This window comes from Tenacibaculum sp. AHE14PA (assembly GCF_019278465.1).
Taxonomy (GTDB): Bacteria; Bacteroidota; Bacteroidia; order Flavobacteriales; family Flavobacteriaceae; genus Polaribacter; species Polaribacter bernardetii.
Genome location: NZ_CP058983.1, coordinates 1,095,756 through 1,153,426, shown reverse-complemented (window position 1 = coordinate 1,153,426; position 57,671 = coordinate 1,095,756). Strand labels below are relative to the sequence as shown.

The window sequence follows — 57,671 nt, the reverse complement described above, 5'->3', positions numbered from 1 at the left end:
AAACGCTGGTGGAGCATGGTCTCCTATTGGAGATGTAACAACAACCATGTTATGGATTGGTAAAAAAGTAAGTACACAAATGTTAGTAGTTTATTTATTTATACCTTCATTATTATGTATGATTGTACCAACAGTTATCGCTTCTTTCTTGCCAGCTTTTCAAGGAAATATTGAATCGGATGAAGTAAAAGAAGATACTAAGAAAAGTCCGCATAGTGCGAGAATGTTATATTTAGGTTTAGGAGCTATTGTATTTGTACCATTCTTTAAAACGGTTACACATTTACCTCCTTATGTGGGTATGATGCTATCGCTAGCAGTAGTAGCAACATTTGCTGAAATTTATAGTAGAACTAAGTTTTCTATGACAGATTATAATAGTAGTGCAGAGTCAGAGGCTCATGCACACCACAGTCCTGTACATGCTTCATTATCTAAAATAGAGATGCCTAGTATTTTATTTTTCTTAGGTATTTTAATGGCTGTTGCAGCTTTAGAATCTTTAGGTATTCTGTTTAATTTTGCTGATAGTTTAAAGCAAAGTATTCCATTAATGGGTACAGAAGTAGCAGGTACAAACGTATCAGATCTAGTGGTAATATTATTAGGTATCGGATCTGCAGTGATTGATAATGTACCTCTAGTAGCAGCTTCATTAGGAATGTTTTCTGAGCCAATAGATAATCCGTTATGGCATTTTATTGCTTTTTCTGCAGGTACAGGAGGTTCTATGTTAATTATTGGTTCTGCAGCAGGAGTTGTAGCAATGGGTATGGAAAAAATAGATTTCTTTTGGTATTTGAAAAAAATATCATGGTTAGCATTCGTTGGCTTTTTAGTGGGGTCAATTGCCTTTGTTATCATGAGAGGTTTTATTATATAATAAAGTAGTAAAAGTGTTAAAAAATCATTTTGAATTAATAATGTACTTTGTATTGTGCGTTATTAATTTAAGGTGATTTTTTTTAAAACAATTAAAGCATAAAAGAATCGTTAGTATTAAAAGCACTTAAAAAAGAAGTTGATGTTATTATTTATTCAAGAAAATTTAAAAGAAACAATATCCGAAGAAAAAACATTATCTATACTTCAGTTAATTAAAGATGGTGGTTTAGGAGGTCAAATTATTATAGGCCTACTTTTTGTATTGTTAGCCGTAGCATTGTACATTTATTTCGAACGTTTTTTTGCAATCAAGGCAGCTTCTGAAGTAGATAAAAACTTCATGAATCAGATCAGAGATCACATAACAAACGGAAAGATAGAAAGTGCGAAAGCTTTATGTGAGCATACGAATTCTCCTACAGCACGCTTAATCGGAAAAGGAATTTCTAGAATAGGAAAGCCATTAGACGATATTAATAAAGCAATTGAAAATGCGGGAAAATTAGAAGTATATCAATTAGAAAGAAACGTTTCTGTTGTGGCAACAATTGCTGGAGCTGCGCCAATGATCGGTTTTTTAGGTACCGTAATAGGAATGATTGTAGCCATACACGAAATCGCAAATTCAGGTGGTCAGATTGATATTAAATTACTTTCAGACGGGTTATATACAGCAATGACAACAACAGTAGGTGGATTAATTGTTGGTATTATCGCTTATATATCTTATAACCATTTAGTTGTTCGTACTGATAAAGTGGTGCATCAAATGGAAGCAAAATCTGTAGAGTTTTTAGATTTACTAAACGAACCAGCATAATGAATTTAAAAGGAAGAAATAAAGTTGATCCAAGTTTTAATATGTCGTCTATGACGGATATTGTCTTCTTGTTATTGATATTTTTCATGCTAACATCCACATTAGTTACGGTAAGTGCCATTGATGTTTTATTGCCAAAGGCAGGCGGTAAAACAGAAAGTAGCAAAGTAGTTGCCGTTACCATTACCGATAAAGCTGCTTTTTATATTGATAAGACGAAGGTGAATTCAGCTGATTTAGAACGCACAATTCTAACCAAAGTTGGTATAGATAAAAAGAAAACCATTGTTATTAGAGGTGATCAAAATGCACCTTATAAAAACGTAATGAAAGTTATTGATATTGCCAACAAGAATAAATTAAAAATGATTTTAGCTGTAAAAGCTAAATAACTTAAATAATACTTCGGGGTGATTCTCGAGGAAAAAATAGTGAGAAGTTAGTAGGATGAAGATATTTGAAACCGAACATAAACGTAAGTCAGCCATTATTACGGCCGTTATTCTGATGCTTTTAATTGTTGGAGTATTTAATTTCGGAATGAAATATTTAGATCCACCTATAGAATACGGATTGGCTATTAATTTCGGAAATTCGGAAGTTGGTAGTGGTGAACCCGTAGAAAAAACAAAAGCACAATCGACACCAGAAAAACTACAAGAAGAAGTTGTTGAAGAGCCTGTAAAAGAAACGCCTCAAGAAACAGTTCAGGAAGAAGTAATTACGAGTGAAACAGCAAAAGAGGTTCCTGTTATAGAAAAATCAACCAAAAAAAAGGAAGCAGTAACAGAAACTCCCAAAAAAGTAATACTCAAAAAGAAACCAAAACCTACACCATCAAAAGAAACCACCGATGCCTTAAATAGTTTATTAAACGGCACCTCAAAAGATGGCGCAACAAAAGGAGAAGGAGATGATAATAAATCAGGGGTAAAAGGAAACGAAAAAGGCGATCCGAATGCTAATAAATATTATGGAAATTCAGGAAGTGGCTCTGGAGGAAATTATAATTTAAAAGGAAGAACCGCGCTTTCTAAACCCATACAAAAACCAAATTGCCAAGAAGAAGGTACAGTGGTTGTTAGTATTGAGGTGGATCAAAACGGAAAAGTAATCAAAGCTATTGCAGGAGTAAAAGGATCAACAAATACAGCAGCGTGTTTATTAAAGCCAGCAAAAGAAGCTGCTTTAAGAACAAAATGGAATGCAGCATTAAATGCGCCGTCAAAACAAAGAGGAACCATTATCTACAAGTTTTCTTTGTCTAAATAAGTAACTTATAAAATAATGTCATCTGTAGTACTACTCGCAGATCATAAAACAGCTATATGACATATCAAGAAACCCTAGATTGGATGTTTGCGCAATTGCCAATGTACCAAAATCAGGGTAAAACAGCTTTTAAAAAAGATCTCACCAATAGTATTGCTCTAAGTAATGAATTGGGGAATCCGGAGAAAAAATTTAAAACAATTCATGTTGGTGGTACCAACGGAAAAGGGTCTGCAAGTCACATGTTAGCGAGTGTTTTACAAGAAGCAGGCTATAAAGTAGGCTTATATACGTCACCACATCTTAAAAATTTTACCGAACGTATCCGAATAAACGGAGAAGAGATAGATAAAGAGAGTGTCGCAGAGTTTATATCAGAAAACAAACTTTTTTTAGAAAGACAAGGCCTTTCTTTTTTCGAAATGACGGTAGGCATGGCATTCGATTATTTTGCAAAGCAACAAGTTGATGTTGCTATTATAGAGGTCGGTTTAGGGGGGCGATTAGACTCTACCAATATTATCACGCCCGAAGTGTCGGTAATTACGAATATCGGTTTAGATCATACACAGTTTTTGGGAGAAACCTTACCAAAAATAGCTTTTGAGAAAGCAGGAATTATTAAAAACGGAGTTCCAGTTATTATTGGAGAGCGTCAACAAGAGGTGGAAAGTGTTTTTATCGCTAAAGCGGATGCTTGTAAAGCTGAAATTCTATTTGCTTCGGATGAAGAAGATAATTATAAAACTGATTTATTAGGTGATTATCAAGTCAAGAACACAAAAACAGCCGTAAAAGCTATTCAGCAATTAAAAGCATTTAAAATATCAGCAAAAAATATAAAAACAGGGTTGTTGAACGTTGTTAAAAATACCAATTTAAAAGGGCGTTGGCAAATTCTACAAGAAGAGCCGAAAATAATTTGCGATACCGCTCATAATAAAGAAGGCTTATCTTATACTTTAAAACAGCTTAAAAAAGAAAATTACAAAATAATGCACATTGTATTAGGAGTGGTTTCGGATAAGAGTTTAAAAGATATTTTACCATTATTTCCAACAAATGCTGTTTATTATTTTTGTAAACCGGCGATTCCGAGAGGCATGTCAGAAAAAATATTAAAAGAAACCGCAAACGAGCATAATCTCATTGGTGATTCTTTTGGTTCTGTAAATCAAGCCTTTGAAGCAGCGAGTTTGCGGGCTACTAAAGAAGATGTTGTGTATGTAGGAGGGAGTACGTTTGTTGTGGCAGAAATTTTATAAAATTAAATTAAAATAGTGTTGTTTTTTTCTAAAACAATACTATATTTGCACCCGCAATTGAGGGCAATTAGCTCAGTTGGTTCAGAGCACCTCGTTTACACCGAGGGGGTCGGGGGTTCGAATCCCTCATTGCCCACAACATTCCTGCCGAACGGAATTAAAATAAAATCGGGCAATTAGCTCAGTTGGTTCAGAGCACCTCGTTTACACCGAGGGGGTCGGGGGTTCGAATCCCTCATTGCCCACAACATTCCTGCCGAACGGAATTAAAATAAAATCGGGCAATTAGCTCAGTTGGTTCAGAGCACCTCGTTTACACCGAGGGGGTCGGGGGTTCGAATCCCTCATTGCCCACATCAATCACAATCCTGATGAATTTTCATCAGGATTTTTTGTTTTCAAAAACCTGAAGATTGCTTCGTGGTTTTTTGAAAACAAAAAACTTTATTTGAGTGAAACTCATTAGGGTTGTATTTGCGGTAGTGGTTTCAGTTAACTAATTAACTGGATTCTTTAATAGTAATTCTTCTCTTTCTTTTCCATTGCTGAATACTGAATCAAGTTCAGCACAGGCTTCACAAAAAGCTAGTCTTGCACTTTCAGCGGTCAAAGTTATTTTCTGAAATCTAAAACAGCTGAACTCGCTTTGCTCAGACAGCATTTGTTTTTACGATTTCTTCAAATGTTTGACGCTCGCTTGTAAGAACTATGTCGGTTTTAATATTTTCTTTAACCTCTAACCTCTAACCTCTAACCTCTAACCTCTAACCTCTAACCTCTAATCTGTAATTTCTCTCTTTCTTTTCCATTGCTGAATACTGAATCAAGTTCAGCACAGGCTTCACACAAATCTAGTCTTGCACTTTCAGTGGTCATAACAATTTTTGAAATCCAAAACAACTGAACTCGCTTTGCTCAGACAGCATTTGTTTTTACGATTTCTTCAAATGTTTGACACTCGCTTGTAAGAACTATGTCGGTTTTCAGTTTCTTGTGTTTTATTTTCTCTAACCTCTAACCTCTAACCTCTAATCTTTAATTTCTCTTTTTCTTTCCCATTGCTGAATACTGAATCAAGTTCAGCACAGGCTTCACAAAAATCTAGTCTTGCACTTTCAGTGGTCATAACAATTTTTGAAATCCAAAACAACTGAACTCGCTTTGCTCAGACAGTATTTGTTTTTAAGATTTTTTCAAATGTTTGACACTCGCTTCCAAATGCTATGTCGGTTTTAGTATTTTCTTTAACTACTAACTACTAATCTCTAACCTCTCTTTTCTGTTACTATAAAGAAAAAAACACTGGTAATTGGAGTGATTTCTTTACTTATTAATATTTGTTAGTTTGTTTTGGTGGTGATTATGGTGAATTGGGTAGTTTTAATTTTAAGAGTTTTTAAGCTGTTTTTTTTAAAAAAGTGAAGTGAGCTTCGTTTTTTTTATATAAATGGTTAAAAATTGCTTTAAAATGTTAATAACTCTTTGAAAGAAAGATTTTTGAGGAGGGGAAGTTTGTAGTATCTTTATAAAAAACAAAAAAGTCTTAAAGTTGGTGCTCTAAGACTCTTTGTTAAAACGGTAACACTTTACGTAGTATTTGTTTTTTGTATTCGGACTTCAAAATTACAATACTTCTTAAAACTTACCAAAAAAAATGATTAATTTTTAAAGCGATATACCAAGTCGCAGGTGGTAGGTTATGGATTAAGTTTAATGAAAAAAACGCCATTAAGTACTTGTTATTTAATGAGATGCTGTTCTTAAGAAGGATGGGCGTAGGTGTAAGAACCTAGTTTTAGATAAAAACTTTAGAGAAGTCTGTGTAGTGTGCTCTTAAATTAAACTACACATTTTGTATATAGTAAATTATAAAATCATGGTTAAAGTAAAATCAATAGAGCGTCCAAATCCGCAGGACAGAACAGCGGATAAAAAATTTTATGCACAAGCAATATCAAACGGAACAACAGATTTAGAAAGGTTGGCTTATTTGGTATCAAATCAAAGTACGGTAAGAGAAGCCGACTGTTACGCCGTGTTGCTATCGTTGTTGCATAATGTTATCGACGAATTGTCGCAAGGTAAAATTGTAAAGTTAGATAAGTTAGGGTCTTTTCAAATAGGGGTACGCTCGGAAGGCGTTGCCACTGAAGAGGAATTGACATCGAGCGCTATTAAAAAGGCGCATATCAATTTTAGACCAGATAAAAGAATGCGTAATATGTTAAGTAATGTCGCTTTTACATTTAAGTAGTATTTAAAAGAATAGTTAGTGCCAACCTCAATAGCTTTTGCTATTGAGGTTTTTTTTTGTTTCTTTTTTTAAGGTAAAAAAACTCCCTATCTTTTTAAAAAACATACGATAGTTTTACTTAAAAGTTAGGCATCTTTTTAGTAAAAGAAACTTTAGAGTTAGCGTAAACAAACCAATCTTATGTTACGGCTTACTGCTGCGCTTTAATTCCGACGTTAAGGAGGCTAGTATCAAAAAAAACACCTAATAAAACTGGTGTAAAACAGTTCTGTTATGTGTTTTTTAACGTGAAAAACGCTGTGTTAAGGAAGGGATGCTCTATTTTTTTAGTTGAAAAATGTGTTGAGTTTTGCTGTTTTGTAATTTCCAGGGTAAATAATAGGTGTCAATTTTAATGGTTATGGGGTATAGCGCTGCTAATTTTAGTAGGTACTAATTGTGAACTTTAGCTATAAAAAGCGATGTAAACTGTTTGATTTCGGTGTTTGCGGACTATAAAAACGTATGGCAGTTAAAAAGATGTTGTTATTCAGGTTGTTTATTTCAAATTATGTATCCTAAAGCTAAAATAGATGGGTGTAAAATATTTTAAAGCGTGGGTGTTTTTAGATAATAGTTGTAAAGTGGTATGTAGTAGACATGTGTGGTGTTGCAAAAAAAAAATAATTATTTAGGAGTAACTGGTTTGTTTGTAGTAGTTTAGGTGTTTTTGTTGAAAGTGAAATCAGCCATAGATTATTCTCTTTTTAATAATGTTTTTGTACATTCGCAACTTGCTTAAATTTATATTATGAAAGAAAAGAAAATCGCTGTTATAGGCCTCGGTTATGTGGGATTGCCTCTAGCAAGATTGTTTGCAACTAAATATTCGGTTGTTGGTTTCGATATAAAATCTAAAAGAGTTGAAGAATTAAAGTCGGGAGTAGATGTAACGTTAGAGGTTGAAGACGCTTTGTTAAAAACTGTTTTAGTAGACAGTGATTCTGATGAAAAAGGCTTATTTGTTACTAGTAATGCTGATGCTATAAAAAACTGTAATTATTATATTGTTACGGTACCAACATCCGTAGATAAAAACAACCAACCTATTTTAACGCCATTATTAAGTGCTAGTAAAACCATAGGAAGTGTTTTATGCAAAGGCGATATTGTGGTGTATGAATCTACCGTTTACCCAGGAGCTACAGAAGAAGATTGTGTACCAGTATTAGAAAAAGAATCAGGCTTAAAATTAAATCAAGATTTTTATGTCGGCTATTCACCAGAAAGAATCAGTCCGGGAGATAAAATCCGTACGGTAGAAAATATTTTAAAAGTCACTTCGGGTTCTACTAAAGAAACAGCTAAAAAAGTGGATGATTTATATCAGTCGGTCATTGCAGCAGGAACACACATGGCACCTTCTATTAAAGTAGCAGAAGCTTCGAAAATAATAGAAAACTGTCAAAGAGATATTAATATTGCTTTTGTAAATGAGTTGGCTAAAATTTTCAACTTAATGAATATTAATACTAGTGATGTTTTAGAAGCTGCAGGTACTAAATGGAACTTCTTACCTTTTAAACCTGGTTTGGTAGGTGGACATTGTATTGGTGTAGATCCGTTTTACTTGGCCCAAAAAGCGCAACAATTTGGGTATTATCCCGAAATAATTTTATCAGGAAGGCGTTTAAATGACAGTATGGGGAATCATATTGCATCAGAAGTTGTGAAGTTGATGATTTCAGAAGATGTAAAAGTGAAAAACGCTGAGATTTTAATTTTAGGAATCACGTTTAAAGAAAACTGTCCCGATATTAGAAATACAAAAGTAATTGATGTATATCACGCTTTAAAAAGCTACGGAGTTACTATTGATATTTACGATCCGTGGGCTAGAGAAAAAGAAGTTTCAGATGCCTATGGTATCACTTTAAATAAGCAGCTTTACGCTAAAAAATATGATGCTGTTGTGTTGGCGGTATCACATAACGAATTTAAAGAAGTAGATTTGTTGCGGTTAAAAAAGGAAAACGGAGTTGTATATGATGTAAAGAATTTCCTGCCTCAAGAATTAATAGATAAAACATTATAATGAAAAATTTTGCTTTAATAGGTGCTGCCGGATATATAGCGCCACGTCATTTAAGAGCTATAAAAGATACGAACAATACCTTAATCGCTGCGCTCGATAAATTTGATAGTGTGGGTGTGATGGATAGTTATTTTCCGAAGGCAGATTTTTTTGTGGAGTTCGAGCGTTTCGATCGTCATATCGAAAAAATTAAACGCCAGCAAAATATACAGCTCGACTATGTAAGTATTTGTACCCCCAATTACTTACACGATTCGCATATACGAATGGCTTTGCGAAGAGGCGCAGATGCCATTTGTGAAAAGCCGTTGGTGTTGAATCCTTGGAATGTAGATGCTTTACAAGCCATAGAAAAAGAGTCAGGAAATAAAATTAATACCATTTTGCAATTAAGATTGCATCCTAGTATTATTGCCTTAAAGAAAAAAGTTGATGCTGAAAATAAAAAAGGGAAGTATGATATCGATTTAACCTATATCACTTCTCGTGGTAACTGGTACGATGCATCCTGGAAAGGAGATGAAAGTAAATCGGGAGGAATCGCAACCAATATCGGAGTCCATTTTTACGATATGCTTTCTTGGGTTTTTGGTGAGGTGCAAGAAAATTTTGTGCATCTAAGAGAAAAAGATAAATCGGCAGGTTATTTAGAATTTGAAAATGCCAGAGTACGTTGGTTTTTATCTATTGATGAAAATTCGCTGCCAAAGCAGGTGCAAGAAAACGGACAAAGAACCTACCGTTCTATCACTGTAGATGGAGAAGAAATAGAGTTTAGTGGCGGATTTACCGAGTTGCATACCGAAAGTTATAAAGGTATTTTAAAAGGAAACGGTTTCGGATTGGTAGATGCCAAGCAATCTATAGAAATTGTACATGCTATTAGAAATACCGAATTGGTTAATACAGGAGAGAAACATTTGTTTTTAAATAGATAAATCTATATTTGCAAAAAAGAAAAAAATGAAAATAGGAATAACCTTTAGTGCTTTCGATTTGTTGCATGCGGGTCATATTAAAATGCTAGAAGACGCAAAAGCACAATGCGATTACCTTATTTGTGGTTTGCAAACAGACCCTACGGTTGATAGACCCGAAAAAAACAAACCCATACAATCTGTAGTAGAAAGATATATCCAATTAAAAGGGTGTAAGTATGTAGATGAAATAGTACCGTATGCTACCGAGCAAGATTTAGAAGATGTATTGCAATCTTTTACAATAGATGTACGTATTTTAGGAGATGAATACGCTGATAAAAATTTTACAGGACGTGCGTACTGCGAAGAAAAAGGCATCACCTTATTTTACAACAAACGAGAACATCGTTTTTCTAGTAGTGAATTACGCAAAGAAGTAGCTGAAAAAGAAAGTATAAAAAATAAAAAATAATAAGCATGAATATAGCAGTTGTCGGATCAGGATATGTAGGGTTGGTTTCAGGAGCCTGTTTTTCAGAGATGGGAAACAAAGTAACCTGTGTAGATATAGATCAACATAAAATAGACAAGCTACATGAAGGAATTATACCTATTTATGAGCCAGGTTTAGAAAACATGGTGTTAAAAAATATTGCCAATAAAAATCTATTTTTCACAACGAAACTAGAAGAAGCTATACAAGATGCTGAGGTTGTTTTTATCGCTGTTGGAACTCCTATGGGAGATGATGGTTCTGCCGATTTACAATATGTATTGTCTGTAGCCAAAGAGATCGGTAATAAGATGACTAAAAGATTGGTGGTGGTTGATAAATCTACCGTACCTGTTGGAACAGCAGATAAAGTGAAGGCTACGATTCAGCAAGAATTAGATGCCAGAGGAGAAGATATAACATTTGATGTGGTTTCAAATCCTGAGTTTTTAAAGGAAGGCGCTGCTATCGATGATTTTATGAAGCCAGATAGAGTGGTTATTGGCGCTGCATCTGCCTATGCTTTTGATAAAATGAAAGAATTATACAGTCCTTTTTTAAGAGCACACGACCGTCTTATAACCATGGATATTCGTTCTGCAGAGATGACAAAGTACGCTGCAAATGCCATGTTAGCGACTAAAATCTCTTTTATGAATGAGATTGCTAATATTTGCGAAAAGGTAGGCGCAGATGCCAATCAAGTGCGTATTGGTATTGGCTCAGATGCTAGAATAGGGTATAGTTTTATTTATCCAGGAGCGGGGTATGGAGGTTCTTGTTTTCCTAAAGATGTAAAGGCATTAAATAAAATTGCCGAAGAAAATGGCTACAACGCACAATTAATTCAATCTGTAGAAGAAGTTAATAATCGTCAGAAGTTTGTGATTGCAGAGAAAATTGTAAAGCGATTCGGAGAAAATTTATCTGGAAAGGTTTTTGCCCTTTGGGGACTGGCCTTTAAACCGGGTACAGATGATATGCGTGAAGCACCGGCTATTTATGTAGTAAAAGAACTGGTTAGGCGCGGGGCCACCATAAAAGCATACGATCCGAAAGCGATGGAAGAAGCACAGCATTTCTATTTAAAAGGTGTTGAAGGTATTTCATACTACGAATCAAAATACGAAGTGTTAAAAGAGGCAGATGCTTTAATTCTATTAACAGAGTGGAAAGAGTTCCGTTCTCCTGATTTTTCAGAAGTACAACAACAACTAAGTGCCCCTATAATTTTTGACGGTAGAAATCAATACAATGTATTCAACTTACAAGATAAAGGTTTCGAGTACCATCAAATAGGAAAACAAAACTAATATAAAATGAAAATACTTGTTACAGGAGCTGCGGGTTTTATTGGTTTTCATTTGTCTAAAAAACTATTAGACAAAGGTCATACTGTTATAGGAATCGATAATATTAACGATTATTATAATGTTAATTTAAAGTACGATCGCTTAAAAGAATTAGGCATACAACAAGAAGAAGCCGCTGTTTTTTATAAAGAAACTACAAGTAGTTCTCATAATGGCTTTAAATTTATGCGAATAAATTTAGAGGATAAAGCAGTATTAACGACTTTATTTGAAAAAGAAAAGTTCGATGTTGTTTGTAATTTAGCTGCCCAAGCAGGTGTGCGTTATAGTATAGAGAATCCGGATGCTTACATACAGAGTAATATTGTAGGTTTTTTAAATATACTAGAATGTTGTAGACATAATAATATTAAGCATTTGCTTTACGCAAGTAGCTCTAGTGTATATGGGGCAAATGCAAAAATACCTTTTTCAGAAGAAGATAAGGTAGATACACCTGTGAGTTTATACGCAGCAACCAAAAAAAGCAACGAATTAATGGCACATACCTATAGTCATTTATATAAAATACCTACTACAGGTTTGCGTTTTTTTACGGTGTATGGCCCTTGGGGAAGACCCGATATGGCTCCTATGTTATTTGCGGATGCAATAGCAAACGATAGACCTATAAAAGTTTTTAACTTTGGTGAAATGCAACGAGACTTTACCTATGTAGATGATATTGTAGCAGGTATTGAGCGAATTTTGGTCTCTGAAATAAAAGATAGGGACTTGTATAAGATTTATAATATAGGGAATAATAATTCGGTGAAATTATTAGATTTTATAGCAGAAATAGAAAAAAACATTGGTAAAGAGGCTCAAAAACAAATGTTACCAATGCAACCGGGAGATGTTGAAAAAACATGGGCAAATGTAAATGATCTTATAAAAGATTATAACTATAAACCTAGTACATTGCTGCCTAAAGGAATTAAAGAATTTGTTAATTGGTTTAAAAATTATGCAATTGAAAAATAAAATAATAGGGAAAAAACTATTAAAAAGTATTTTAATGGTTTTTATCATGTTCGCTAGCTTTACAAACTATGCGCAAGGCAGTCAGCAACAGTTGAGTACGATTGAGGTAGATAGTTTATCAGATGAACAAGTAGCTGGTTATCGTGATAAAATTAAAGAAGAAGGGTATACGGTAGCACAGGCATTGGCAATGGCCAAAACTAGGGGAATGTCTGAGATTCAAGCTCAAAAATTACAAACTAGAATACGAAATTTAGGTACTTCAACAAGTAATCAAAGCAAATCACGAGATACATCGGTGAATACTAGTACTTCAGAAAATCAATTATTTTTTGGGTTGACAGGACAAGAAAGTAAAAAAACTAAAAAATCATTACTATTTGGCTATGATTTTTTTAACAATCCAAACATCTCATTCACACCCAATTTAAATGTAGCAACGCCTAAAAATTATGTAATAGGTAGCGGCGATGTACTTTCAATTGATTTATGGGGAGCTGCCGAAGCTAATTACGAGAAAAAAGTAAATAGGCAAGGCGCCATTAATATTCAGGGTGTTGGCTATATTCAATTGGTAGGCTTGCCTATAAAAGCAGCAAAATCTAAAATCAAAAATTATTTAAAAAGAATTTACGCTGGTATTGGTGCTTCGGCTAACAGTTATAATAAAGTGCATATAGCTGTCTCTATAAAAGAGGTTAGAAATGTTCAGGTAAGCATCGTGGGGGAGGTTAAAGTACCAGGTTCTTATTCGTTAAGTGGTTTTTCAACCATATTAAACGCATTATATGCAGCAGGAGGACCTACCGAAAACGGAACTTTTAGAAATATACGATTATTTAGAGGAGGTGAAAAAGTAGCTGATTTCGATTTTTATGATTTTTTAATCAACGGTTCCGAAGCTGGTAATATAACGGTGCAAGACCAGGATGTTATCATTGTAAAACCTTATGCTAAAATAGTTACCATAAAAGGAGCTGTTAAAAGACCTGGTTTGTATGAAATGAAAGCATCCGAAACGGTATCCGATTTATTAACATACTGTAGTGGTTTTACATCAGAGGCGTACAAACAAAATGTAGTTATCGAAAGAATTAACGGTATACAAAAAGAAATTGTAGAGATTCCTTTTAAAGCTTTCACGGAAGAAAAGTTAAAAGACGGAGATTTTATAACAATCAATAAAGTATCTAATCAGTTTTTAAATAAAGTTAGTATTGCAGGTGCTGTTTTTCAGCCAGGTAACTATGAGTATGAAGAAGACTTATCATTAGGGTCTTTACTTATAAAAGCGGAAGGAGTAACCAAAGAAGCTTTTTTAGATAGAGGTATTATTGTACGTAGCTACGATACAACAACAAAAGAAACAGTGTCTTTTTCATTAAGAAACAACAATGAAAATTTATTGTTAAAGGCAAACGATAGTGTGTATGTTTTTTCGAAAGAGGAATTAAAAGAAAAAGAATTTATTACCATTAACGGAGCAGTTAATAAAGGGGCTAAGTTTCCATACATGCAAGGCATGCAAATAGAAGATTTAATTGCGTTAGGTGGCGGATTAAAAGACGGTGCAGATGCTACGATGATCGATGTTTCTAGACGATTAAAAGATGGTCGTTTTGAAACAATAAGTAAGAATTTTGATTTAAAAGCAAGTGGTTCTTTACAAGGAAGCGATAATAATAATTTTATGCTAATGCCTTTTGATATCGTTTCGGTACGTTACTTAAAAGGATATACCGAACAAAAAACAGTATTTATAAAAGGAGAGGCAAATTTTGAAGGAGAATATTCTATTGGCGCAAAAAACGAAAGAATTTCAGATTTAATTGCACAAGCCGGCGGTTTAACAAAATATGCATATATCGAAGGTGCTTTTTTAACAAGAAAAAATAATAAAGTTGAAGATGTGAAGCAGCAAGAAATGATTGCCGACTTTTCAAAAAAAGACACCTCAAGTGTTACCGAAGATGAAATTAAACAAAAGAAAACTTTTAAAATAGGAATAGATCTAAACGAAATCTTAGCAAAAGGCGGTAAAGGATCTAAATACGATTTAATCTTAGAAGAAGGTGATGAGCTTTTCATACCTTCAGAAAGGCAAACGGTAAAAGTAGAAGGAGAAGTTTTGTCTCCATCGTTAGTGCGCTACGAAAAAGGGAAGAGCTTTAAGCATTATATAGAAAACTCTGGGGGATTCTCAGCGAATGCAAAAAAAAGCAGGGCGTATGTAATTCACGCCAATGGAGATATTAAAACCACCAAACGATTTTTATTTTTTAAATCATATCCTACTGTAAAACCAGGCTCGGTTATTTTAATTCCAAATAAACCTGAAAACAAAAATAAGATGTCAACACAAGAAGTAATTGCAATTACTACAGGTTTGGCAACGTTGGGTGTGTTGGTAAAGAGTTTAACGGATAAATAAATTACTTGAAATGGAAAATGATAAATTAGACTTGTCTTTTTTAATACAAAAAATATATAAAAAAAAGAAGACTCTTAAAATAATTTTCTTGGTTGTTTTCTTGGTGTCTTTAGTTTATACTTTCTTTTTGTATGAAAAGAAATATGAGTCTAAGATCGTTTTTATTCCACAAAGTTCGCAACAAAATTCATTGTTGTCTGGATTAGGAGGGGTTGCTTCCTTGGCAGGAATTAATCTAAAAAGCAAAAGCACAGAGGTTATTTCTCCTGTAATTTACTCAAAAATTATTGAGAGTAAACCGTTTTTAGATAAGATGGCAAATAGTTTTATAACTATTACCAGAAATGATACTAATTCAAAAATTACCTATAAACAGTATTATAAGGAGTTACCAACATCTATCTTTTCAAGGATAAAATCAATTTTTGACTTTAAAAAGAAAAATAAAAAAGAGCCTGTTCTTAGTTTACCTGAAGTTAATGTTTATGGGGATTTTGAAATGAACGTCTTTAAAAATATTGAAAATGTGTTGAGATTTAAATATGAAGCAAAGGAAAATATTGTAACCATCGAATCATCTTTTCCTCAGGCATTAGCTTCTTCTGAGTTAGTTATAAATGCAGTGAATATATTAAAAGAGGAGCTAAGGCTTTTAAGAAATGAAAAAAATGAGAATGATTTAAAGTTTATTGAAGAAAGATATAAAGAAAAGTATAAAGAGTTTAAGGATATTCAAATTTTGTTGGCCTCTTTTGAGGATAAAAATCAATATTTATCTAGCGCTCGATCTAAAATTAAACAACTCGATTTAAGATCTAGATATGATTTACTTTTTAATGTATGTTCAGAGCTTGAAAAGCAAATAGCAACAAAACAGTTGGAAATTAATGAGAACACACCCTTTATATCTATAATAGAGCCTGTTTTTATTCCAATAGAAAAATCAGGTCTAAGTAAAAAATTATTAATTATAATAGGTTTGTTATTGAGTTTATTTCTTTCGATATTTTATGTTTTTGTGCATGATTTTTATTTAAAGTTAAAGAAATCTTTATTCATAGCTAGTAATTAAATCCATTTTAATTTAATGAATAAACTAAGAAATATAATAAAATCTAACTCTTTAGTTTTAAAGAATTTTTCTTTTTTAGCAATACTCCAAATTTTTAACATGGTTCTACCTTTAGTGACAATCCCTTATGTAATAAGTGTGGTTGGTGCTGAAAACTATGGATTATTGGCCTTTTCTTTAGCTACCATAATGTATTTTAATATTATTGTAGATTATGGTTTTAATTTAACAGCAACAAGAGAAGTCGCTGTTCATAGAGAAGATTTAAGTAAATTAAAAGAAATATTTGGTAGTGTAATAACTATAAAAGCAATATTAATGTTATTGTGTTTTATGGTGTTATTAATATTAGTTTTTTTTGTAGATGTATTTAGCCAGCATAGTAAACTTTATCTGTTCACATTTGGTATTGTGGTTGGTCAAGCATTTTTTCCTATTTGGTTTTTTCAAGGTATGGAGAATATGAAATATATAACGTACTTAAATATTATCTCAAAAAGCCTTTTTACTGTGGCAATATTCATTTTTTTAAAAGAAGAGAATGATGTTTTTTTGGTACCTCTTTTTAATTCATTGGGGGGCTGTTTTTCAGGAGTAATATCTTTGTTTATACTTAAGAAACAGTTTAACGTAGTTTTTGAATTTCAAAGAATTGAAATAATTAAAAAATATTTTAAAGAAAGTTGGGATGTTTTTGTAATTGACTTCTTGCCAAACATGTATAATAATTTTTCAACTTTTTTATTAGGGTTCTTTGCACCTTTAGAGTTTGTTGGTTTTTATGCTTTAGCATCTAAATTAATAGGAGTTTTAAATAGCTTTTTATATGTTATAAGAAATGCAACTTTTCCTTATTTAAATAAAGATTCCTCTAAAATGCAGATGATTACGAAAATAACAATTGGAGTAGGGCTATTGTTTTCAGTATGTGTTTTTGCTTTTTCAGGATTCCTAGTACCTCTTGTTTTTGGTACTACCGGTGAAAATAGTTTACTATATATATATATACTAGCTTTAAGCCCCTTATTCTTGTCCATTGGTATTGCTTATGGAAATAATAAACTTTTAATATTAAAAAAAGACAGGTTGATGAGAAATATTACAATAGTTTACTCTGTAATTGGTTTTTTTATAGCATTAATACTTATTCCTATTTTTGGAGCTATGGGGGCAGCAATAACGGTCGTTTTTACAAGATTAGTTATGGCTTTTCTCACCTATAGTAAAAGTGTAAAATTATAAAATATACCGTAATAAAAAAGATTTAAAAAGAAAATATATGAAAGTCTTAACAGTTAAAATTAAAAAGTGGATATCTGGTTGTTTATCAGATAAAATGTTTTTAAAAATACAATATTATAGAAAGTTTAATAAATTTCTTAATTTAAAATCACCTCAAACTCTAAATGAAAAATTGCAATGGCTAAAGTTGTACGACCGTACCCCTTTACATACAGTTTGTGCAGATAAGTTAAAAGTAAGAAACCATATTAAAGAAGTTTTAGGAGAAGAGTATTTAATACCACTAGTACTATCAACGAAAAACGTTAATGATATTACTCCTGATAATTTACCAAATTACCCGGTAATTATAAAAACAAACCATGATAGTGGAACGTATTTTATAATAAAGAATAAAGAAAGTCAAAATTGGAAAGAAATTAGAGCTAAGTTATCAAAATCCTTAAAAGTCAATTATTATAAGGCAGGAAGAGAGTGGCAATATAAAAATATAGAGCCTTTTATAATTGTAGAAAAGTTATTAATAAATAACAATGGAACTAGAATTGAAGATTATAAATTTGAATGTTTCAATGGTAATGCTGAGATGATTAATGTTGACTTTAATAAAGAAGATGTCCATAAGAGAAATAACTATGATATAAATTGGAATTTATTACCAATTCTATGGCCTAAAGAAATTCTAAATGGACATGATATTCCTAAGCCAAAAGAATTGGAATCAATGATAAAATTAGCGGAGAAATTGGCGTCTGATTTTTGTTTTTGTCGAGTAGATTTTTATTTTTTCGAAGATAAAATTTTTTTTGGTGAAATTACGTTTCACCCCACTTCTGGTTATGGGCAATTTTATCCTGAAGAAAAAGATTTATATTATGGAAACCTAATTAAACTACCTAAAAAACAATGATAGCTTATTTCGTATATAAATTAGATAGTTATAGTGGTGCGGCTCAGCAAGCGTTACTTTTGGCAAAAACTGTAAAAAAAAAAATATTAATATTTAACACGAACCACAGCAACTACAAAAGCTATAGTGTAAACGATTTAATAGAAGTAGTTGATTTACCTTCTAGTAGTTTTAAAAGATTTTTTATCATTTTATATAAAACGATAACTAAAAACATAACAACGTATCACTATCACGGTTTTTTTACCATTGCATTTGTTTTAGGGTTTGTTTTAAAACGAAAAATGATTTTAAAAACAACTCTTTTAGGAAATGATGATTTCGATAGTCTAAATAAAAAAAGCTTTTGGAGTATAAAGCATTATATTTTAAAAAAAATAAATGTTAATGTTGTTTTATCAAAAAAAAATAAGGAAATAAATTCTAAATATATTGACGCCTCAAAAATAAAATTAATACCAAATGGAGTTGAACTTCAAGATAATTTAAAATCTTTAAAACAAAAAAAACAAAACTTTAGTTATGTAGGTTTGGTTTGTGAACGAAAAAGAACTTACGAAAGTATTTTGTATTTTATAGATAATTATTCGCATATTAATGATGCTATTTTAAATATAGTAGGACCCTATAAGGATGTAAAAGACAACTCGGAATTTGATGACAATTATGTTAAAAAATGTTTTAACTTAGTTGACGAAGCTGGTATGGGAAAAAGAATAAATTTTATCGGTCTTGTGTCTAAAAAAGAAACTCAAAATATTTTAAATAACTCAAAAGCCCTTCTGTTTTTTTCCTCTAAAGAAGGTTTGCCAAATGTTGTTTTAGAGGCTATGTCTAATAATTGTGTTCCTATTACTAGTGAATTAGATGGGGTAATAGCTGAAATATTTAATGACAGAGAAGAAGGTTTTATTTTATCCGATTCATTTGAAAAAATAAACATTGATCTTATTGACTCAATTGTTGAAAAAAAGCTCCCTTATTTAATCATGAAAAATAAATATGATATTAATATAATAGCTGATAAATATAGATTATTGTATGAGAATAGCTAAAATTAATTCTTATATATTGATTCTAATATTCGTGTTGTTTCCTTTTTGGTCAATAATTGTTGCGCAAATCAATTATTTCTTAAAAGTACCGTTGAATATATTAACATCCATAAAATACCTTTTTGTAGTCTTCTCTATTTTTTTGTTTTTGATTAATATTTTTGTAAAAAAAAATATTCAAATTAGAGAGGAATCAATTTTATTAGGAGTTTATGTAATTTATGTTTTCTTTCATTTGGTAGGTTCCAGTTCTTTATTTTTAAAATTAGATGGATTTAAGTTTGAATTTATATTTCCGTTTTTGGCTTTGCTTATTTTTAACGCTAATAATTACAACATTAACTATTTGGATATTTTTATAAAAATTATTTTTTATCAAGGTATTGTTACACTTTTAGTTGCGTTCTTAGAATTTATGGATCAAGAACTATTAGAGTTATTATATAGAAAAAGCTTAAAGGATATTCCTCATATTAGATGGTTTTCCGTTCAACGTTTAATGTCAACAACTGGAAATCCTATTAATTTAGGAGCTACCTTATCAATCTGGATGGCTTCTTTTTTATATATGATTTATCGTAACAAAGTACTTTTGTTAAAGTTCTTGTATCCAATAGCACTGCTGTTTACTTTTTTTATCGTTTCACTTACACTTAGTAGAACTTCTCTAATAGTTTTTATTTTTACAGTTTTCTTATCGGTGTTTTTCGCTATTGATGGTTACGTTAATAAAGTGTTTTTTATTTCATTAGTAGTTTTTATATTAGGATTTTTAGGAAGTGTTTTTTTAAAGGATATTAATATTGATTTAGTTTTAGCAAGGTTTGAAAACCTTTTTGACACAAATGAGTATACATCTAATGCAAGAGTTATTAATTGGAATTACGCAATTTCTAATATGAATATTATGGAGTATTTTTGGGGTAAAGGTATTGGTACATCAAACCCTAAAGCTGAATATGTTCAGAATTACAATGCTTTTATGATAGAGAATGGTTTTGTGTCTACCTTTATTAATTATGGTATTTTAGGAGTATTATTATACTTATGCTTAATTATAAAGTTTTATGTTTTATCATTTAAAATAAAAGAGAATAATAAAGCATTAGGTTTGTTTTTAATTATATTTTTAACAGTTTTCTGTTTGTTTAATACTTCAAACGATTATAATAGAAACTTGCCATATATGTTGTATTTCTGGATTTTTTATGTGTTATCCGAGCTAGAATTTTTAAAGATTAAAAAAGAATTATTCTAATATGACCGTAGATATACTTATTGCAACTATAAATACTAATATAAATAATGTGCCTTCTGTATTATTAAAAGCGAGAGCAGATGTTTCTTATATTATTTCTATTCAGGAAATAAATAACGTAGCGTATGAAATACCGGATGTTTTAAAACAAAGAAAAGATGTAAGTATCTTTTTCTGTAAAGAAAAAGGTTTATCAATGAATCGTAATAATTGTATCAAACATGCAACTTCAGATATTTGTATAATAGCAGATGATGATGTTAGGTATAAAGATTCTTACATTGATAAAATAAAAAATGAATTTATCAAAGATGATAGTTTAGACGTGTTTGCTGGTAAAATCAAAACTAATAAAGGTGAGCAAGAGTATAAGAATTATAAACAGAAGGTTCAAAAAATCACTTTTTTAAACTTCAAAAATATTAGTAGTATTGAAATATGTTTTAGAAGAAAAAGCATCATTACTAGTGATTTAGTTTTTGATAAAAATTTTGGGTTAGGTTCAACTAAGTTTTCTAAAGGAGGAGAAGAAAGTATTTTTATAAGAGATGCTATATTAAAAGAAATGAAAATATTTTACTATCCATTTTACATAGTAAACCACCCTTATGAGAGTTCTGGTAAAATAACTGATTTTAATCAGGAATATATGGTTTTTTTAGGTGGTTACTCTAGAAGGATATCAGGTGTATTTGGTTGCTTATTGTTCGTGTATTTTTTATATAGGTACAGAAGTAGGTTGAAAACTTTTAAAAAGGTGACAATGTTTTTTGGTTTTTTTTATAAAGGGTTTAATATGTGAATGAAAAAAATAAATTAAAGCAGTAATGAAAGATAATATAAACATCAATAAAGTATCTATAATAACACCTTCGTATAATTCTGAAGAGTTTATTTCAGCAACCATTGAAGGTATACTAAATCAAACATATACTAATTGGGAACTGTTAATAACAGACGATGGATCTACTGATAAAACAATTGATATTATAAAAGAATATCAGCAAAAAACAACTAAGATAAAACTATTTCAACTTGAAAAAAACGGAGGGGCAGGAATAGCTAGAAATAATTCTATTAAAAATGCTTCAGGTAGATTTATTGCTTTTTGTGATAGTGACGATGTATGGAAGTATGATAAACTAGACAAGCAAGTTAATTTTATGCTAAAAAATAACCTGTCTTTTACCTATTCAGCCTATCAAAAAATGAATGAACAAGGTGTTAAGGGAGCAAAAATTTTTCCCCCCAAGAAAACAACCTTTAATAGTTTGTTAAAAAGTTGTACTATAGGATGCTTAACAGCAATCTATGACACGAATGTATTAGGTAAAAGGTATATGCCTACTATTAGAAAAAGACAGGACTATGGTTTATGGCTTACCATTTTTAAAGACATAAAGCACACCGAAGGTATTTATGATGAGGTTTTAGCTTTTTATAGAGTGCGGTCAAATTCTATTTCTAGTAATAAATTTAAAGCAGCAGTATATCATTATAGGGTGTTAAGAGAATGTGGAGAAGTAAGCTTTTTAAATTCGATTTACCTTTTTTTACATTATTCTATTAAAGGTTTGTTTAAATATTTTAAATAGATATATAAACATGTTATTTTTTGGCAACAATAAATTTTCCTTAATTTAGCAAAAAAAGCTAAAAAAGAAAGGGAATGAATTTAATTACTTTAAAAGAGAATGATTTAGTTCAGAGCATGGTTATGTTAAAAAAAGAAAGATGTTTGTTTGTAAATTTAAATAAATCATTAGATAAGTTATTAACAAGTAGTAAAATATCTGACAAGTATGAAATTATTTTTCATAAAGATTTAAATTTACACGACAAAGCTATTACTTGTTACATAAAAGAGAACAATATAAAAGTTGTTGTTTTTGAGAAAACACAATTAAACCAATTGTCTAATAAAGAAGTTGGTGAATTGGTTAATTTGCGTTTGCTGGGTATTGAAATCTATGATTCAGAAAATTTTTATGAATGTGTGAATAAAAGGATTCCAATTATAAAAATTCAAGACAATCAGTATTTCTCGGACGAAATTTTTAGTCTAAAAAGAAAGAGAAGGCTAACTTTTTTTAAAAGAAGTTTTGATGTGTTGTTTTCTTTGGTAATGTTTCCCTTTGTTTTTCCTTTAATTATTTTAGGGTGTTTTTTAACAAAAATAACCTCAAAAGGAAACATGTTTTATTCACAAGTACGTGTTGGGAGAGAAGGTAAAGAGTTTAAAATTTACAAAATACGTACTATGGAAAACAATGATGGGGGTTTTACTGTGAAAAATGATAGCCGAATAACACCTGTCGGTAAGTTTTTAAGATTGTCTAAAATAGATGAATTGCCCCAGTTTTATAATATTCTTATGGGCGATATGAGTTTAATTGGCCCGAGGCCAGAACAGCCTAAATACGTAGAAGAGTATAGTAAAGAGAATCCTTTTTTCAATTTAAGGCATATGATAAGACCCGGTGTATCTGGTTGGGCTCAAATATATATGCCGAAAGCTACACCAGAAGAAAATTTAAAGAAGTTAGAGTACGATTTGTATTATATAAAAAAGTACTCTTGGAAATTAGATTTTAAAATATTACTGAAAACAGTTCAGATTGTTTTTACGATGAATAGTAATTAAAATAGTACTTTTGTTTCCAAAAAGAGCAAAAGACAATGAAAAATATTTTAGTAACTGGTGGTTTAGGTTTTATAGGATCTCATGTTGTTGTTGATTTACAAAAATTGGGATATAAGGTTTTGATTATAGATAATTTATCTAATAGCAAGATAGAGGTGGTTGACCAGATAACGGCAATAACGGGCGTTAAACCAGCATTTTTTCAAATAGATTTACGAAATAAAAAAGAAGTAGCAAACTTTTTTTTACAAAATACAGTTGATGGTGTAATACATTTTGCGGCATCTAAAGCTGTTGGCGAGAGTGTAAGTGATCCTTTAAAGTATTATGAAAATAATATAAATAGTTTGGTGTATTTATTACAGTCAATGAAGGAGAATGAAATAAATAATTTAATATTTAGTTCGTCTTGTACTGTCTATGGTCAGGCAGATGAGTTACCTATAACAGAGAATGCGCCCATAAAAAAGGCTGAATCGCCATATGGTAATACTAAAAAAGTTGGAGAAGAAATATTAAAGGAATGTTCTGAAGCATATGGTATAAAAGCTATTGCATTGCGTTATTTTAACCCAATAGGAGCTCATGAATCTGTAAAGATAGGAGAGTTACCAATAGGCACACCACAAAACCTTATTCCGTTTGTTACACAAACAGCAGCAGGTATTCGTAAGGAATTAGCTGTTTTTGGCGATGACTACCCAACAGAAGACGGAACAGCTGTTAGAGATTATATACATGTAGTAGATTTGGCTAAAGCCCACGTAGCCGCATTAAATAGATTGCTTAAAAATACCAGTAACTTAACATATGAGGTATTTAATATTGGTACTGGTAAAGGAACTTCTGTAATGGAGGTTATTAATTCTTTTGAAGAAGTAACTAATACAAAGCTAAAATACAAAATTGTTTCGCGAAGAGAAGGCGATATCACAGCAGCTTATGCAGATACAACAAAAGCAAACGAAGTTTTAGGATGGTCAGCCGATAAAACGCTTGAAGAAGGTTTGCTTTCTGCTTGGCAATGGCAAGAAAAGCAAAAATAATTTTAAAGTTTAGTTATTAAAAGACGGTCAATACATGAAAGGAATCATATTAGCAGGCGGATCAGGAACTAGGTTGTACCCGATAACCAAAGGGGTGTCGAAACAACTATTGCCCGTTTACGATAAACCAATGATTTATTATCCGTTATCGGTATTGATGTTGGCGGGCATTACCGAGATATTAATAATTTCAACTCCAGAAGATGTACCGAATTTCGAGAAATTGTTAGGAGACGGCACTGATTTAGGAATCCAATTAAGTTATGCCGAACAACCTTCGCCAGACGGCTTGGCACAAGCTTTTATTATTGGTGAAGATTTTATAGGTGATGATGCTGTTTGCTTGATTTTAGGCGATAATATTTTTTACGGACACGGATTGCCAGAAATGTTACAGTCGGCAAAAGATGCTGTTGTCAATGCTAATAAAGCAACTGTTTTTGGTTATTATGTAAAAGATGCAAAACGTTACGGCGTGGTGGATTTTGATGAAAGCGGAAATGCGTTGTCGATTATAGAAAAACCAGCGCATCCGAAGTCGAATTATGCAGTGGTGGGCTTGTATTTTTACCCCAACAATGTTATTGAAACGGCTAAAAAAGTACAACCCTCAGAACGAGGCGAGTTGGAAATTACTTCGGTGAATCAATCTTACTTAGAAAAAGACGCCTTAAAAGTACAGCTTATGGGTCGTGGTTTTGCGTGGTTAGATACGGGCACGCATGATTCGTTATTAGAAGCAAGTCAGTTTATAGAAACCATAGAAAAACGCCAGGGTTTAAAAGTAGCTTGTTTGGAAGAGATTGCCTTGTATATGGGCTATATCACAAAAGAGCAAGTACGTAAACTCGCAGCACCCTTGCGTAAGAGTGGCTACGGACAATATTTGTTGAACTTGGTAAAAGAGTAATGGTATATTCGTTTAAATTTATAATTTAGTAGCGTCATGCTGAATTTATTTCAGCATCACATACATATATAGTAGGATGAGAACCTGAAACAAGTTCAGGTTGACGTGAATTAATTTACTATAACCGCGTCATGCTGAATTTATTTCAGCATCGCATTATTATAGGATGTTAACCTGAAACAAGTTTAGGTTGCCGTGAATTACGTTATTATAAGAGCAATGTCATGCTGAATTTATTAAAGCGGCACATTTTATATGTGGGATGCGAACCTGAAACAAGTTTAGGTTGCCGTGAATTACGTTATTATAAGAGCAATGTCATGTGGAATTTATTTCAGCATCGCATCAACAAAAAATGCCATTACTGCGAAGGCAGGAATCTGATTAATTCCAATAGGACGTTTACTTTAATGATGAGCTCTTTTTCATTTTTAAAAGAAACTCGTACTCCATTTATTATTAGTAAATTTGATTGTTTTTTAAAATAATGCTAATGATTTTTACCAAAACTGAAATTGAAGGTGTTGTAATTATAGAACCTCGCGTCTTTAAAGATGAACGTGGTTATTTTTTTGAGTCTTTTAATCAACAAAAGTTCAACGAACAGCTAGGCGTTGTAAATTTCGTGCAAGACAACGAATCGAAATCTGTTTTCGGTACCTTAAGAGGGATACATTTTCAAAAACCACCCTTTGCACAAGCAAAATTAGTGCGTTGTATTCAAGGAAAGGTTTTGGATGTGGTAGTGGATATCCGGAAAGATTCACCCACCTACGGAAAACATGTAGCGGTAGAATTATCCGAAGAAAATAAAAAACAATTGTTTGTACCACGAGGTTTTGCACATGGTTTTGTAACCCTGTCTGAAGAAGCAATTTTTGCCTATAAAGTGGATAATTGGTACGCGCCAGAGTGTGATGCTGGAATTATTTATAACGATACTAGCTTGAATATTGATTGGAAAATCAATCCAAAAGAAATTATTTTATCATCAAAAGATACAATTTTGGAGTCGTTTGAAAACTTTGAAACACCTTTTTAAAATATTGCTTTTGAGCCTCTTTAAAAATCAAATACATTGTCAGTTCGAGTGATTTTTTTCTTCAAAAAAATTGTATCGAGAACTTTTTTAGTGTAACATTAATGGATTTAAAGAAACAAATTCTCGATACAATTTTACTTCCTTTTAGTCATTAAAATCACTCGAATTGACAATGATTATCGCTTCAACTATCAAGAAATTAAATCAACTGTCAGTTCGAGTGATTTTTTTTCTTCAAAAAATTGTATCGAGAACTTTTTTAGTGTAAAACTTATCGACTTAAAGAAACAAATTCTCGATACAATTTTACTTCCTTTTAGTCATTAAAACCACTCGAATTGACAATCAGCATCGCATCAACTATCTGAAGAAATTAAATCAACTGTCAGTTCGAGTGATTTTTTTTCTTTAAAAAAAATGTATCGAGAACTTTCTTAGTGTAACATTAATGGATTTAAAGAAACAAATTCTCGATACAATTTCACTTCCTTTTAGTCATTAAAAACCACTCGAATTGACAATCATCATTGCATCAACTATCTGAAGAAAATAAATCAACTGTCAGTTCGAGTGATTTTTTTTCTTCAAAAAATTGTATCGAGAACTTTCTTAGTGTAAAACTTATCGACTTAAAGAAACAAATTCTCGATACAATTTTATTTCCTTTTAGTCATTAAAACCACTCGAATTGACAATTATTATCGGAAAAAGCTAAAGATTAGGGTAAACCTAGATGAGATGCTGAAATAAATTCAGCATGACGTTAAGCATAGCAAAGTTAAATTGGTAGAATAATCGTAAATTTCGGACTTCTTTTATTAATTATCATAATTATCTTTTAGTAATGAAAAATATTTTAATTACCGGTGGTGCAGGTTTTATTGGTTCGCATGTGGTGCGCTTGTTTGTAAGTAAATATCCGGACTATCATATCATCAATTTAGATGCGTTAACCTATGCAGGCAATCTTGCCAATGTTGCAGATGTTGCAAATAACACCAATTACACCTTTATAAAAGGAGATATTTGTGATGCCGTGTTGGTGAAAAATATTTTTGAAACGCATAAGATTGATGGGGTAATTCATTTAGCGGCAGAATCGCATGTAGATCGTTCTATTTCCGATCCTTTTGCCTTTGTAAAAACCAATGTTTTGGGTACGCTAAATTTATTAGAAAACGCGAAGCATAGCTGGAAAGATAGTTTTGAAGGGAAATTGTTTTATCATATTTCTACGGATGAGGTGTACGGTACTTTACAAGAAACAGGCTTGTTTACAGAGCAAACCGCGTACGATCCGCACTCGCCATACTCGGCTTCCAAAGCATCTTCTGATCATTTTGTACGCGCTTTTCATGATACCTACGGATTGCCAATTGTAATTTCTAATTGCTCTAACAATTACGGGCCGAATCAGTTTCCTGAAAAATTAATTCCGCTTTTCATCAATAATATCGTGCATCATAAACCACTGCCAGTATACGGGAAAGGAGATAATATTAGAGATTGGTTGTATGTAGAAGATCATGCAAATGCCATTGACGTTATTTTTCATGACGGAAAAGTAGGTGAGACCTATAATGTAGGGGGAGAGAATGAATGGACAAATATCGATTTGATTCGCTTGCTGATTAAAGAAGTGGATGTTTTATTGGATAGAGAACCTGGTACTTCAGAAAAGTTGATCACTCATATAACGGATAGGGCAGGACATGATTATAGGTATGCCATTGATGCGTCTAAATTGAAAAAGAAGCTAGGGTGGAAACCTTCGTTGCAATTTGAAGAAGGCATGCAAAAAACAATCGCATGGTATTTAGGCAATCAGGTTTGGTTGGATGCTATTGCAAAGAAATAGAAAATGTCATTCCGAACAGGGTGAAGGAATCTTTCTGTTATGAAGTGTAAGGTTACTTCGTCCTTCGTCCTCGTAATGACGTTAATGTTTTGTAGTGTAAGATTACTTCGTCCTTCGTCCTCGTAATGACGTGAAGGTTTTGTAGTATAAGATTACTTCGTCCTTCGTCCTCATAATGACGTTAATGTTTTGTAGTATAAGATTACTTCGTCCTTTGTCCTCGTAATGACGTTAAGTTTTTGTAGAGTAAGATTACTTCGTCCTTCGTTCTCGTAATGACGTTATTTTTTTGATATAAACGTCATTCCGAACAGGGTGAAGGAATCTTTCTGTTATGAAGTGTAAGGTTACTTCGTCCTCGTAATGACGTTAAGGTTTTGTAGTATAAGATTACTTCGTTCTTTGCCCTCGTAATGACGTTAAGGTTTTGTAGTATAAGATTACTTCGTTCTTTGTCCTCGTAATGACGTTATTTTTTTGATATAAACGTCATTCCGAACAGCGTGAAGGAATCTTTCTGTTATGAAGTATAAGGTTACTTCGTCCTTTGTCCTCGTAATGACGTTAATGTTTTGTAGTATAAGATTACTTCGTCCTTCGTCCTCGTAATGACGTTAATGTTACTTCGTCCTCGTAATGACGTTAAGGTTTTGTAGTATAAGATTACTTTGTCCTTTGTTCTCGTAATGACGTTATTTTTTTTGTATTCTAGTTACTTAAGTCTTGTTAAGCTTAGGTCTTTATTGTATTTAATAATAAACAAACCGTTATTACTGGTACTGCTAAATGTTTTTTTACGGTAATCGAATTTGTTTTCTAAACGAAGAGAAACACCTTCTTTAAAAGTTTGTGACAGTGCTTTACCCGAAGCTAAACGCATTAAAACATCGTAGGTAATATCAAAACCTTTAATAGCATAATCAGAAGCTACAGTGTTATTTTTTTGATAGTATTTTTTATTAAAATTCTTTACATTGTCAGAAGATGTATCTTCAAAAGTATTAGACACATAAGTAAAGTTAATACTAGCTAACTTATTGTTCTCTATTCTGTCGTACGATTTATTTTTTTCAACAGCAAAAACCTGAACGGTCATATCATCAGGTATCCCAATCATGCTATTTAATACATCAGCAATAGCAACATTGTCATCAGAAGTAATAATTACCCAATTTTTTTTGTTTACAGCCATTTTATCGGTGAATAATTCTCTTTTAATATAGCCATCTTTTGGCTTTAAAATATGGATTTCACTAATAGAATCGTGCTTTTTTAAACTACTTACAATTTTATTTACGCTGTTATTTGAATCCGCTTTACCATCACCCACCACAAAAACGGCTTCCCCTTTATATATGTCTTTTAAATACGAGGCTAAATAAGTAGTGTAGTTGTTTTTATCTGGAGCAGACTTAATAAGTTTGGCAGCAGAGAACGTATCTTGACTATTAGAAAAATGAGGGAATACAACTGGTACACGAACTTTACGAGCAATAAGTGCTGCTTTATCTGAATAAAAAGGGCCAATAACAACATCAGTAGAATCTAACTTGTTTTCTGCTAAAATTAAAGGCACGTTATCATCTCTATTCCCGGTATCAAAAACGGTTGTGTTAACAAGAATACCTTGTTTTTTAATAGAATCGATAGCGATTTCAACCCCCATATAAAAATCGGTCACCATATTTGCTAAAGAAGCCGAGTTGTTCTCGCTACTAAATATATCTTTTGCAGCAGTAGTTTTGTACTCTTTTAATTTAAACGGAAGTAAAATGGCTACATCGATCGTTGCATTTTCTTGAATGCTATCTTTATAAAAGGCGAAGTTTTCATTCGGATTAACTTCTTCTATCGGTTTTATTTTAATAAGTTGATCAATCGATAATTCGTTGTTTTTAATTCCAGGATATTCAGGATTTAAACGAATTAAATCTTCTTTAGAGATGTTATAAAAACGGGTTAAGCTATATACGGTTTCTTTACTTTTAACGGTATGCGTTAAAAATTTTTCTAAAACTTCTTCTCTGTCAATCGTAATTACTTTTTCAACAGATTTAACTTTTAAAACCTGACCAATACTCAATATATTGTTCTTAATCGTAGGGAAATCAGGATTCCATTCAATTAATTCGTCTTTAGAGATGTCGTATAACTTGGTAATACGATACACGGTTTCTCCTGCTTGCACGGTATGGTTTTCGTACTCATATATAGTTTGTTGAAAAACGGTATTTTTTGGAGTCTCTTCCTCAATACTATTAGAAGAATTCTCGTTTATAGTATCGTTATCAACAATTGTTTCGTCAGTATCAGTAGCAGTTGAAGAAATTCCGGTTTTAATTTCAGGGTTCGGAATAACAATTACCGTATTTGCGTCTGGTTTTCTGCCAACATCAGGATTTAAACGTAATAAATCTTTTGTTTTCATGTCCAATCGGTTTGCAATGTCGCGCATTGTCTCGCCTTCCTGAACCTTGTAAGAGATATAACGTTTCTGCTGGCCACAAGAAACGGCAAAGGTTAAAATACAAATTAAAAGTAAAAATTGAAATTTCTTCATCTACATTATTTTTATTATAAGGAGTTTATTCCCATTCAATTGTTGCAGGTGGCTTAGAGCTTATGTCGTACACAACTCTATTTACACCTTTTACGTTATTAATTATTTTATTGGATGTTTTTTGTAAAAATTCATACGGTAAATTTACCCAATCTGCCGTCATACCATCCGTGCTTTCTACAGCGCGTAAAGCGACTACTTTTTCATAAGTTCTTTCATCACCCATTACGCCAACAGAGTTTACAGGTAATAAAATTGCACCTGCTTGCCATACTTTGTTGTACAAGCCATCTTCTTTTAATCCGTTGATAAAAACAGCATCTACTTCTTGTAAAATACGTACTTTTTCTTCGGTAATATCTCCTAAAATACGAATTGCCAATCCTGGACCCGGAAAAGGATGGCGCCCTAATAAGTCCTTATCAATTCCCATAGATGCGCCTACGCGACGCACTTCGTCTTTAAAAATCATTCGTAATGGCTCTACAATTTTTAGTTTCATAAAATCAGGCAAACCACCTACGTTATGATGACTTTTAATAGTTGCTGATGGACCACCGTTTACCGAAACTGATTCAATCACATCAGGATAAATAGTTCCTTGTGCCAACCATTTTGCGTCGTCAATCTGATTTGCTTCATCATCAAAAACATCAATAAAAACTTTACCAATAGCTTTACGCTTTTCTTCTGGGTCACTTAAACCAGCAAGCTCCTTCAAGAAACGTGCCGAAGCATCTACGCCTTTTACGTTTAAGCCCATACCTTCGTATTGCTTTAATACATCGGTATATTCATTTTTACGTAACAAACCATTATTAACGAAAATACAGTGTAAATTGCTGCCAATAGCTTTGTGTAATAATACGGCTGCTACGGTAGAATCTACACCTCCAGACAATCCTAAAACCACTTTTTCGGTTCCAACCTTTGCTTGTATATCAGCAACGGTTTCATCAACAAAAGAATCAGGTGTCCAAGTTTGTGCTACGCCTGCTATAGTAACTAAGAAATTTTGTAATAATTGTTTACCATCGGTAGAATGATATACTTCTGGGTGAAATTGAATCGCATACGTTGTTTCCCCCTCAATTTTATAAGCAGCATTTACTACATCGTGTGTGCTTGCTAATAAGACACCGTTTGTAGGTAACTCTTTAATAGTATCTGAGTGACTCATCCAAACTTGACTTCCTTCTGAGATGTCTGAAAAGAACGTTTCTCCTTCTTTTACAAAAGATAAATTAGCTCTTCCATACTCTCTAGTGTTTGATGGAGCTACCAATCCGCCAGAAAAATGGGCTAAATATTGGGCGCCATAACAAACAGCTAATAAAGGTTTTTTACCTCTAATTTCAGCTAAATCTGGGTGTAAGGCCGCTTCTGAACGAACAGAATTCGGACTCCCAGAAAGTATTACTGCTTTAAAGTCGTTTAAGTTGGTTGGAATTTTGTTATACGGATGAATTTCACAGTATATGTTCAATTCTCTAACACGGCGCGCAATAAGTTGTGTGTATTGCGATCCGAAATCTAAAATAAGTACGTTGTGTTGTTGCATAGGCAAAAATAGTACTTAGATTTTATATTTTAAGTATTTGATTTTAGATTTTTTTGAAGTTTTTTAATAACGATAAACTACGGCATTTATATTCATTCCTGCTCCCACAGAAGCCAATATAATGACGTCTCCTTTTTGTACTTCTTGATTTTCGATATTTCCTTTTAATACTAAGTCTAATAAAGTAGGTACAGTTGCCACAGAACTGTTACCTAGTTTATGAATGCTCATCGGCATAATGCCTGGTGGAATCGGTTTTTTGTACAGTCGGTAAAAACGTTTGATAATAGCTTCATCCATTTTTTCATTGGCTTGATGGATAAACACTTTTTTTACGGCGTCAATTTCAATTCCGCTTTTATCTAATGCAGATTTCATTGCTTGCGGTACATTGTTTAACGCAAACTCATAAATTTTACGTCCATGCATTTTTATGTACCGCACATCTGTATCTAAATTAGCATTAAATGATTTTCCGAAAAATAAAAAATAAGCTTCCTCTTTGGTAAAAGTTTGGGAAGCGTGACTCAGTATACCGCTATTACCATCTTCTTTAAGTTCTACAACACAAGCACCTGCTCCGTCGCTATAAATCATAGAATCTCGATCGTAGGTGTCAACCACTCTTGATAAGGTTTCGCCACCAATAACCAAACATTTTTTAGCGATACCCGCTTTGATAAAGGCTTGCGCCTGAATAACACCTTGTAGCCAGCCAGGACAGCCGAATAAAATATCGTACGCAACACAATTCGGATTTTCAATTTGCAGTAAATGCTTTACTCTACTAGCTAAACTAGGAAGAATATCAGTTTGAATAGCATCATTTTTCACATCACCAAAATTGTGTGCAAATATGATATAATCGATTTCTTCTGAATTTACATTGGCATCTTCTATTGCTTTTTTAGCAGCAAAATAACCTAAATCAGATGCTTTGTACTCGTTCTTTGCATACCTGCGTTCTTCAATACCCGTAATCGATTTGAATTTTTCAATAATTATAGTATTCGTACTGTTAAATGAAGTTCCGTCGGCATTTAAAAAAGAGCTTTCTAAAAACTGACTGTTTTCTTTTTTGATAGATGGTATGTACGAACCTGTACCGGTAATTACTGCTGATGCCATTGTTATTTATTAGAATTGTAAATACAAATAAAGCATTTTAAATTACATTAAAGTATTAATTATGAGCCATTTTATAAGAATTACAGCATCCTTAAAAAATGGCGTCTTAATTAAGTATTTTAAAAAAAAGAGAACTCTTTTTTGAGATTGTGATTTTTGAATATTATAAATACGAACTGTCGAAAGAGAAAGGTAGTAAAGAAAGTAAAGAATCTGTTTTTACTATTTTACCAACTTCGCCCATAAAAAATACTTCTATCGGTTCTTTTTGATTTATTTCGTATTCAGACAACGTTTGTCTGCATGCTCCGCAAGGTCCCACAGGTTTATTCACTTTGGTGTTTTCAGAAGCAGCTGAAATGGCTAGTTTTTTAATTTTTATTCCCGGAAATTCTGATCCAACTTTCCACACACCAACTCTTTCGGCACACATCCCAGAGGGATAGGCAGCATTTTCTTGGTTGTTTCCTAAAACAACCGCACCATTTTCTAGTAAAAATGCGGCACCTACTTTAAATTTAGAATAAGGAGCGTACGCTTTAGCTCTTGCCTCGATAGCCTTATCCATTAACATTTTATCTTCTTGCGCTAATTCAGCTACGTCATTATATACGGTTGCAGCGGCTTTTACTTCTATTTTTTCCATAAAGAAACAGTGTTGGTCAAAAAAAGCAGCCTGAAAGACTGCTTTGTATTATACTACGAATTTATTAAAAAAAAACTACAATTTAATAATCATCGTAAATTTCTCCTAAATCAAATGATAAAGAAAAACGTAAGGTGTTTTCTAAAGGATTGTTCACTGCAGCTGTATTTACCAAATACGATAAATCTAACGTAAATGCTTTGGCTGTAAAACCTGTACCTAATGTTAAGAATTGTCTTTGTCCGTTTTCTTCACTTTCGTGAAAGTAACCAGCCCTAAGCGCAAAGGCATTATTGTATAAATATTCGGCACCTAATGCCCAAGTAGTTTCTTTAAGCTCTTCACTAAAACTTCTGTCGCCTAACGAGGTAAACATTCCTTCGAACCAGCCTCTGTTATTTCCTCTGCCTTCTGGAGAGTTAGGGTTACCACTACTAGACGGTACTAATAGTTTCGTGAATTCTAAGTTAAGGCCTACAATATTTTGGCTGTCTAAAATAAAATCAAAACCACCACCTATTTTGGCGTTGGTAGGAATAAAATTTTCTTGACCAGACGTATATTCTACTTTCGGACCAATATTAGCAATATTAAAACCTAATCGGTAACGACCATTAAAACTACCATAATTTCTTTCGTTAGATTGATAATAACCAGAAACATCAACAGCAAATGAATTCACAGCGTTTATATTACTGTCATTCACATCTATATTAGAGTTGATATACTTTAGGCCAATACCCATTGAGAATTTTTCGCTTAATTTCATAGAATAAACTCCTGTAAGTGAAAACTCACTAGGATTTTGGATTCCCGTACTTTCTCCGTCAATATTAGTTAGTTCTACCTGACCCAGCGAAAAGTACTTAATATCTACACCCCAAGCTGCATTTTCTTTAAATCGATTTACATAAGAAGCGTTTCCTACAAAAATATCATCCGTTAAGTTACGTAGCCAAGGAGTATAGTTGACACCCACACTTATCTTATTTTGATTAAAAGCTGTTTTTGCAGGGTTATGAAAAATAGAAAAAGCATCAGCAGAGGTTGCAACACCTACATCTCCCATACCACCAGCACGCGCATCAGTAGGTATTAATAAAAACGGCGTAGCCGTTGTGTTTTGTGCTTTGGTTTGAAGGGCAAAACATACAAAAAATAAAAAAAACGATAATTTTTTCATGTAAATATTTGTTATTAGTTGAGCAAATATAGGTTTTTCTTAAAAAAACGCTAAATTTTGTTAGTTTTTAATCAGTATTTTAACGTTTGAAGCAGTTGATTATTATATAAATCATTTTTTTTTTTTATAAATCATGATAATAAACCTTAACATACGTTAATATCGACATGAATTTTGGATAAAAAAATAAATTTTAATGGTAGATATTTAATCTTTTTCTTAGATTCGTAATACTAAACGTAAAAAAAGGTCGTTTGTAATCTTGCAGGAGAAACTCTTTGGTTCTTTTAATTTATAATTAAATTAGTTGTATGGAGTTATAAATATTGTAAATTGCGCCACCCTTAAAATAGTTAAAAATACATGAAAAGCACGTTAAAAATATTTAGTTTATTGGCTATCACCGGATTGTTGATTACTTCTTGTAAAAGCAACAGAAGTGGTGGTTCAGGTAAATCTTCACTGACTGGCTGGAACTTTAATGATCCTAATTATGGAGGTTATATAAAAGGAAAAGATAACAACAGTAAAGAAGCACCTCCTGGTATGGTACATATAGAAGGTGGTAGTTTTACCATGGGGCTAGTGCAAGATGACGTAATGTTTGATTGGAATACGACACCTAAAAAAATGCATGTGCGTTCTTTTTATATGGATGAAACTGAGGTTACAAACGCTGAATATGGTTTGTTTATGCAGTATACCAAAGATATATTTCCACCAGAAGAACCACAGTTTAAAAACATTTATAAATCTGTTTTACCAGATACATTAGTTTGGAGAAAAGGTTTAGGAAATACCAATTTATTGTCTGAGAGTTATTTAAGACATCCATCGTATGCCGAATACCCAGTTGTAGGTGTTAGTTGGTTACAAGCCAATAAATACTGTAAGTGGCGTACCAACGCAGTGAATTTAAAAATCTTAATGGATAAAGGTGTTATAAAAAACATTTTTAAAGAGGATTCTTTAAATTTTAGAGGAAAAGATAATTTTGATACAGATACGTATTTAACGAATCCGTATGCATTGTTTGAAGGGGATTCAACAATCTATAAAAAAGGAATTCCAGTGCCTAGAAGAAACGGCGAACCTAAACCATCGAAAGATCAGTTTTCAGGAAGACAAGTTACTTCATCTGATGGTATTTTAGCGCAAAAGTTTAGATTGCCTACAGAAGTAGAGTGGGAGTATGCAGCAAAGGCTATTTTTGAAAACCGTGAGTATAATAATATCCGTGGAAGAAAAAAGTATTCTTGGAATGGAAAATATACGAGAGATAGAGACAAGAGAAGAAGAGGAGATCAGTTAGCCAACTTTAAGCAGGGTAAAGGAGATTATAGTGGTATACCAGGTTGGAGCAGTGATGGTTCGGATATTCCGAATGCAGCAAGAAGTTATCCACCAAATGCCTTTGGTTTGTATGACATGTCTGGTAATGTAGCAGAATGGGTACAAGATGTGTACCGCCCTATTATAGATTCTGAAGCCAATGATTTTAATTATTTTAGAGGTAATGTTTTTACTAAAAAATTAATAGATCAAAATGGTAAAGTTGTTATCGTAGGTGATGAGGTTGGAGAGATTGAGTACGATACGTTAGAAAACGGAAGAGTTGTACCTAAAGATTTACCAGGAAGCGTAAAGTATGTTCCGATCACAAAGGAAGATACGTACATGAGAAGAAATTATAATTTAGCAAATAATTCAAGTTTAGGTGATGGAGATCAAGCATCTTCAAAGGATTACGAGTTAGATAAAGATCAGTTAGATCGTTCATCTAGAATGTATAATTCACCAAAAAAACCTGAGGCTGAAAGAGATTCTTTAGGGAATGTAATTGAGAACTATAAATACGATTCTAAAAGAAGAACTACTTTAATTAGCGATAAATCTAGAGTATATAAAGGAGGTTCTTGGGCAGATAGAGAATATTGGTTAGACCCTGCACAAAGAAGATACTTTCCTGAATATATGGCAACTAATTTTATAGGTTTTAGATGCGCAACAGATAAAATGGGACCTATGAGGCTTAATAAAAGAAAAAGAGCAGTTCCAGATAAAATTAACTAAGAAGTAAATAAATACAAAGTAAAACCTCATTGAATTTCAATGAGGTTTTTTATTTTTACAGCATGAAGATAAAAGAATTATATGCGTTGTTTATACAACATGGCTTGGTTGATACTGATACCCGAAAAATTAGAAAGAACACCCTTTTTTTTGCATTAAAAGGAGGTAATTTTAATGGGAATAAATTTGCAGAAGAGGCATTAACAAAAGGCGCTCTTTTTTCGATTGTTGATGAGGTTGCGTTTAAAACTTCAGAACGTATAATTTTGGTAGCGGATGTATTAACAACACTTCAGGAGTTGGCAAGTTATCACCGTAACGTATTAAATATACCTATTATATCGCTAACAGGTAGCAATGGCAAAACGACCACCAAAGAGCTTATCAATGCCGTGTTGTCATCTACCTACAAAACAACGGCTACAATAGGTAATTTAAATAATCACATCGGAGTACCTTTAACGCTATTATCGATGACAACAGATACCGAAATAGGGATTGTTGAAATGGGTGCGAATCACCTAAATGAAATAGCTTTTTTATCAAATATATCACAACCAGATTTTGGCTATATCACTAATTTTGGCAGTGCACATTTAGAGGGTTTTGGTTCGTTAGAAGGTGTTGTAAAAGGAAAGTCAGAGTTGTACGATTTTCTGATAGCTAACAATAAAAAAATCTTTGTGAACCCTAAAGATGTAGTTCAACTTGAGAAAACTACGAATGCAAACACTATTTTATTTGAGAGCTCTATAGCATTCGTAGCAGCAAATCCGTTAGTAAAATTATCATTTGAAAATACTGAAATTCAAAGTAATTTAATAGGCGAATATAATTTTTCAAACATAGCAGCGGCAATAACCATAGCCAGTTACTTTAAGGTGTCTAAGGAGAATATAAAGCAAGCGATTGAAAACTATACGCCATCAAATAATCGATCTCAAATCATTGAAACAACAAACAATACGATTATTTTAGACGCCTATAATGCGAACCCTACGAGTATGAAAGCAGCTTTGCATAGTTTTAAAGCGCTTAATGCAGCGCATAAAACCATTATTATAGGAGATATGTTTGAATTAGGAAGTTACAGCGCTAACGAGCATCAAAGTATGGTAGATTTAGCTTCGGATTGTGAGTTTGATAAGTTGTTTTTTGTAGGTGAAAATTTCTATAAAACGAAAACAAATAACCAGAAATTTTCAAGTTTTGAGGGATTGAAATCTTATTTAATTGAAAACCCGATAAACAAAAGTGTTGTTTTAATAAAAGGATCAAGAGGTATGGCTCTAGAGCGTGTGGTAGCTCTTTGTTAAAAGGTGTTTTCTTGATGGTATTTAACTAAATTATCAATTGGCCGCTGAATTACATCGGTAATAGTTAAATTGTTTTCTTGCGCAACATACGCTAAAATATCTTTAAAATAAAAAGCAATAGAGCCAACAAAGTAAATCGGAGTACTGCTGTTTTTATTATACGATAATAAATGGTATTTAAAGTAGGTTCGGAATCCCTTTTTAATGATTTTTTGAATGTATTTTTCTTCTTTATACTCGAACATAAATGAAGCAAAAGAGGCTAAGTACCTATTGGGATTAGGTAGTTTATATAGGTTCTTTTTAACTACATCTACCTCGAGATTGTAGTGGTTTTTAAAAGCTTTGGCTATAGGAGTAGGCATTTTTTTATAGAAAAAATCTCTTAGTAATATTTTTCCGAAATAGTTGCCGCTAGCTTCGTCCATTATGGTATAGCCTAATGATTGCGCTGTTTTTTGTATAGTGTAACCGTCGTAATAACAGCTGTTAGAACCTGTTCCTAAAATATTAACGATGGCAGGTTTGTTTGCACTACATGCATACACAGCAGCCAACATGTCTTCAGAAACGGTTATTTTAGCTTTTTTAAACGTAGTTTGTAATACATTAGTCAATAGTTTTATAGCCAAAGGGGATCCACACCCGGCACCGTAAAAATGAATTTCTTCAATTTTATGTTTGTAGTCGATTAATTGTGGAATGTTGTTAATGCGATGTAACAATTCTTCTTTGGCTATAACGGACGGATTTAAACCTAAAGATGTAACCCTAAATAACTCTTTTTTTTGAGCGTTTAGTGCAATCCAATCTGTTTTCGTGGAGCCACCGTCTGCAATTAAAATCATCTAATTTATTTAAAAAGAATATTCTGACATAAAATGAAACTATATTTTTTTCATTTGTTGTTTCATCATTTGCATTTGTTCTTTTAACATACCGTGCTTGTCTAACTTTTTAGCTTCGGTCATTAAATTAGTCGCTTCACGCTTTCTACGTTTGGTCATAGCTATTCCTGCTAATTGTAATTTAGCCATTGCCAAATCATGATCCATCGCTAAACCTAATTTAACAGCTTTTTTCAAGAATTTTTCAGCCTGTGTTATATTGGTTTGACTCAACATAATTCCGTGTAAATAATTATAGTAGCCTTCTTGTTTTTGAATCAATGCTGTAGATGGATTTTTAATATAAGCTAACCATTTTTTAGCACCTTCGAAATTTTGTTTACGCAATTGCATGAAAGCTAGTAAGATAAATTCGTTTTTAAAGTAAAAGAATACGAAAATACCAGCAAATAAAAGCAGTGAAATTCCGTTCATGATGTGAACTTGAGAGAATTCGTAAATAGCCCATAAGGTTATAAGTCCTGCTAATCCTAATTTTATGTTTTTATTGAACATTTTTTCTTTTTTTAATCAACGCACAAAAGTACGATTTTCTGTTAAAATAGTTGTGAGTTTATTTTTTATAAAACTTTTTGAATTTAAACCAAGCAAATAATCCTAGTATAAAAACAAATGAAACGGAGTAATAAACAGAGGTGGGTGTAATTACCTTATCTCCGCTTGCATAAGAGTGTAATCCTGATAAATAGAAATTCACTCCGAAATAGGTCATCATGATTGATGCAAAAGCGATGATAGACCAAAGGTTAAACGTATATCGACCTCTTAATCCCGGAATTAATCGCATGTGTAAAACAAAAGCATATACCATAATAGATATTAATGCCCAAGTTTCTTTTGGGTCCCAGCCCCAATAACGTCCCCAACTTTCGTTAGCCCACATGCCGCCTAAAAACGTACCAATGGTTAGTAAAACCAATCCAACAGTTATAGACATTTCATTGATAATTGTTAACTCCTTTATATGAAGATCCATTTTTTTCTTGTTCTTCGAGTTGGTGAAAATCATTAAGAATAAACTAAAAATCCCTAAGATCATACCCAAAGAAAAAGGTCCGTAACTCGCAACAATAATAGAAACGTGTACTTTTAACCACCAAGAGTTTAATACCGGCTGTAAATTTGCAATTTCTGGATCTAACCAATTCTGACTTGCAAAAAATAAGGTGATTGCCGTAATAAAAGTGGCTGCAGCAATTGTTAATGTTGATTTTTTTCCTAATGATAAACCAAAAAACATCGTTGCCCAAGCAACAAAAATAATAGATTCGTAGGCGTTACTCCATGGAGCATTACCACTAATATACCATCTAGACAGTAAGCCTAAAGTATGTAAAATAAAGAAACCAATAATAATAGCAATCAATCCTTTTACCACATAGTTGATCCATTTTTTGTTTGAGAAAACCTGCGCGATTAAAAAGATAATCAACAGAATACTAGACAATCCGAAGTACTTAATCAAACGATTAAAAACATCAAATTCATTATACATAATCTCTAATTCAATTTTATCTTCTGAAGGATATACTTCTTTTCCGAATTTTTTCTGAAACTTTTTAATTCCGTCTAAAACCTTGTTAGTTTCTGTATAGTTTCCGGATTTTCTTGAGTTTTGTAAAAGTTGCATATACACCGGTAGTGATTGACGTACAAATACAGAATCGGTTCCTTTAAAACCAGCCTTTAATGTTTCTGGCTGCGATACCCATTTGTTGTTTTCGTCATTAGGAATTGGGTAGATGCGTAACATACCGCCACCTAAAGTTTGTGATAATAACCAAACTCTTTGCTCAATTTTAATAGCATCCGTTTCAAACTTACTCTGAATCTTCTTTTTCTTAGCTTCAGCAACTAATTCACCTATTTTAGAGGTTCCTTTTGTATCATAAAAATCGATAAAACGAGCGTATTTTGCGTCTTTAGCAACGCCTAAAAGTTCTCTTATCTGCGTATTTCCTTTTTCTAAATAAATAAACGGAATGTTTAACCAAAGCATTGGCATTTCTGTAATAGAAAGCAAAACTTGTGTAGGGTTCATACCTTTAAAACTATTGGTATGCGCAACTTTTCTTACCAACTCAGAAGCTAAGGTGTGTGTCGGTTTCATTCTACCACCAATATCTTGTATCACTAAACTGCTAAATTCATTGGTGTGTTCAAGACTGGGTTTGTTGCTTGTTAAAATAGAGTCTATTTGCGCTATTGATAGTTCTTTTGGCTTGTGCACATCACCATGTTCTTGTGCAGTTGAATTAAGCGATAAGAATAAAATGATTACAGATAAACTAGCTTTTTTTAGCTTTATTTTATCTAGCGAATTCTTTAAGTCGTTAAAACGAGTGTTTTTTATGAATAGAATAAAAGTTAACCCAAAGAATAATAAAGTATATCCAACATAAGTAATCCAAGTACCTACGAAATCATGATTTACAGATAGGTGAGTTTGTTCGTTATCACCTTCAATTTTATAACTAGATTGAAACAGTTTATACCCTTTGTAATCTAAAATATTATTCATAAATATTCTAAAATCAAAAGTTTCTTTATCGTCTATAACTGTAATTTCACTAGCATAGGCAGCGGCACTTTCTGAACCAGGATATTTTTCTAGTTGAAAGTCATTTAACTTCACTTTAAAGGGAGTTTCTAATTTTTTAGCACCATACCAAGCTCTAAAGTTTAAGTCGCCAATACTAAATTCTTCAACATTATCTACATTAAACTTACCTCCATACAGCGATATTCTTTTAGTTTCGTTATTCACTGTAACATCAAAAATAACGGTATCGTATTTTTCATTATCTTTCTCTCCAGATAGTGTTTTCATGATTCCTTTTTCAGGAGCTCTCGGAATTACAAATTGTAATCCTTTTATAGTGTGTAATGTTAAAAACTGAAAGTGTTGCGCACTGTCTTTAACGATTTGTCCCATTTTTTGGTCGGCCATTCTAAGCCAATCACCATTGTTTTTAGAGACCATTTTTAAATTATCACCTTCGTAATAAAAGTTAACCGAGGCATTTTTTTCAGGCACATCAAAACTTACAAGTATGTTGTGAATATTTTGAGTAGTTCCTCTTTTAATATAATGTTCGTGTCTGCTTCCGCTAGAGCTTTCTACTAAAAATAAGTGTTCTACTCCGTTTTCATCTAAAACAAGTTTTTGTTCAGACCACGGAATATAATCTACTAAATTGTAAGATATCTCATGTTGCCCTTTGTCTTTTCTAGGTTGAAAAGTTTCAGTAAATTTTGCAGAATTGCTTCCCCAAGCAGAAAGTAATAATTGGTTGTTTGTTTCTTTTTGAAACTCATTATTATCAACAACAACGTTTAAATAGTTGGTGTCAGAAAAAAAAGTACTGGTAGTTTCTCCTTCATCAATAACCATGATCCCTTCGTAACTAACATAGCGAGTAACTCCTGCGCCAATTAATATGAGTAAAAATGCTGCATGGAAAAGTAAAACACCCCATTTTTCTTTTTTATATAAACGATACCTAAAGATGTTTCCAAAAAAATTAATTACAAAAAAGATCATAATTAATTCGAACCACCAAGTATTGTAAACTAAAGCTTTTGAAGTTTGTGTTCCGAAATCGTTTTCTATAAAAGTGGCGATTCCCATGGCCACTGCAAAAACGAAAAATAGTACCGCTGTTAGGCGCGTAGAGTAAAGTATATCTAAGATTTTTTTCATCTGTAAATCAGCTAAGTGTAAAACTTCGCAAATTTACGTATTAATGTCTTAATAACTTTATGAATTCACCCATTTTTAAGGAAATAAAACGTTAAAAAAGAAAGGTTATATCCCTATCTTTTCTCCCATTTTAACAAATGTTTCAATACGGTTCTTTGTATTCTTTAGTAGGTCGGCGTCAATCGTTAATTTATTTTTATCAACTAACAGCACAATTGTAGATCCGCCGAAGGCGAAATAGCCCATTTCATCCCCTTTTTTTATTTTTATGTTGGGTTTAAAAGTTTCGATAATAGTTCCTACCATGGTTGCACCAACAGGAGCTACAATAATTTCTCCTTTTTCTTCGGATGATAAAATGCAATACTCACGTTTGTTTTCGCAAAAAACTTTGGTAAAGTTTGATGCCAATGCGTAGGGAGAAACTGAAAAATAGTCACCTTTTATCTTCGTCATTTCAGAAGGTGTACCGTCATACGGAAAATGATAGCGGTGGTAGTCGTTTGGAGCTAATCGTAAAATAATTAGCGATGAGTTTTTGTGTTTCTCAGCTAATTTATCATTGGCTAAAAACTCTTTTAAGGTGAATTTTCGTCCTTTTATAAAGAAATCTTTAATGTCTGCAATGTTTTCAAAAGCAAGCATTTTTCCGTCTCCAGGAGAGGTGAAGCCATTTTCAATAGGTCTGGCAGTTGGTTTTAGTTTTCTGTAAAAAAAATCGTTAAATGAAGTGAATTCAGAAATTGGTTTTTCAGCTTCATCAATATCAATATCTAACTGTTTTACAAAACCTTCTATTTTTTTTACAGAAGAAGGTTTGTCCATTTTTTTACCATACCAAGCAGATAAAAACTTGCGTTTTGCTATGGGTAAAAAAGCCATTTTACCAAACGGGTTATTGTATAACAACTTTAAAAAAACTTCACCAGGCGGAGTTTCGGTAATGATATTGCCAGATGTTCTATTGATGAATTTTATTTTCATAATTTTATTCCTCTACACTATCAATTAAAATAGTTAACATATCAATTGCTGCTTGTGCAATTTTGGTTCCAGGGCCAAAAACACCTACGGCGCCTGCATCAAATAAATATTGATAATCTTGCGCGGGAATTACACCACCCACAATGACCATAATATCTTCTCTTCCGTATTTTTTTAGCTCTGCAATTACTTGAGGAACTAGTGTTTTATGACCTGCCGCTAATGACGAAATCCCTAAAATATGAACATCGTTTTCAATAGCTTGCTTTGTTGCTTCTTGTGGTGTTTGAAATAAAGGGCCAATATCTACATCAAAACCTAAATCGGCATAACCAGTGGCAACTACTTTTGCACCACGATCATGACCATCTTGCCCTAATTTGGCAATCATTATTCTTGGTCTTCGTCCTTCTAACTCCGAAAATTTATCGGCAAATTCAATTGCTTTCTTAAATAACTTATCGTCTTTTATTTCCTTACTATACACGCCCGAAATTGTTTTGTGAACTGCTTTATGACGTCCGAAAACACTTTCTAAAGCGTCAGAAATCTCTCCTAAAGTGGCTCTGTTTTTAGCAGCTTTTACTGCTAAATCTAATAAATTTCCTTCGTTGGATTTAGCGCAAGCTGTTAAGTCGTTTAAAGATTTTGTAACCTTAGCGCTGTCTCTTTTTAATTTTATTTCGTTTAACCTCTCAATTTGTGATAAACGTACCGCTTCATTATCAACTTCTAAAATATGTAACGGATCTTCTTTTTTTAGTTGGTATTTATTTACCCCTACAATAACGTCTTGGCCGCTATCTATTTTTGCTTGTTTTTTAGCAGCAGCTTCCTCAATACGCATTTTCGGAATTCCTTTTTCAATGGCTTTTGTCATTCCGCCTAATTCCTCAACCTCCTTAATTAATTCCCAAGCTTTGTTGGTAATATCTTCGGTAAGTTGTTCTACGTGATAGCTTCCTGCCCAAGGATCAACCGTTTTTGTAATATGTGTTTCTTCTTGTAAGTATATTTGTGTGTTACGAGCAATTCGTGCAGAAAAATCTGTAGGTAAAGCAATTGCTTCATCCAGCGCGTTGGTGTGTAAACTTTGTGTGCCGCCAAAAGCTGCAGCCATAGCTTCAATTGTTGTTCGCGCTACATTGTTAAAAGGATCTTGCTCTGTTAAAGACCAACCGCTTGTTTGACAGTGTGTTCGTAATGCTAACGATTTTGGATTTTTAGGATTGAATTGTTTTACGATTTTTGCCCATAACATTCTGGCTGCTCGCATTTTTGCAATCTCTACAAAATGGTTCATGCCTATTGCCCAGAAAAAAGATAGTCTAGGTGCAAAAGTATCAATGTCCATTCCTGCTTCTAATCCTTTTTTGATGTAATCTAATCCGTCAGCTAAAGTATATGCTAATTCAATTTCAGCAGTTGCACCTGCTTCTTGCATGTGATAGCCAGAAATAGAAATCGAATTGTATTTCGGCATAAAATCCGAAGTATATTTAAAAATATCAGCAATGATTTTCATTGATGGAGTAGGTGGGTAGATGTACGTATTACGCACCATAAACTCTTTTAAAATGTCGTTTTGAATGGTTCCTGATAATAGTTCAGGAGCAACACCTTGTTCTTCGGCGGCAACAATATAAAAGGCAAGAATCGGTAAAACGGCTCCGTTCATTGTCATTGAAACCGACATTTTATCTAACGGAATTTGGTCAAACAATATTTTCATGTCTTCAACCGAATCAATCGCTACACCTGCTTTTCCTACATCACCTTGTACACGTTCGTGATCTGAATCGTACCCGCGGTGTGTTGCTAAATCAAAAGCAACAGAAAGTCCTTTTTGACCCGCTGCTAAGTTTCTTCTGTAAAAAGCATTGCTTTCTTCAGCGGTTGAAAATCCGGCGTATTGACGAATAGTCCAAGGTCTTCGAACGTACATTGTTGAGTAAGGTCCGCGTAAATTCGGAGCAATACCAGCAACGAAATCTTCATGATGTTTGCTTTCAACTTGTGATTTTTGACTTTGGTCTAATTGTATGTTTGATACGTTTTTTCTACTCATCTTGTAAACGTTCTTGTTCTAGCTTTTCAGCCAATCTTTTTTGAATAATCGGTTGGATGAGTGTTTTTTCGTTTCTGATTTTCATAAACGGAAAAAGCTCCAAATCATTCTTCATTTTATCGTTGTCGTTCTGTATTTTATTAGTTCCTAATAAAACTAATTTACCAGTATCGAATTTTGCTTGTTCTTTTTCGGCAGCATCTTTAATTTTTCGCTGAATGATTCCTTCTTTAAGTTGTTTTAAAAACCCGCCACCTTTTTCGATAGTTTTAAATACTTCTAAAGAATTATGTGCCAATTGTTGTGTGATAGCTTCAATATAATAAGCACCGTCTGCAAAATTCTGAGCTTCTGAAAGTTCGCTTTCTTGTTGTAAAATCAATAATTGATTTCTAGAAATACGCTCGCCAAATTCATTCGAATGATGAAAAATATCATCGTAAGAAATATTACAAACCGTGTCAGCTCCACCTAAAATAGCGCTCATGCATTCAGATGTTGTGCGAAGCATGTTTACATTGTAGTCGTATAAGGTTTTATTGCGTAAGCTAGGTTGTGCAAATATATGTGTTGTATTGTTTTTAATAGCGTACTCTTTTAAAAGTGATGCCCATAAGATTCTAAAAGCTCTTAGTTTTGCTATTTCAAAAAAGTAGTTACTACCTACAGAAAAATTAAAATGTATGTTGTTGGCTATTTTACTTCCGAAGTGATTTAAATATTCATTTGCGTGCGCAAGTGCGTAGGCAAGTTGTTGTGTATTATTCGCGCCAGCATTTTGATATGTTGAAACGTTAATGCAAATAGCATTAGAGACGTTATTAATGATCTTTTCGAATTCTTTGTGATCATTATTTAGGTTTGTAAACCAGTTACCTGTACTCGTTAAATTGCCAACAATATCAATATTAAAATAACAGTTGTCTGAAGCTATATAGTTTGATAATTCAATGATAAAGTTAGCATCTAAAAACTTTACTTTAAAATAAAGTACAGTGTTTTTAAGGTCTACATCTTGAAGGAGTGTTTTGTAATCGAACTTCGTTTTTGCTTTAAATTCGATAGATTTCGCACCTCTTTTTAAAGAGTCGATTGCAAAAGAATTTGCTTTTTTTTCGTCCTCTATATAAATAGACTGACAAATATTAAACCCCTTTTTAGGCGTTGCAATTGCTGTTTTTGTTTGGTCTTCTTTTGTGTAAAAGGGTTTCACTGTAATGCCTTCGTCAGTTTTCCAGAGAAGCGTATCGTTATAGTCCGCGCCTTTAAGATCTACCTGTATTTTTTGTTTCCATTCGGCAGCACTAATTTCCTTGAAGTCATTAAATAAATAAGTACTCATTATTTTTGTAGGGTATCAAATTCGATAATATAAATATCTTCATCTTCTTTCTTCATCAAATATTTTTCACGCGCATAGCGTTCTAGCTGAAGAGAATCCTGAAGTTTTTTTATAGTTTTTTTGTCTTTATCAATTTTGTTCTTGTGATAATCTATCCAAATTTCTAATTCTTCAATTTCTTTATTGAACTCTCTATGGGTAAGATAAGAATTTTCATCAAAAAAAAGCATCCAAATAACAAATACCGTTAAAATAACAACGTAAATATTTGTTGCGATTTTAAAAGATGGTTTATTTTTTATTGATTTTAAATTCATGTTATAAACGGTCGCTAATTACGGTTCTAACAATATCTATGGCTACGGTATTATACCTGTCGTTAGGAATTATAATGTCGGCATAGTTCTTTGTAGGTTCAATAAATTGTTGGTGCATTGGTTTTAAGGTGCTTTGATATCTATTTAAAACTTCATCAATATCTCTACCTCTTTCCTTTATGTCTCTTCGAACTCTTCTAATTAAACGTTCATCAGCATCTGCATGTACAAAAACTTTTATATCGCAAAGGTTTCGTAGTTCTTTGCTGTTAAAAATTAAAATACCTTCAACAATAATAACTTTTCTAGGGTGTGTTTTTATGGTGTCTTTAGTTCTGTTGTGCGCAACAAACGAATAAATAGGTTGTTCTATTATTTTGCCGCTCTTTAAATCGCTCAAATGATTTACTAATAAATCGAAGTCGATCGCCCTAGGATGGTCGAAGTTTATCTTTGTGCGTTCTTCGTAGCTTAAGTTGTCGGTTTGGGCATAATATGAATCTTGTGATATAATGCATACTTCATCTTGCGGTAGCTCATTAATTATTTGATTTACTACGGTTGTTTTTCCACTTCCTGTTCCGCCAGCAATACCGATTACAAATATATTTTTCATTGAGTTTTATTAAGATGAATTATTAAAGCAAATTTAGTGAAATATGTGCATAAAAAAAGCGCTAACTTAAGTTAGCGCTTTTTATTTTTAGTGAGCCGATGAGAGGACTCGAACCTCCGACCTGCTGATTACAAATCAGCTGCTCTAGCCAGCTGAGCTACATCGGCTTGTTTGCCTTTAAAAGCGATGCAAATATATATTCTTTTTTGAATCTGGCAAAAGTTTTTTTCGTTTTTTTTAACCCTTTTTTTGATGTCTTTTTTTTGCGCAAATTAACTATCTCATTAGCATTAAAATAGCTATTGTTTAATGTAGAAAAAAAATATTTCTTTTTTTTAGAATAATATTTAAAATAGCTTTTTTAGGGTTCTTTAAAGTTTTATAAGCGTATTTTTAAAGAAGTATATGTATATTTTTTTATAAAAAATAGCTGTAAAATAAAAAAGCTCTAGATGTAACTAGAGCTTTTATCAAGAATAAATATTATTAAGAATAGTAAATTATATAAAATACTATTCCATTTCTAATATAAACGAACAATTATGTTGTTTATTGTGCTAATAAATTTATGCAGTTAAAGGTTTACCTTTTAATCTTTTTTCAATTCGTTGTTTTACAACTGTTAATCGCTTCATAGCATCCATTAGGGCACTATCTTTTGTTTCTTTATATACTTCGTTTATTTCTAGTATTAAAGATTTTACCTCTCTTGAAGCTAATATTCTATCACTAGTAGTAATAAATTTGAATTTTCTGTGTTCAAATTCGTCTGCTTTACTAATTAATTCTGAATTCATAAAATACTTACTTATGGTTATTTATATTATCTTTTAGATTTTAGTCTGGTAATTGATTTTGCTTTACACAAAATTGTAAAATCATAAAGTAAAATGGGCGACAAATATAAATTAATCTTTTTGTTAACCTATAATAAAACAATCAAATTGTTTTATTTATTTATAATTTTTCTTTATATAGTTCATTAAAGCATGATTTTTGCTTTTTCTTCAATTATAGATTTAATCTATTGTGTTAAATGTAATAATTTTTTCTTGATAAGTCAAATTTATTAGTAGAATTTTAACAAGATAAAGCTATTTTGTTACTAATGTCATATTTTTTTTCTTGTATGAAATACTATTTATAAAGCACGAAAGTTCCTTATTTTTGCTAAAGAATACGATATGTTACTTCTGAAATAAAATTAATATTTTAGAAAATTACTGAGTATATAAATACAATTGATAAATAATACATTTTAAATTATTGAAAATAAATGAGAAAATTCACATTAATTATCCTTGTAATTATTATTCAGGCATGTAGCAGTAATGAAAAAAGAAAGGTATTGGGAGATTCAGATTTCCAAAAAGAAATGAATGCTAAGTTTAAAGATGCTTCTAAATCACCACTAACAAAAAGAGATTTAAAGAAATTTAAAGGATTGGGTTTTTTTAAAATTGATGATAAATATAAGTTGGTGGCCAAATTAACAAAAACACCTGATGCGCCTAGTTTTTATTTTCCGACAACAACAGATAGGGTAGCGGTTTATGAACAGTACGGTATCGTATCTTTTTTTATTGATGGCGAAAATTTTGAGTTAGCTATTTACAAGGAAGAAAATCCTGAAGTTATATACAAGGACAATTTATTCTTGCCTTTTTTAGATAATACAAACGGAAAAACATCTTATGAAGGAGGACGATTTATAGATGTTTTAATTACAGATGTAAATAGTAACGGAACGATTGGTATTGATTTTAACGAGGCTTATAATCCGTATTGTGCTTACAGTGATCGATATTCTTGCCCTATTGCTCCAAGAGATAATTATTTAAATACAGAAATAAAAGCCGGAGTTATGGCGTATAAGAAGTAAAAAAAGCCTGCGATAAGCAGGCTTTTTTTTATTTTGTAGGTGGATGTAATCCGTCTTTAATATCTTGTTCAATAGCTTCTTCTAATGAAGTTAAATAATCTTTTCTGACTTTTAATTTTGTAGCCGCATGTGCTTTTGGGTTTAAAGAAGCAAACATTTCGGCAATTTTAATAGCTGTAGGTAATAAATGAGTTTCAGGAACAATTTTGTCTAAAAATCCTGCTGTAATAGCATCTTTTGGGCTGTAGATTTCTGAATTGTTTACACTTCGTTCAAAATAAACAGGAGCTAAACGCGCTTTGGCTATTTCGATACCGGCATTGTGCATGGTCATTCCTATCATTACTTCGTTTAAGCCTATTTTAAAATCACCTTCCGTACCGAGTCTGTAATCCGAAGAAAGTAATAAAAAAGCTCCTTTGGCAACTGCATGACCTGTACAGGCTGTAATTATTGGGAAAGGAAAAGATAGCATTCTGTGAGATAGTTTAGATCCTTTGGTAACTAATTCTAAAGCAGATTCAGGCGATGCTGTCATGCTTTTTAAATCATAACCAGCAGAGAACATTCCGGGTTGACCAGTTAAAATAACGATCTTTTTCTCTTGTTCAGCTTTGTCTAATAAAGAGTATAGTGAATCTATAACTTCGTGTGATATGGCGTTTACTTTTCCGTTAGAAAGGGTGATAATTGCGTAGTTATCTTTTGTTGTATATTGTACTAATTCGTTCATAATTTAAATAAATTTGATAAGGTAGATTCCGGCAAAAACAGCTAAAAAGCCTACAACAAAACTTGCGATTGTGTATAAGGCAAATGAAGTGAAGTCTCCGGATTTTAAAAATATATGATTCTCATATGCAAAGGTAGAGAATGTAGTAAATCCGCCACAAAACCCTGTTGCTAATAATAGTGTACTGTTTTGAGATAGGGCTTCGTTTTTGGCGGCTAAGCCTAAAATAAATCCGATGAGCAAGCTTCCGATAATATTTGCTGCAAAGGTTCCGTACGGAATTCCTGTTTGTGTGTTGTTTAAGGTTTTTCCTATGAAGAATCTTAAAACGCTTCCAAAGCCACCGCCAATAAAAACTAGTAAAAGTTGTTTCATGTCTTTGCTAAAATAATAAAACCTCACATAATTGCGAGGTTTTATTGTGTGAATATTATAAGATATTGTTATTTTAAAGTAACATCATCTGCATCTGTCCAATTCCATTTACCTACGATAATTCCTTTCTCGACAGTAACAATTCCTGGATTTGCTCTGATAACTGTTTTTAAAGCTGTTTCATCACAGAATCCGAATGTATATGGTAGGTTAAATTCTTTTTGTGTGGCTGCTAAGTCTTCAATATAAGAAGCTGTTAAAACATAAACTTCATAACCTTTGGCTTTAGCGTTTGCAGCAGTTTTTGAAATCGCAGCAATACCTTGTTTTTCTGTTTTTTCGAAATTATACATGATAATAAGCATTGCCTTGTCTTTTGCTAGCATAGCTTCTAGTTGATCTCCATCTTCGTCGGTTTCAATCATAAAATCATGAATTGGTGGTACTTCATCGCTATCTTCTTGATATTTCATACCTTCAGCGATATCTGTACCTATTGAATAGGCTCTAAAATCGATAATTGGTAAATGATTTAATACATAGTAGGTAATGAATAGCGAAACTAATATGGTTCCGTACGTTTTTATAGCGCCAAGTTTGTCTGAAAGTAAAGGTTTAATATGTTTTAACCCGAAGATTAAAATGACGATAAAAACCATAAATACAACATTCTTATAAAAAGTTTCTTTAGGTGTAAGCTTTAGGGCGTCACCAAAACATCCGCAGTCTGTAACTTTGTTATAAGTATAAGAATACCATGTTAAGAATAAAAAGATGATGTTAAGACTAAATATACTCCATATCGTAAGTTTTGGTTTGTAACCAACAATAAGCATTACTCCTAAAACTAATTCAGAGATAATTAAAAGAATAGCAAAAGGCAAAGTATAAGGAATTAAGAATTCCATATTTAAAACACCTTCACTAAAGTATTCTTGAAACTTGTATTGAGAGCCAATCGGATCTACTAACTTAACAAAGCCTGAATAAATGAATAAAAGCCCTACTAATACTCTTGAAATGTGTGTTAAAATTTTTAAAATCATTTTTTGGGGTTTAAGGTTAACTATCTAACTCTGAATGATGGATTAAAGCAAAAATAGCATAATTAATCATATCCTGGTAATTTGCATCGATTCCTTCAGAAACTAAGGTTTTTCCTTTGTTATCTTCAATTTGTTTTACGCGAAGTAATTTTTGAAGAATTAAATCCGTTAAAGATGAAATTCTCATATCTCGCCAAGCTTCACCGTAATCATGGTTTTTATTTTCCATTAATTCTTTGGTGATTTTTATGTGTTTATTATATAACGATGTGGCTTCAGTTGTATTTAAATCTGGTTGGTCGGCAACACCTAGTTCTAGCTGAATAAGTGCCATTATTGAATAATTAATGATCCCTATAAATTCTGGTTTTTCTCCTTCGTCTACCATACGCTTGGTATTTTCTTGTAACTGGCGGATGCGTTGTGCTTTTATGAATATTTGATCCGTTAGAGATGGAAGTCTTAAGATTCTCCATGCACTACCATAATCGCTCATTTTTTTTGTAAACAAACTACTACATTCTTCTACTACTACATCATATTGTTTGGATGTGTTTTGCATCTTTTTTATTTAAAAGTAATCCATCAAAAATAGTAAATATTAAAAGCTTTTCATTTATTTTTACTTAGAAATTTATAAGGATGACAATTAATTGTAAAGGAACATTAATCGATCTTACTTCTCCGAAAGTAATGGGGATTTTAAATATCACCCCAGATTCTTTTTTTGATGGTGGAAAATACAAAGACGAACATGCAATTCTTAGTCAAACTGAGAAAATGCTACAGGAAGGTGCAACCTTTATTGATGTTGGAGCGTATTCGTCAAGACCGGGAGCAAAGCATGTTTCTGAGGCAGAAGAACTGCAAAGAGTAGTGCCGGTAATAAAATTATTGGTGAAGCATTTTCCTGATATTCTTATTTCTGTAGATTCTTTTAGAAGTACTGTTGTAAAAGAATCAATTAATGCAGGAGCATCAATAATTAATGATATTTCTGGAGGTGTACAAGATGATAAAATGTTTGCAGCAGTGGCGAGTTTGCAGGTGCCTTATATAATGATGCACATGCAAGGAACTCCGCAGAGTATGCAGTTAAACCCTGTTTATGAAAATGTGGTAACGGATATAATTTCGTTTTTTGCAGCGCAGTTACGTAAACTCCGTGAACTAAAAGTAAACGATGTTATTATAGATGTAGGTTTTGGTTTTGGAAAAACAATAGAACATAATTACGAGTTACTGAAGAAACTTTCGTTATTTGAAAATTTAGAAGTGCCTATTTTAACAGGAGTTTCAAGAAAATCAATGCTTTACAAAACGCTTGATATTATACCTCAAGAAGCATTAAACGCAACTACGGTAGCCAATACAATTGCGCTCTTAAACGGAACAAATATCTTAAGAGTTCATGATGTAAAAGAGGCAGTTGAAGCAGTAAAAATCGTGAGGCAATTAGGATAAAATGATTACTTTTACTAAAACTTCAAAATAATTAATGAATTTAGATTTTATCGATTTTTCGTTTCTTGATGTACTTGACATTATTCTAGTAGCAATACTACTTTACTATATTTATAAGTTGTTAAAAGGAACAGTGGCAATTAATATTGTGATAGGAATTGCGTTGATATTTTTAATATGGAAAATAACACAAGCACTTCACATGGAAATGTTAAGTGGAATTCTTGGTTATTTACTTTCTGGTGGTGTTATTGCTTTACTTATTGTGTTTCAGCAAGAAATTAGAAAGTTTTTATTGATGATAGGAACCACTAATTTTTCAGCGAAACGAGGTTTTTTAAACCAATTGAAGTTTTTAAAAACTGAAATTAATTCAGAAACAGATGTTGAAACAATTTTAACAGCCTGTAAAAGTATGTCTAAAACACGAACAGGTGCTTTGTTGGTTATTGAAAAAACAAACAATCTTGATTTTTTAATAAATACAGGAGATAAAATGAATGCTTTGGTAAACGAAGCTATTTTAGAAAGTATTTTTTATAAAAATAGTCCGCTACATGATGGGGCAACTGTAATTCGTGATAACTTTATTATTGCTACTCGTGTAGTTTTACCTGTTTCTGGAAGTACAAAAATACCATCTCGTTTTGGGTTAAGGCACAGAGCAGCTATTGGAGTTACAGAAAAAACAGATGCTATTTGCTTGTTAGTTTCAGAAGAAACAGGAGAGATATCTTATATAAATAATGGGGAATTTGTATTTTATAAAACACAAGAAGATTTATTCTTAAGACTTCAAAAAGATTTAACTACCTAAGTAATATTTTTTTAGATTTATTTAAAAGGATGAAAAAATATAAGGATTAAATAAAAAAAGCTCGCAATTGCGAGCTTTTTAACTTTTATAAGAATCTAAAATTATTTAGCAGGAGCCATTTTAGATTGTATAGCACTCATTACTGAGTTAAATTTCTTTGTTCCTTCAGCATCTAAAGTAGCAACGATTTCTTTTCCTTTAGCAGCTAATTCAACACCTTTTTTAGCTAATTCAGTATTTTTTAATACATCTCCTTTAGCATCAATATAGTTTTGAGCATATTCAGCATAAGATTCTAAATACTCACCTACTTTAGGGTCTTTAAATTCAGGAATAGTTACTCCTTCAAAAGCAGTTTCTACAGCTTCAGTAGCTTCTTCAGCGGCAGCTTCAACTTCTTCAGCAGCTTCAGTAGCTTTTTCAGTTGCAGTATCTACAGCTTCAATAGTAGTTTCTTTAGCGTCTTTAGCCTCATTTTTACAAGAAGTTGCTAATAAAGCACCAGCAACACACATGGTTAAAATTACTTTTTTCATTGTTTTACGTTTTTTTAATTAATAGATTGATTAACGCAAATGTATTCTTTTAACAAATCTAAACAAACTTAAATGTTAAATAATTTCAGTACTAAATTGCTTTTCATAAAGATTTTTATAATAACCATTATTTTTTTGAAGTAACTGATTATGATCGCCTTGCTCAACAATTATACCTTTATCCATAACAATAATAGTATCTGCTTTTTTTATAGTTGCTAATCGGTGTGCAATAACTATAGAGGTTCTACCTTTTGTAATTTCGTCGGTAGCATGTTGAATCATTTGTTCAGAATGTGTATCTACAGATGATGTAGCTTCGTCTAAAATTAAAATACTTGGTTTGCTAACATATGCACGTAAAAAAGCGATTAATTGGCGCTGGCCAGAAGAAAGCATTCCACCACGTTCTTTCACATTGTATGCATAGTTGTTGGGTAATGTCATGATAAAATCATGAATACCAATTTGTTTGGCAGCTTTCTTTACATCATCAAGAGAAATGTCGTTGTTTTTTAAAGAAATATTATTAAAAATAGTATCAGAAAATAAAAATACATCTTGTAAAACTACAGCAACTTTTTCACGCAGTGCATTAATTTCATAATCTTCAACAAGAACATCGTCAAGGTAAATAGCGCCGCTATCTATTTCGTAAAAACGGTTTATTAAATTTATAATAGTCGATTTTCCAGCTCCTGTTGCACCAACAATGGCAATAGTCTCTCCTTTTTTAACATTAAAACTAATGCCTTTTAAAACTTCTTCGTCTTTAATGTAGCTAAAACGCACGTCTTTAAAACGGATGTTTCCTTGTAGTGATTCGGTAGTAATAGTTCCGCTTTTAGTAATAGAGCTTTCGGTATCAATCACATTAAAAACTCTTTCTCCAGCTACAATTCCCATTTGTAGTTGGTTGAATTTATCTGCAATTTGACGAAGTGGTCTAAATAGCATTTGAGACATTTTTATAAATCCAATAATTGCACCAACAGTTACCGCATTATCCTCAACAACTTGAAGTCCGCCAAACCATACAATTAGTCCGATAGCAATAGATGATAATATTTCTGCAATTGGAAAAAATATCGAATAATACCAAACCGTTTTTACATGTGCTTTTTTATGTTTTTCGTTAATACCAACAAAATTTTGATATTCAATTTTTTCACGATTAAAGAGTTGCACAATTTTCATTCCTGTTACTCTTTCTTGAACAAAACCATTAAGGTTTGCTACCTGATTACGTACATCTTGAAAAGTAGATTTTATGGCTATCTGAAAAATCTTTGTAGCATAAATTAAAACAGGTAGTGTTGCCAATGCTATGATTGCTAACTTCCAATTGGTATAAAGCATTACAATTATAACAATGATCATTTTTAAAACATCACTGATAATCATAAAAACACCTTGCGTAAAAAAATTAGCAATTGTTTCGATGTCAGACACAACTCTGGTAACCAATTTACCTACGGATGAGTTGTTGAAATAACTCATTTTAAAAGCTACTATTTTTCTGAATGTTTTAGCCCTTATATCTCTAATAATATGTTGCCCAACCCAATTGGCATTGTAAATAAAACTAAACTGAAATAATACCTGTACTAATAGCACGGCAAGCATCGCTATTGTATAATACAGTAATCTTGTTAAATCTTTATGCGCCACAAAATCATCAATAGCCGCCATTAAAATAACCGGACTCATTACAGCGAAAACAGCTAAGAGTATTGTTGATGTTGCTGCTACAATAAATCGTACACGGTAAAGTTTTGCAAAACTCATTAGTCTTACAAAAATCTTAATGTCAAATGCTTTTCCTGTTGTTTTACTCACTATATATAATTGTATTCTACTTTTGTTAAAAATAATCCTTTTGCAGGTACAGAGGTTCCTGCTTTACTTCTGTTTTTGCTTTCTATAATTTTTTTAAAATCATCAATAGTTGTTTTACCGATTCCGATATCTATTAATGTGCCTACAATTGCTCTTACCATGTTTCTTAAAAAACGGTTTGCGCTGATATGAAAAGTCAATTCGTTACCATTTAAAACCCACAAAGCGTTTGTAACATCGCAATTAAAAGTATGAACACCTGTTTTTACTTTCGAAAAACATTCGAAATCTTCATGTTCATATAAAATTGCAGCAGCCTGATTCATTAAATTAATGTTTAATTGTTGATTGTATAGTTGCCAAGCAGTGTCTAACGAAAACGGATTTCTGCCAAGCCAAATTTTATACTCATAACTTCTGCTAGTAGCATCAAAACGAACATGTGCATCATCATGCACTAATTTGGTATTGTATATTACAATATCATCGGGTAAAAGAGCATTTAATCTAAAAGCAAAGTTTTTAGCTAAAACAATATCTGTATCAAAATGAGCAAACATTTGCGATGCATGCACACCAGCATCTGTTCTACCAGCACCAGTAATAATTATGTTTTGCCTTAAAACAGTACTAATAGCATTATTTATTTTTTCTTGTACAGAAATTGCATCAGGTTGTATTTGCCAACCATGATAGTTTTTCCCTTTATACGCTAGTTCAATAAAATACCTCAAAAAACAATGAAATTTAAAAGGGCTAAATTATGAAATATTAGACTGAGTTGTTA

The 57,671-nt window shown here is 32.2% G+C and carries 50 protein-coding genes and 4 tRNA genes (1 of these 54 only partly in view); 32 read left to right on the top strand and 22 right to left on the bottom strand.

Annotation, left to right across the window (positions count from 1 at the left end; genetic code table 11):
- The 27 genes from nhaD to rfbB form a co-directional block, all read left to right on the top strand.
- Positions 1-883: the 3' portion of a sodium:proton antiporter NhaD gene (gene nhaD, locus H0I30_RS05240; protein WP_218773245.1), read on the top strand. Its footprint begins 518 nt before the window's first position; 883 of the gene's 1,401 nt are visible here — the last part of the coding sequence; its start codon lies off the left edge, out of view; the stop codon is at positions 881-883.
- A 141-nt stretch (positions 884-1,024) separates the two neighbouring features.
- Positions 1,025-1,705 (top strand): MotA/TolQ/ExbB proton channel family protein, encoded by a 681-nt coding sequence (locus tag H0I30_RS05235; RefSeq protein ID WP_218773244.1) that lies wholly within the window; start codon positions 1,025-1,027, stop codon positions 1,703-1,705.
- Positions 1,705-2,097, top strand: coding sequence for a biopolymer transporter ExbD (locus H0I30_RS05230; protein WP_218773243.1), 393 nt, complete (start codon positions 1,705-1,707; stop codon positions 2,095-2,097). Before H0I30_RS05235 ends, H0I30_RS05230 begins: the two co-directional genes overlap by 1 nt.
- Positions 2,098-2,152: 55 nt before the next feature.
- On the top strand, positions 2,153-2,977 hold the full coding sequence (locus tag H0I30_RS05225) for an energy transducer TonB (RefSeq protein WP_218773242.1): 825 nt from the start codon (positions 2,153-2,155) through the stop codon (positions 2,975-2,977).
- Between the two features lie 56 nt (positions 2,978-3,033).
- Positions 3,034-4,242: a folylpolyglutamate synthase/dihydrofolate synthase family protein gene (locus tag H0I30_RS05220; RefSeq protein WP_218773241.1), complete on the top strand. Its 1,209-nt coding sequence runs from the start codon at positions 3,034-3,036 to the stop codon at positions 4,240-4,242.
- 61 nt (positions 4,243-4,303) lie between these two features.
- Positions 4,304-4,378, top strand: a tRNA-Val gene (locus tag H0I30_RS05215).
- 34 nt (positions 4,379-4,412) lie between these two features.
- Positions 4,413-4,487: transfer RNA gene (locus H0I30_RS05210), tRNA-Val, on the top strand.
- Positions 4,488-4,521: 34 nt separating this feature from the next.
- Positions 4,522-4,596 (top strand) — tRNA-Val (locus H0I30_RS05205).
- A gap of 1,522 nt (positions 4,597-6,118) precedes the next feature.
- Entirely contained in the window at positions 6,119-6,496 is a 378-nt protein-coding gene (locus H0I30_RS05200; protein ID WP_218773240.1) for an HU family DNA-binding protein, read from the top strand.
- 790 nt (positions 6,497-7,286) lie between these two features.
- Positions 7,287-8,570 (top strand): nucleotide sugar dehydrogenase, encoded by a 1,284-nt coding sequence (locus H0I30_RS05195; protein WP_304650869.1) that lies wholly within the window; start codon positions 7,287-7,289, stop codon positions 8,568-8,570.
- Entirely contained in the window at positions 8,570-9,508 is a 939-nt protein-coding gene (locus H0I30_RS05190) for a Gfo/Idh/MocA family protein (protein WP_218773239.1), read from the top strand. The genes H0I30_RS05195 and H0I30_RS05190 overlap by 1 nt, the downstream gene beginning before the upstream one ends.
- Positions 9,509-9,533: 25 nt before the next feature.
- The gene (locus tag H0I30_RS05185; RefSeq protein ID WP_218773238.1) at positions 9,534-9,962 is read left to right on the top strand and encodes an adenylyltransferase/cytidyltransferase family protein; all 429 of its coding nucleotides are present in this window, start codon (positions 9,534-9,536) and stop codon (positions 9,960-9,962) included.
- 5 nt (positions 9,963-9,967) lie between these two features.
- Positions 9,968-11,296 (top strand): UDP-glucose/GDP-mannose dehydrogenase family protein, encoded by a 1,329-nt coding sequence (locus H0I30_RS05180; RefSeq protein ID WP_218773237.1) that lies wholly within the window; start codon positions 9,968-9,970, stop codon positions 11,294-11,296.
- A gap of 6 nt (positions 11,297-11,302) precedes the next feature.
- Entirely contained in the window at positions 11,303-12,319 is a 1,017-nt protein-coding gene (locus tag H0I30_RS05175) for an NAD-dependent epimerase (RefSeq protein WP_218773236.1), read from the top strand.
- Positions 12,309-14,750: an SLBB domain-containing protein gene (locus H0I30_RS05170; RefSeq protein WP_218773235.1), complete on the top strand. Its 2,442-nt coding sequence runs from the start codon at positions 12,309-12,311 to the stop codon at positions 14,748-14,750. The genes H0I30_RS05175 and H0I30_RS05170 overlap by 11 nt, the downstream gene beginning before the upstream one ends.
- A 10-nt stretch (positions 14,751-14,760) precedes the next feature.
- Positions 14,761-15,822: a Wzz/FepE/Etk N-terminal domain-containing protein gene (locus tag H0I30_RS05165; RefSeq protein WP_218773234.1), complete on the top strand. Its 1,062-nt coding sequence runs from the start codon at positions 14,761-14,763 to the stop codon at positions 15,820-15,822.
- 15 nt (positions 15,823-15,837) lie between these two features.
- Positions 15,838-17,064, top strand: coding sequence for a flippase (locus H0I30_RS05160; RefSeq protein WP_218773233.1), 1,227 nt, complete (start codon positions 15,838-15,840; stop codon positions 17,062-17,064).
- 37 nt (positions 17,065-17,101) lie between these two features.
- Positions 17,102-17,974: an ATP-grasp fold amidoligase family protein gene (locus H0I30_RS05155; RefSeq protein WP_218773232.1), complete on the top strand. Its 873-nt coding sequence runs from the start codon at positions 17,102-17,104 to the stop codon at positions 17,972-17,974.
- 284 nt (positions 17,975-18,258) lie between these two features.
- Entirely contained in the window at positions 18,259-19,029 is a 771-nt protein-coding gene (locus H0I30_RS05150) for a glycosyltransferase (protein WP_218773231.1), read from the top strand.
- 346 nt (positions 19,030-19,375) lie between these two features.
- Positions 19,376-20,287: an O-antigen ligase gene (locus H0I30_RS05145; RefSeq protein WP_218773230.1), complete on the top strand. Its 912-nt coding sequence runs from the start codon at positions 19,376-19,378 to the stop codon at positions 20,285-20,287.
- Position 20,288: 1 nt separating this feature from the next.
- Entirely contained in the window at positions 20,289-21,089 is an 801-nt protein-coding gene (locus H0I30_RS05140) for a glycosyltransferase family A protein (RefSeq protein WP_218773229.1), read from the top strand.
- A 25-nt stretch (positions 21,090-21,114) separates the two neighbouring features.
- Complete coding sequence (locus H0I30_RS05135) at positions 21,115-21,882, top strand: glycosyltransferase family 2 protein (protein ID WP_218773228.1); 768 nt, start codon at positions 21,115-21,117, stop codon at positions 21,880-21,882.
- A 74-nt stretch (positions 21,883-21,956) separates the two neighbouring features.
- Entirely contained in the window at positions 21,957-22,931 is a 975-nt protein-coding gene (locus tag H0I30_RS05130) for a sugar transferase (RefSeq protein ID WP_255554304.1), read from the top strand.
- A gap of 35 nt (positions 22,932-22,966) precedes the next feature.
- Positions 22,967-23,977, top strand: a complete 1,011-nt coding sequence (gene galE / locus H0I30_RS05125) for a UDP-glucose 4-epimerase GalE (protein ID WP_218773227.1) — start codon at positions 22,967-22,969, stop codon at positions 23,975-23,977.
- 34 nt (positions 23,978-24,011) lie between these two features.
- A complete protein-coding gene (rfbA, locus tag H0I30_RS05120; RefSeq protein WP_218773226.1) occupies positions 24,012-24,887 on the top strand; it encodes a glucose-1-phosphate thymidylyltransferase RfbA in 876 nt (291 codons plus the stop codon).
- Between the two features lie 493 nt (positions 24,888-25,380).
- Positions 25,381-25,929: a dTDP-4-dehydrorhamnose 3,5-epimerase gene (gene rfbC / locus H0I30_RS05115; protein WP_218773225.1), complete on the top strand. Its 549-nt coding sequence runs from the start codon at positions 25,381-25,383 to the stop codon at positions 25,927-25,929.
- A gap of 844 nt (positions 25,930-26,773) precedes the next feature.
- Positions 26,774-27,787 carry a dTDP-glucose 4,6-dehydratase gene (gene rfbB, locus H0I30_RS05110; protein WP_218773224.1) on the top strand — a complete coding sequence of 338 codons (1,014 nt, stop codon included), beginning with the start codon at positions 26,774-26,776 and terminating at the stop codon, positions 27,785-27,787.
- A gap of 712 nt (positions 27,788-28,499) precedes the next feature.
- Here the strand turns inward: rfbB and H0I30_RS05105 are convergent.
- The 5 genes from H0I30_RS05105 to porV all read right to left on the bottom strand — a co-directional run bounded on the left by H0I30_RS05105 (position 28,500) and on the right by porV (position 34,865).
- Positions 28,500-30,347 (bottom strand): LysM peptidoglycan-binding domain-containing protein, encoded by a 1,848-nt coding sequence (locus H0I30_RS05105; RefSeq protein ID WP_218773223.1) that lies wholly within the window; start codon positions 30,345-30,347, stop codon positions 28,500-28,502.
- Positions 30,348-30,372: 25 nt separating this feature from the next.
- Positions 30,373-31,908: a glutamine-hydrolyzing GMP synthase gene (guaA, locus tag H0I30_RS05100; RefSeq protein ID WP_218773222.1), complete on the bottom strand. Its 1,536-nt coding sequence runs from the start codon at positions 31,906-31,908 to the stop codon at positions 30,373-30,375.
- A 63-nt stretch (positions 31,909-31,971) separates the two neighbouring features.
- Positions 31,972-33,036, bottom strand: a complete 1,065-nt coding sequence (locus H0I30_RS05095; RefSeq protein ID WP_218773221.1) for a 3-oxoacyl-ACP synthase III family protein — start codon at positions 33,034-33,036, stop codon at positions 31,972-31,974.
- A 163-nt stretch (positions 33,037-33,199) separates the two neighbouring features.
- Entirely contained in the window at positions 33,200-33,682 is a 483-nt protein-coding gene (locus H0I30_RS05090; protein WP_218773220.1) for a cytidine deaminase, read from the bottom strand.
- Between the two features lie 82 nt (positions 33,683-33,764).
- On the bottom strand, positions 33,765-34,865 hold the full coding sequence (gene porV / locus H0I30_RS05085) for a type IX secretion system outer membrane channel protein PorV (protein ID WP_218773219.1): 1,101 nt from the start codon (positions 34,863-34,865) through the stop codon (positions 33,765-33,767).
- Between the two features lie 363 nt (positions 34,866-35,228).
- On the opposite strand from porV, the gene gldJ reads away from it, so the two are divergent.
- On the top strand, positions 35,229-36,938 hold the full coding sequence (gene gldJ, locus H0I30_RS05080; RefSeq protein WP_218773218.1) for a gliding motility lipoprotein GldJ: 1,710 nt from the start codon (positions 35,229-35,231) through the stop codon (positions 36,936-36,938).
- Between the two features lie 62 nt (positions 36,939-37,000).
- The gene (gene murF, locus H0I30_RS05075) at positions 37,001-38,254 is read left to right on the top strand and encodes a UDP-N-acetylmuramoyl-tripeptide--D-alanyl-D-alanine ligase (protein WP_218773217.1); all 1,254 of its coding nucleotides are present in this window, start codon (positions 37,001-37,003) and stop codon (positions 38,252-38,254) included.
- On the opposite strand, the gene H0I30_RS05070 is transcribed toward murF, so the two are convergent.
- The 10 genes from H0I30_RS05070 to H0I30_RS05025 form a co-directional block, all read right to left on the bottom strand.
- Positions 38,251-39,102 (bottom strand): N-acetylglucosamine kinase, encoded by an 852-nt coding sequence (locus H0I30_RS05070; RefSeq protein ID WP_218773216.1) that lies wholly within the window; start codon positions 39,100-39,102, stop codon positions 38,251-38,253. The genes murF and H0I30_RS05070 overlap by 4 nt on opposite strands.
- 39 nt (positions 39,103-39,141) lie before the next feature.
- On the bottom strand, positions 39,142-39,657 hold the full coding sequence (locus H0I30_RS05065; protein WP_218773215.1) for a DUF2892 domain-containing protein: 516 nt from the start codon (positions 39,655-39,657) through the stop codon (positions 39,142-39,144).
- A gap of 58 nt (positions 39,658-39,715) precedes the next feature.
- Positions 39,716-42,865 carry a cytochrome c biogenesis protein CcsA gene (gene ccsA / locus H0I30_RS05060; protein ID WP_218773214.1) on the bottom strand — a complete coding sequence of 1,050 codons (3,150 nt, stop codon included), beginning with the start codon at positions 42,863-42,865 and terminating at the stop codon, positions 39,716-39,718.
- Positions 42,866-42,970: 105 nt separating this feature from the next.
- Complete coding sequence (locus H0I30_RS05055; protein WP_218773213.1) at positions 42,971-43,849, bottom strand: phosphatidylserine decarboxylase; 879 nt, start codon at positions 43,847-43,849, stop codon at positions 42,971-42,973.
- 4 nt (positions 43,850-43,853) lie between these two features.
- Positions 43,854-45,917, bottom strand: coding sequence for a methylmalonyl-CoA mutase (gene scpA, locus H0I30_RS05050; RefSeq protein ID WP_218773212.1), 2,064 nt, complete (start codon positions 45,915-45,917; stop codon positions 43,854-43,856).
- Positions 45,910-47,259 (bottom strand): methylmalonyl-CoA mutase subunit beta, encoded by a 1,350-nt coding sequence (locus tag H0I30_RS05045; protein ID WP_218773211.1) that lies wholly within the window; start codon positions 47,257-47,259, stop codon positions 45,910-45,912. The genes scpA and H0I30_RS05045 overlap by 8 nt, the downstream gene beginning before the upstream one ends.
- On the bottom strand, positions 47,259-47,576 hold the full coding sequence (locus H0I30_RS05040) for a septum formation initiator family protein (protein WP_218773210.1): 318 nt from the start codon (positions 47,574-47,576) through the stop codon (positions 47,259-47,261). Before H0I30_RS05040 ends, H0I30_RS05045 begins: the two co-directional genes overlap by 1 nt.
- A 1-nt stretch (position 47,577) precedes the next feature.
- A complete protein-coding gene (udk, locus tag H0I30_RS05035) occupies positions 47,578-48,183 on the bottom strand; it encodes a uridine kinase (protein WP_218773473.1) in 606 nt (201 codons plus the stop codon).
- Between the two features lie 102 nt (positions 48,184-48,285).
- Positions 48,286-48,359, bottom strand: a tRNA-Thr gene (locus H0I30_RS05030).
- 399 nt (positions 48,360-48,758) lie between these two features.
- Positions 48,759-48,989 (bottom strand): hypothetical protein, encoded by a 231-nt coding sequence (locus H0I30_RS05025; protein ID WP_058884388.1) that lies wholly within the window; start codon positions 48,987-48,989, stop codon positions 48,759-48,761.
- Positions 48,990-49,468: 479 nt separating this feature from the next.
- Between H0I30_RS05025 and H0I30_RS05020 the strand changes: the two genes are divergently transcribed.
- On the top strand, positions 49,469-50,074 hold the full coding sequence (locus tag H0I30_RS05020; RefSeq protein WP_218773209.1) for a DUF1684 domain-containing protein: 606 nt from the start codon (positions 49,469-49,471) through the stop codon (positions 50,072-50,074).
- 28 nt (positions 50,075-50,102) lie between these two features.
- Here H0I30_RS05020 and H0I30_RS05015 read toward each other — a convergent pair whose 3' ends face one another.
- The 4 genes from H0I30_RS05015 to H0I30_RS05000 all read right to left on the bottom strand — a co-directional run bounded on the left by H0I30_RS05015 (position 50,103) and on the right by H0I30_RS05000 (position 52,790).
- Entirely contained in the window at positions 50,103-50,807 is a 705-nt protein-coding gene (locus tag H0I30_RS05015; protein ID WP_218773208.1) for a crotonase/enoyl-CoA hydratase family protein, read from the bottom strand.
- A gap of 3 nt (positions 50,808-50,810) precedes the next feature.
- Positions 50,811-51,182, bottom strand: a complete 372-nt coding sequence (gene crcB, locus H0I30_RS05010) for a fluoride efflux transporter CrcB (RefSeq protein ID WP_218773207.1) — start codon at positions 51,180-51,182, stop codon at positions 50,811-50,813.
- A gap of 68 nt (positions 51,183-51,250) precedes the next feature.
- Positions 51,251-52,228, bottom strand: a complete 978-nt coding sequence (locus tag H0I30_RS05005; protein WP_218773206.1) for a DoxX family protein — start codon at positions 52,226-52,228, stop codon at positions 51,251-51,253.
- Between the two features lie 16 nt (positions 52,229-52,244).
- A complete protein-coding gene (locus H0I30_RS05000; RefSeq protein ID WP_218773205.1) occupies positions 52,245-52,790 on the bottom strand; it encodes a DUF1599 domain-containing protein in 546 nt (181 codons plus the stop codon).
- Between the two features lie 80 nt (positions 52,791-52,870).
- On the opposite strand from H0I30_RS05000, the gene folP reads away from it, so the two are divergent.
- A complete protein-coding gene (gene folP, locus H0I30_RS04995; RefSeq protein WP_218773204.1) occupies positions 52,871-53,692 on the top strand; it encodes a dihydropteroate synthase in 822 nt (273 codons plus the stop codon).
- 34 nt (positions 53,693-53,726) lie between these two features.
- Positions 53,727-54,509, top strand: a complete 783-nt coding sequence (gene cdaA / locus H0I30_RS04990; protein ID WP_218773203.1) for a diadenylate cyclase CdaA — start codon at positions 53,727-53,729, stop codon at positions 54,507-54,509.
- A 101-nt stretch (positions 54,510-54,610) separates the two neighbouring features.
- On the opposite strand, the gene H0I30_RS04985 is transcribed toward cdaA, so the two are convergent.
- The 3 genes from H0I30_RS04985 to truA all read right to left on the bottom strand — a co-directional run bounded on the left by H0I30_RS04985 (position 54,611) and on the right by truA (position 57,618).
- A complete protein-coding gene (locus H0I30_RS04985; protein ID WP_218773202.1) occupies positions 54,611-55,045 on the bottom strand; it encodes a hypothetical protein in 435 nt (144 codons plus the stop codon).
- Between the two features lie 75 nt (positions 55,046-55,120).
- On the bottom strand, positions 55,121-56,884 hold the full coding sequence (locus tag H0I30_RS04980; protein ID WP_218773201.1) for an ABC transporter ATP-binding protein: 1,764 nt from the start codon (positions 56,882-56,884) through the stop codon (positions 55,121-55,123).
- Entirely contained in the window at positions 56,884-57,618 is a 735-nt protein-coding gene (gene truA, locus H0I30_RS04975) for a tRNA pseudouridine(38-40) synthase TruA (protein WP_218773200.1), read from the bottom strand. The genes H0I30_RS04980 and truA overlap by 1 nt, the downstream gene beginning before the upstream one ends.
- Between the last annotated feature and the right edge of the window lie 53 nt (positions 57,619-57,671).

What these genes read in the sequence shown, in the direction of transcription:
- H0I30_RS05140 (WP_218773229.1), top strand. Translation starts at nt 20,289, where the DNA reads ATGACCGTAGATATACTTATTGCAACTATAAATACTAATATAAATAAT.
- H0I30_RS05090 (WP_218773220.1), bottom strand. Translation starts at nt 33,682, where the DNA reads ATGGAAAAAATAGAAGTAAAAGCCGCTGCAACCGTATATAATGACGTA.
- H0I30_RS05015 (WP_218773208.1), bottom strand. Translation starts at nt 50,807, where the DNA reads ATGAACGAATTAGTACAATATACAACAAAAGATAACTACGCAATTATC.
- rfbB (WP_218773224.1), top strand. Translation starts at nt 26,774, where the DNA reads ATGAAAAATATTTTAATTACCGGTGGTGCAGGTTTTATTGGTTCGCAT.
- H0I30_RS04985 (WP_218773202.1), bottom strand. Translation starts at nt 55,045, where the DNA reads ATGAAAAAAGTAATTTTAACCATGTGTGTTGCTGGTGCTTTATTAGCA.
- H0I30_RS05025 (WP_058884388.1), bottom strand. Translation starts at nt 48,989, where the DNA reads ATGAATTCAGAATTAATTAGTAAAGCAGACGAATTTGAACACAGAAAA.
- scpA (WP_218773212.1), bottom strand. Translation starts at nt 45,917, where the DNA reads ATGAGTAGAAAAAACGTATCAAACATACAATTAGACCAAAGTCAAAAA.
- H0I30_RS05175 (WP_218773236.1), top strand. Translation starts at nt 11,303, where the DNA reads ATGAAAATACTTGTTACAGGAGCTGCGGGTTTTATTGGTTTTCATTTG.
- H0I30_RS05150 (WP_218773231.1), top strand. Translation starts at nt 18,259, where the DNA reads ATGATTTTAAAAACAACTCTTTTAGGAAATGATGATTTCGATAGTCTA.
- H0I30_RS05040 (WP_218773210.1), bottom strand. Translation starts at nt 47,576, where the DNA reads ATGAATTTAAAATCAATAAAAAATAAACCATCTTTTAAAATCGCAACA.
- gldJ (WP_218773218.1), top strand. Translation starts at nt 35,229, where the DNA reads ATGAAAAGCACGTTAAAAATATTTAGTTTATTGGCTATCACCGGATTG.
- H0I30_RS05185 (WP_218773238.1), top strand. Translation starts at nt 9,534, where the DNA reads ATGAAAATAGGAATAACCTTTAGTGCTTTCGATTTGTTGCATGCGGGT.
- H0I30_RS05190 (WP_218773239.1), top strand. Translation starts at nt 8,570, where the DNA reads ATGAAAAATTTTGCTTTAATAGGTGCTGCCGGATATATAGCGCCACGT.
- H0I30_RS05070 (WP_218773216.1), bottom strand. Translation starts at nt 39,102, where the DNA reads ATGATTTTAATTGCAGACGGTGGCTCCACGAAAACAGATTGGATTGCA.
- H0I30_RS05165 (WP_218773234.1), top strand. Translation starts at nt 14,761, where the DNA reads ATGGAAAATGATAAATTAGACTTGTCTTTTTTAATACAAAAAATATAT.
- H0I30_RS05045 (WP_218773211.1), bottom strand. Translation starts at nt 47,259, where the DNA reads ATGAGTACTTATTTATTTAATGACTTCAAGGAAATTAGTGCTGCCGAA.
- H0I30_RS05220 (WP_218773241.1), top strand. Translation starts at nt 3,034, where the DNA reads ATGACATATCAAGAAACCCTAGATTGGATGTTTGCGCAATTGCCAATG.
- H0I30_RS05095 (WP_218773221.1), bottom strand. Translation starts at nt 33,036, where the DNA reads ATGGCATCAGCAGTAATTACCGGTACAGGTTCGTACATACCATCTATC.
- H0I30_RS05105 (WP_218773223.1), bottom strand. Translation starts at nt 30,347, where the DNA reads ATGAAGAAATTTCAATTTTTACTTTTAATTTGTATTTTAACCTTTGCC.
- folP (WP_218773204.1), top strand. Translation starts at nt 52,871, where the DNA reads ATGACAATTAATTGTAAAGGAACATTAATCGATCTTACTTCTCCGAAA.
- H0I30_RS05200 (WP_218773240.1), top strand. Translation starts at nt 6,119, where the DNA reads ATGGTTAAAGTAAAATCAATAGAGCGTCCAAATCCGCAGGACAGAACA.
- H0I30_RS05180 (WP_218773237.1), top strand. Translation starts at nt 9,968, where the DNA reads ATGAATATAGCAGTTGTCGGATCAGGATATGTAGGGTTGGTTTCAGGA.
- H0I30_RS05055 (WP_218773213.1), bottom strand. Translation starts at nt 43,849, where the DNA reads ATGAAAATAAAATTCATCAATAGAACATCTGGCAATATCATTACCGAA.
- H0I30_RS05235 (WP_218773244.1), top strand. Translation starts at nt 1,025, where the DNA reads ATGTTATTATTTATTCAAGAAAATTTAAAAGAAACAATATCCGAAGAA.
- H0I30_RS05000 (WP_218773205.1), bottom strand. Translation starts at nt 52,790, where the DNA reads ATGCAAAACACATCCAAACAATATGATGTAGTAGTAGAAGAATGTAGT.
- rfbC (WP_218773225.1), top strand. Translation starts at nt 25,381, where the DNA reads ATGATTTTTACCAAAACTGAAATTGAAGGTGTTGTAATTATAGAACCT.
- H0I30_RS05135 (WP_218773228.1), top strand. Translation starts at nt 21,115, where the DNA reads ATGAAAGATAATATAAACATCAATAAAGTATCTATAATAACACCTTCG.
- H0I30_RS05065 (WP_218773215.1), bottom strand. Translation starts at nt 39,657, where the DNA reads ATGTTCAATAAAAACATAAAATTAGGATTAGCAGGACTTATAACCTTA.
- rfbA (WP_218773226.1), top strand. Translation starts at nt 24,012, where the DNA reads ATGAAAGGAATCATATTAGCAGGCGGATCAGGAACTAGGTTGTACCCG.
- H0I30_RS05225 (WP_218773242.1), top strand. Translation starts at nt 2,153, where the DNA reads ATGAAGATATTTGAAACCGAACATAAACGTAAGTCAGCCATTATTACG.
- H0I30_RS05230 (WP_218773243.1), top strand. Translation starts at nt 1,705, where the DNA reads ATGAATTTAAAAGGAAGAAATAAAGTTGATCCAAGTTTTAATATGTCG.
- porV (WP_218773219.1), bottom strand. Translation starts at nt 34,865, where the DNA reads ATGAAAAAATTATCGTTTTTTTTATTTTTTGTATGTTTTGCCCTTCAA.
- ccsA (WP_218773214.1), bottom strand. Translation starts at nt 42,865, where the DNA reads ATGAAAAAAATCTTAGATATACTTTACTCTACGCGCCTAACAGCGGTA.
- H0I30_RS05130 (WP_255554304.1), top strand. Translation starts at nt 21,957, where the DNA reads ATGAATTTAATTACTTTAAAAGAGAATGATTTAGTTCAGAGCATGGTT.
- cdaA (WP_218773203.1), top strand. Translation starts at nt 53,727, where the DNA reads ATGAATTTAGATTTTATCGATTTTTCGTTTCTTGATGTACTTGACATT.
- H0I30_RS05155 (WP_218773232.1), top strand. Translation starts at nt 17,102, where the DNA reads ATGAAAGTCTTAACAGTTAAAATTAAAAAGTGGATATCTGGTTGTTTA.
- galE (WP_218773227.1), top strand. Translation starts at nt 22,967, where the DNA reads ATGAAAAATATTTTAGTAACTGGTGGTTTAGGTTTTATAGGATCTCAT.
- H0I30_RS05195 (WP_304650869.1), top strand. Translation starts at nt 7,287, where the DNA reads ATGAAAGAAAAGAAAATCGCTGTTATAGGCCTCGGTTATGTGGGATTG.
- murF (WP_218773217.1), top strand. Translation starts at nt 37,001, where the DNA reads ATGAAGATAAAAGAATTATATGCGTTGTTTATACAACATGGCTTGGTT.
- H0I30_RS05005 (WP_218773206.1), bottom strand. Translation starts at nt 52,228, where the DNA reads ATGATTTTAAAAATTTTAACACACATTTCAAGAGTATTAGTAGGGCTT.
- H0I30_RS05020 (WP_218773209.1), top strand. Translation starts at nt 49,469, where the DNA reads ATGAGAAAATTCACATTAATTATCCTTGTAATTATTATTCAGGCATGT.
- guaA (WP_218773222.1), bottom strand. Translation starts at nt 31,908, where the DNA reads ATGCAACAACACAACGTACTTATTTTAGATTTCGGATCGCAATACACA.
- crcB (WP_218773207.1), bottom strand. Translation starts at nt 51,182, where the DNA reads ATGAAACAACTTTTACTAGTTTTTATTGGCGGTGGCTTTGGAAGCGTT.
- H0I30_RS05160 (WP_218773233.1), top strand. Translation starts at nt 15,838, where the DNA reads ATGAATAAACTAAGAAATATAATAAAATCTAACTCTTTAGTTTTAAAG.